At 69.7% G+C, this 56,547-nt stretch carries 51 protein-coding genes and 1 tRNA gene (1 of these 52 cut by a window edge); 22 read left to right on the top strand and 30 right to left on the bottom strand.

The genetic code is table 11. The features are described from left to right. From MNO14_RS11455 to MNO14_RS11470, 4 genes are all read right to left on the bottom strand, one after another. Positions 1–120: the start of an aldose epimerase gene (locus MNO14_RS11455; RefSeq protein ID WP_241943866.1), read on the bottom strand. 720 nt of this gene lie to the left of the window's left edge; only the first 120 of its 840 coding nucleotides appear in the window; its start codon is at positions 118–120; its stop codon lies off the left edge, out of view. Then, the gene (locus MNO14_RS11460) at positions 110–1,168 is read right to left on the bottom strand and encodes a glycoside hydrolase family 43 protein (protein WP_241943867.1); all 1,059 of its coding nucleotides are present in this window, start codon (positions 1,166–1,168) and stop codon (positions 110–112) included. Before MNO14_RS11460 ends, MNO14_RS11455 begins: the two co-directional genes overlap by 11 nt. Next, the gene (locus tag MNO14_RS11465) at positions 1,165–2,652 is read right to left on the bottom strand and encodes a glycoside-pentoside-hexuronide (GPH):cation symporter (protein ID WP_241943868.1); all 1,488 of its coding nucleotides are present in this window, start codon (positions 2,650–2,652) and stop codon (positions 1,165–1,167) included. Before MNO14_RS11465 ends, MNO14_RS11460 begins: the two co-directional genes overlap by 4 nt. A gap of 114 nt (positions 2,653–2,766) precedes the next feature. Then, on the bottom strand, positions 2,767–5,694 hold the full coding sequence (locus MNO14_RS11470; RefSeq protein ID WP_241943869.1) for a TonB-dependent receptor: 2,928 nt from the start codon (positions 5,692–5,694) through the stop codon (positions 2,767–2,769). A gap of 347 nt (positions 5,695–6,041) precedes the next feature. Between MNO14_RS11470 and MNO14_RS11475 the strand changes: the two genes are divergently transcribed. The 7 genes from MNO14_RS11475 to MNO14_RS11505 all read left to right on the top strand — a co-directional run bounded on the left by MNO14_RS11475 (position 6,042) and on the right by MNO14_RS11505 (position 15,509). After that, positions 6,042–7,340 carry an MFS transporter gene (locus MNO14_RS11475; protein WP_241943870.1) on the top strand — a complete coding sequence of 433 codons (1,299 nt, stop codon included), beginning with the start codon at positions 6,042–6,044 and terminating at the stop codon, positions 7,338–7,340. Positions 7,341–7,392: 52 nt separating this feature from the next. Beyond that, positions 7,393–8,427, top strand: a complete 1,035-nt coding sequence (locus MNO14_RS11480; protein ID WP_241943871.1) for an endo-1,4-beta-xylanase — start codon at positions 7,393–7,395, stop codon at positions 8,425–8,427. Positions 8,428–8,477: 50 nt separating this feature from the next. Beyond that, entirely contained in the window at positions 8,478–11,324 is a 2,847-nt protein-coding gene (locus MNO14_RS11485; protein WP_241943872.1) for a glycosyl hydrolase 115 family protein, read from the top strand. 91 nt (positions 11,325–11,415) lie between these two features. Continuing rightward, positions 11,416–12,837, top strand: coding sequence for a glucuronate isomerase (gene uxaC, locus MNO14_RS11490; RefSeq protein WP_241943873.1), 1,422 nt, complete (start codon positions 11,416–11,418; stop codon positions 12,835–12,837). A 38-nt stretch (positions 12,838–12,875) separates the two neighbouring features. Next, positions 12,876–14,081 (top strand): endo-1,4-beta-xylanase, encoded by a 1,206-nt coding sequence (locus MNO14_RS11495; protein WP_241943874.1) that lies wholly within the window; start codon positions 12,876–12,878, stop codon positions 14,079–14,081. Between the two features lie 30 nt (positions 14,082–14,111). Next, positions 14,112–14,630 (top strand): YcxB family protein, encoded by a 519-nt coding sequence (locus MNO14_RS11500; protein ID WP_241943875.1) that lies wholly within the window; start codon positions 14,112–14,114, stop codon positions 14,628–14,630. Between the two features lie 141 nt (positions 14,631–14,771). Beyond that, entirely contained in the window at positions 14,772–15,509 is a 738-nt protein-coding gene (locus tag MNO14_RS11505) for an rRNA pseudouridine synthase (RefSeq protein WP_241943876.1), read from the top strand. A 9-nt stretch (positions 15,510–15,518) separates the two neighbouring features. Here MNO14_RS11505 and MNO14_RS11510 read toward each other — a convergent pair whose 3' ends face one another. Continuing rightward, positions 15,519–16,376 carry a PA4780 family RIO1-like protein kinase gene (locus tag MNO14_RS11510; RefSeq protein ID WP_241943877.1) on the bottom strand — a complete coding sequence of 286 codons (858 nt, stop codon included), beginning with the start codon at positions 16,374–16,376 and terminating at the stop codon, positions 15,519–15,521. A 216-nt stretch (positions 16,377–16,592) separates the two neighbouring features. On the opposite strand from MNO14_RS11510, the gene MNO14_RS11515 reads away from it, so the two are divergent. Next, positions 16,593–17,636 (top strand): SMP-30/gluconolactonase/LRE family protein, encoded by a 1,044-nt coding sequence (locus tag MNO14_RS11515; protein WP_241946330.1) that lies wholly within the window; start codon positions 16,593–16,595, stop codon positions 17,634–17,636. Positions 17,637–17,695: 59 nt separating this feature from the next. Here MNO14_RS11515 and MNO14_RS11520 read toward each other — a convergent pair whose 3' ends face one another. The 4 genes from MNO14_RS11520 to MNO14_RS11530 form a co-directional block, all read right to left on the bottom strand. Beyond that, positions 17,696–18,337 (bottom strand): NAD(P)H-binding protein, encoded by a 642-nt coding sequence (locus MNO14_RS11520; protein ID WP_241943878.1) that lies wholly within the window; start codon positions 18,335–18,337, stop codon positions 17,696–17,698. Further along, positions 18,334–18,462, bottom strand: a complete 129-nt coding sequence (locus MNO14_RS16640) for a hypothetical protein (RefSeq protein WP_256451826.1) — start codon at positions 18,460–18,462, stop codon at positions 18,334–18,336. The genes MNO14_RS11520 and MNO14_RS16640 overlap by 4 nt, the downstream gene beginning before the upstream one ends. Positions 18,463–18,554: 92 nt before the next feature. After that, positions 18,555–19,253, bottom strand: coding sequence for an alpha/beta fold hydrolase (locus MNO14_RS11525; protein ID WP_241943879.1), 699 nt, complete (start codon positions 19,251–19,253; stop codon positions 18,555–18,557). Continuing rightward, positions 19,246–20,478, bottom strand: a complete 1,233-nt coding sequence (locus MNO14_RS11530) for an MFS transporter (RefSeq protein ID WP_241943880.1) — start codon at positions 20,476–20,478, stop codon at positions 19,246–19,248. Before MNO14_RS11530 ends, MNO14_RS11525 begins: the two co-directional genes overlap by 8 nt. A 77-nt stretch (positions 20,479–20,555) precedes the next feature. Between MNO14_RS11530 and MNO14_RS11535 the strand changes: the two genes are divergently transcribed. Then, positions 20,556–21,461: a LysR family transcriptional regulator gene (locus MNO14_RS11535; protein WP_241943881.1), complete on the top strand. Its 906-nt coding sequence runs from the start codon at positions 20,556–20,558 to the stop codon at positions 21,459–21,461. A gap of 124 nt (positions 21,462–21,585) precedes the next feature. Here the strand turns inward: MNO14_RS11535 and MNO14_RS11540 are convergent, their stop codons facing one another. Then, on the bottom strand, positions 21,586–22,476 hold the full coding sequence (locus MNO14_RS11540; protein WP_241943882.1) for an AraC family transcriptional regulator: 891 nt from the start codon (positions 22,474–22,476) through the stop codon (positions 21,586–21,588). A 137-nt stretch (positions 22,477–22,613) separates the two neighbouring features. Between MNO14_RS11540 and MNO14_RS11545 the strand changes: the two genes are divergently transcribed. Then, positions 22,614–23,369, top strand: coding sequence for an SDR family oxidoreductase (locus MNO14_RS11545; RefSeq protein ID WP_241943883.1), 756 nt, complete (start codon positions 22,614–22,616; stop codon positions 23,367–23,369). Between the two features lie 61 nt (positions 23,370–23,430). Beyond that, complete coding sequence (locus tag MNO14_RS11550) at positions 23,431–23,823, top strand: hypothetical protein (protein WP_241943884.1); 393 nt, start codon at positions 23,431–23,433, stop codon at positions 23,821–23,823. Between the two features lie 195 nt (positions 23,824–24,018). Here MNO14_RS11550 and crcB read toward each other — a convergent pair whose 3' ends face one another. Together crcB and MNO14_RS11560 are read right to left on the bottom strand one after the other, a co-directional pair. Continuing rightward, positions 24,019–24,393, bottom strand: coding sequence for a fluoride efflux transporter CrcB (gene crcB, locus MNO14_RS11555; RefSeq protein ID WP_241943885.1), 375 nt, complete (start codon positions 24,391–24,393; stop codon positions 24,019–24,021). Between the two features lie 94 nt (positions 24,394–24,487). Further along, positions 24,488–25,174, bottom strand: a complete 687-nt coding sequence (locus tag MNO14_RS11560; RefSeq protein ID WP_241943886.1) for a DUF1345 domain-containing protein — start codon at positions 25,172–25,174, stop codon at positions 24,488–24,490. Between the two features lie 324 nt (positions 25,175–25,498). Here MNO14_RS11560 and MNO14_RS11565 point away from each other — a divergent pair, with 324 nt between their 5' ends. Next, positions 25,499–25,927 (top strand): VOC family protein, encoded by a 429-nt coding sequence (locus tag MNO14_RS11565; protein ID WP_183425902.1) that lies wholly within the window; start codon positions 25,499–25,501, stop codon positions 25,925–25,927. 81 nt (positions 25,928–26,008) lie between these two features. On the opposite strand, the gene MNO14_RS11570 is transcribed toward MNO14_RS11565, so the two are convergent. The 5 genes from MNO14_RS11570 to MNO14_RS11590 all read right to left on the bottom strand — a co-directional run bounded on the left by MNO14_RS11570 (position 26,009) and on the right by MNO14_RS11590 (position 34,646). Further along, entirely contained in the window at positions 26,009–27,454 is a 1,446-nt protein-coding gene (locus MNO14_RS11570) for a mannitol dehydrogenase family protein (protein ID WP_241943887.1), read from the bottom strand. Beyond that, positions 27,451–29,079 carry a glycoside hydrolase family 43 protein gene (locus MNO14_RS11575; RefSeq protein WP_241946331.1) on the bottom strand — a complete coding sequence of 543 codons (1,629 nt, stop codon included), beginning with the start codon at positions 29,077–29,079 and terminating at the stop codon, positions 27,451–27,453. Before MNO14_RS11575 ends, MNO14_RS11570 begins: the two co-directional genes overlap by 4 nt. A 101-nt stretch (positions 29,080–29,180) precedes the next feature. Next, positions 29,181–30,434, bottom strand: a complete 1,254-nt coding sequence (gene manD / locus MNO14_RS11580; protein ID WP_241943888.1) for a D-mannonate dehydratase ManD — start codon at positions 30,432–30,434, stop codon at positions 29,181–29,183. Between the two features lie 31 nt (positions 30,435–30,465). Continuing rightward, complete coding sequence (locus tag MNO14_RS11585) at positions 30,466–32,439, bottom strand: sialate O-acetylesterase (protein WP_241943889.1); 1,974 nt, start codon at positions 32,437–32,439, stop codon at positions 30,466–30,468. Continuing rightward, positions 32,436–34,646 carry an alpha-glucuronidase family glycosyl hydrolase gene (locus tag MNO14_RS11590; protein ID WP_241943890.1) on the bottom strand — a complete coding sequence of 737 codons (2,211 nt, stop codon included), beginning with the start codon at positions 34,644–34,646 and terminating at the stop codon, positions 32,436–32,438. Before MNO14_RS11590 ends, MNO14_RS11585 begins: the two co-directional genes overlap by 4 nt. A 98-nt stretch (positions 34,647–34,744) precedes the next feature. Between MNO14_RS11590 and MNO14_RS11595 the strand changes: the two genes are divergently transcribed. Continuing rightward, complete coding sequence (locus MNO14_RS11595; RefSeq protein ID WP_241943891.1) at positions 34,745–35,806, top strand: LacI family DNA-binding transcriptional regulator; 1,062 nt, start codon at positions 34,745–34,747, stop codon at positions 35,804–35,806. Between the two features lie 80 nt (positions 35,807–35,886). Here MNO14_RS11595 and xylA read toward each other — a convergent pair whose 3' ends face one another. The 3 genes from xylA to MNO14_RS11610 all read right to left on the bottom strand — a co-directional run bounded on the left by xylA (position 35,887) and on the right by MNO14_RS11610 (position 39,329). After that, the gene (xylA, locus tag MNO14_RS11600; protein ID WP_241943892.1) at positions 35,887–37,221 is read right to left on the bottom strand and encodes a xylose isomerase; all 1,335 of its coding nucleotides are present in this window, start codon (positions 37,219–37,221) and stop codon (positions 35,887–35,889) included. A 50-nt stretch (positions 37,222–37,271) separates the two neighbouring features. Beyond that, positions 37,272–38,777 (bottom strand): xylulokinase, encoded by a 1,506-nt coding sequence (xylB, locus tag MNO14_RS11605; RefSeq protein ID WP_241943893.1) that lies wholly within the window; start codon positions 38,775–38,777, stop codon positions 37,272–37,274. A 183-nt stretch (positions 38,778–38,960) separates the two neighbouring features. Beyond that, positions 38,961–39,329 (bottom strand): STAS/SEC14 domain-containing protein, encoded by a 369-nt coding sequence (locus MNO14_RS11610; protein WP_241943894.1) that lies wholly within the window; start codon positions 39,327–39,329, stop codon positions 38,961–38,963. A 149-nt stretch (positions 39,330–39,478) separates the two neighbouring features. Here MNO14_RS11610 and MNO14_RS11615 point away from each other — a divergent pair, with 149 nt between their 5' ends. Continuing rightward, a complete protein-coding gene (locus tag MNO14_RS11615; protein WP_241943895.1) occupies positions 39,479–39,739 on the top strand; it encodes a hypothetical protein in 261 nt (86 codons plus the stop codon). Positions 39,740–39,787: 48 nt separating this feature from the next. Here the strand turns inward: MNO14_RS11615 and MNO14_RS11620 are convergent, their stop codons facing one another. From MNO14_RS11620 to rsmD, 6 genes are all read right to left on the bottom strand, one after another. After that, positions 39,788–40,192: an MAPEG family protein gene (locus tag MNO14_RS11620; protein ID WP_241943896.1), complete on the bottom strand. Its 405-nt coding sequence runs from the start codon at positions 40,190–40,192 to the stop codon at positions 39,788–39,790. Beyond that, complete coding sequence (gene ggt / locus MNO14_RS11625; protein WP_241943897.1) at positions 40,189–42,042, bottom strand: gamma-glutamyltransferase; 1,854 nt, start codon at positions 42,040–42,042, stop codon at positions 40,189–40,191. Before ggt ends, MNO14_RS11620 begins: the two co-directional genes overlap by 4 nt. After that, complete coding sequence (locus tag MNO14_RS11630; protein ID WP_183425916.1) at positions 42,039–42,293, bottom strand: YfhL family 4Fe-4S dicluster ferredoxin; 255 nt, start codon at positions 42,291–42,293, stop codon at positions 42,039–42,041. Before MNO14_RS11630 ends, ggt begins: the two co-directional genes overlap by 4 nt. Positions 42,294–42,462: 169 nt before the next feature. Then, positions 42,463–43,020 carry a hypothetical protein gene (locus MNO14_RS11635; RefSeq protein ID WP_241943898.1) on the bottom strand — a complete coding sequence of 186 codons (558 nt, stop codon included), beginning with the start codon at positions 43,018–43,020 and terminating at the stop codon, positions 42,463–42,465. Between the two features lie 40 nt (positions 43,021–43,060). Then, positions 43,061–43,555 (bottom strand): pantetheine-phosphate adenylyltransferase, encoded by a 495-nt coding sequence (coaD, locus tag MNO14_RS11640; protein ID WP_183425918.1) that lies wholly within the window; start codon positions 43,553–43,555, stop codon positions 43,061–43,063. Positions 43,556–43,628: 73 nt separating this feature from the next. Continuing rightward, complete coding sequence (gene rsmD / locus MNO14_RS11645; RefSeq protein WP_241943899.1) at positions 43,629–44,189, bottom strand: 16S rRNA (guanine(966)-N(2))-methyltransferase RsmD; 561 nt, start codon at positions 44,187–44,189, stop codon at positions 43,629–43,631. Positions 44,190–44,270: 81 nt separating this feature from the next. Between rsmD and ftsY the strand changes: the two genes are divergently transcribed. Genes ftsY through MNO14_RS11665 form a run of 4 tightly spaced genes read left to right on the top strand, consistent with a single transcriptional unit; the run spans position 44,271 to position 48,232 of the window. Then, positions 44,271–45,605 carry a signal recognition particle-docking protein FtsY gene (gene ftsY / locus MNO14_RS11650; RefSeq protein WP_241946332.1) on the top strand — a complete coding sequence of 445 codons (1,335 nt, stop codon included), beginning with the start codon at positions 44,271–44,273 and terminating at the stop codon, positions 45,603–45,605. Beyond that, positions 45,602–46,885, top strand: coding sequence for an AsmA family protein (locus MNO14_RS11655; RefSeq protein ID WP_241943900.1), 1,284 nt, complete (start codon positions 45,602–45,604; stop codon positions 46,883–46,885). The genes ftsY and MNO14_RS11655 overlap by 4 nt, the downstream gene beginning before the upstream one ends. Continuing rightward, on the top strand, positions 46,882–47,955 hold the full coding sequence (mutY, locus tag MNO14_RS11660; RefSeq protein WP_241943901.1) for an A/G-specific adenine glycosylase: 1,074 nt from the start codon (positions 46,882–46,884) through the stop codon (positions 47,953–47,955). The genes MNO14_RS11655 and mutY overlap by 4 nt, the downstream gene beginning before the upstream one ends. Position 47,956: 1 nt before the next feature. Continuing rightward, entirely contained in the window at positions 47,957–48,232 is a 276-nt protein-coding gene (locus MNO14_RS11665) for an oxidative damage protection protein (RefSeq protein WP_241943902.1), read from the top strand. Here MNO14_RS11665 and MNO14_RS11670 read toward each other — a convergent pair. The 4 genes from MNO14_RS11670 to MNO14_RS11685 all read right to left on the bottom strand — a co-directional run bounded on the left by MNO14_RS11670 (position 48,208) and on the right by MNO14_RS11685 (position 51,192). After that, complete coding sequence (locus MNO14_RS11670; RefSeq protein WP_241943903.1) at positions 48,208–48,699, bottom strand: DUF6491 family protein; 492 nt, start codon at positions 48,697–48,699, stop codon at positions 48,208–48,210. The genes MNO14_RS11665 and MNO14_RS11670 overlap by 25 nt on opposite strands. Positions 48,700–48,855: 156 nt before the next feature. Then, positions 48,856–50,052 (bottom strand): cation:proton antiporter, encoded by a 1,197-nt coding sequence (locus tag MNO14_RS11675; RefSeq protein WP_241943904.1) that lies wholly within the window; start codon positions 50,050–50,052, stop codon positions 48,856–48,858. A gap of 252 nt (positions 50,053–50,304) precedes the next feature. Then, on the bottom strand, positions 50,305–51,006 hold the full coding sequence (locus MNO14_RS11680; RefSeq protein WP_241943905.1) for a hypothetical protein: 702 nt from the start codon (positions 51,004–51,006) through the stop codon (positions 50,305–50,307). Positions 51,007–51,116: 110 nt separating this feature from the next. Beyond that, a tRNA-Phe gene (locus MNO14_RS11685) sits at positions 51,117–51,192 on the bottom strand. A 143-nt stretch (positions 51,193–51,335) separates the two neighbouring features. Between MNO14_RS11685 and MNO14_RS11690 the strand changes: the two genes are divergently transcribed. The 4 genes from MNO14_RS11690 (at position 51,336) to dxs (ending at position 56,525) form a co-directional block, all read left to right on the top strand. After that, on the top strand, positions 51,336–51,809 hold the full coding sequence (locus MNO14_RS11690; protein WP_241943906.1) for an LEA type 2 family protein: 474 nt from the start codon (positions 51,336–51,338) through the stop codon (positions 51,807–51,809). 66 nt (positions 51,810–51,875) lie between these two features. Beyond that, the gene (locus MNO14_RS11695; protein WP_241943907.1) at positions 51,876–53,666 is read left to right on the top strand and encodes an acyl-CoA dehydrogenase C-terminal domain-containing protein; all 1,791 of its coding nucleotides are present in this window, start codon (positions 51,876–51,878) and stop codon (positions 53,664–53,666) included. A 133-nt stretch (positions 53,667–53,799) separates the two neighbouring features. Next, entirely contained in the window at positions 53,800–54,468 is a 669-nt protein-coding gene (locus MNO14_RS11700; RefSeq protein WP_241943908.1) for an HNH endonuclease, read from the top strand. Between the two features lie 143 nt (positions 54,469–54,611). Beyond that, positions 54,612–56,525 carry a 1-deoxy-D-xylulose-5-phosphate synthase gene (gene dxs, locus MNO14_RS11705; RefSeq protein WP_241943909.1) on the top strand — a complete coding sequence of 638 codons (1,914 nt, stop codon included), beginning with the start codon at positions 54,612–54,614 and terminating at the stop codon, positions 56,523–56,525. The last annotated feature ends 22 nt before the right edge of the window (positions 56,526–56,547 follow it).

The raw sequence follows: 56,547 nt of genomic DNA on the forward strand, positions 1-56,547 counted from the left end.
GCCCGCTTCGGGCGCGACGTCGACCTCGGTCGCGCCGCTGCCGATGCGCAGCACCGGCCCCGGCGGCAGTGGCGCGGTCGCATCATTCCGGGCGCGCGGCCGGTCGGTCTCAGCCGCCATAGGGCGCGATCGTGCGGATGCGGCCCTGGGGGTCGTGGTGCAGTTCGGTGACCTTGACGTCGCGCAGGTGGGTTACGCCGCCCGAGCGCAAGGCGTCGTGGTAGTACAGCCACCAGCGTCCCTCGAACTCGACGATCGAGTGCTGCGTCGTCCAGCCCACGACCGGCTCGAGCAGCACGCCCTGGTGGACGAAGGGCCCATACGGGCTGTCGCCGATCGCGTAGCACAACAGGTGCGTGTTGCCGGTCGAATACGACAGGTAGTAGTGACCGCCGTGGCGATGCAGCCACGGGCCTTCGAAGAAGCGGCGCGCGTGGTCGTCGGCGCGCAGCGGCTGGCCGTGCGCGTCGAGAATCGTCACTTCGCGCGTGGGCTCGGCGAGCCCGCGCATGTCGGCGCGTAGCCGCGCCACGCGCGGCCCCAATGCGGGTGCCGCACCGGTCGGTTCCTCGTGGGCCGCATCAAAGACGTCGTCGCGGTACTTCTGCAACTGCCCGCCCCAGATCCCGCCGAAGTACAGGTATTGCTCGCCGTCGTCGTCGGCGAACACCGCCGGATCGATCGAGTACGTGCCGGCGATCGGTTCGGGATCGGGCACGAACGGACCTTCCGGCCGGTCGCCGACCGCCACGCCGATGCGGAACAGGCCGTCGGCGCGCTTGGCCGGGAAGTAGAAATAGTAGCGGCCATCGCGACAGGCGGCGTCGGGTGCCCACATCTGCCGCGCGGCCCACGGCACGTCGCGCACATGCAATGCGCGGCCACAGTCCACGGCCTCGCCGCCCGGGTGCTCCTGACGCAGGACGTGGTAGTCCTCCATGCCGAAATGGCCGCCCTCATCGTCGAACGGCGCACCGGCATCGATGTCGTGCGAGGGATAGATGTAGAGCTTGCCCTCGAACACGTGCGCCGACGGATCGGCGGTGTGGATGTGGGTCACCAGCGGCGTCGAGATCGCTCGCTCGGCGAGCGCCTGCAGGTCCGGCGCGGGCGTCGCATCGGCCGCCGGCGCACCGGCCGGCGGGACGTCGTCGGCGGGCGCAGTCATGCCGCCGCTCCGGCAGTGCGCGCACGACGCGCACCGAGCTCGTGTTCGATCCGGGTTTCCATCGGCTTGTCGATCTCGTAGAGGAACAGCAGGGCCACGCCGGCCAGGAACGGCAGTGAGCAGTACACGCTCACCGCCAACCGGATGCCGTCGATCGCGGCGGCCGGTTGCGCGCTCGCGCCGGCCTCGTAGCCGTAGCGCGCCAGCACCGCGGCGACCAGCGCGCCGCCGATGCTCAGGCCGACTTTCAGGCCGCACAGCATGGCCGAGAAGATGATCGCGGTCGCTCGGCGGTCGTTCTTCCACTCCGACCAGTCGGCGACGTCGGCGATCATCGCCCACAGCAAGGGAATCGTGATGCCGTAGAAGAAGCCGTGCAGGATCTGCGAGCCGAATACCAGGCCGATCGCATCGGGCGAGTAGAGATAGAACGCCAGCAGGAACAGGGTCGATATCGTCAGCGCGCCGCCGAACACATTGCGCTTGCCGAAGCGATTGGCCAGCGGCCGCGACAGCCCGATGCCCAGGATCATGCAAATGATGCCGCCGGCGTTGAACAGGCTGAAGGCCGAGGTTGGCGCGTCCTCCGGCCACAGAAAGCCCGCCATGCCGGCGCCGGTCAGCAACGCGTTGAGCCCGTCGATCGCGCGCTCGAAGCCCGTGCGCTCGAGGAACCCGGCCAGTGCGGTGGGGTCGAGGTAGTACTGGAAGTAGTAGATGGTCATGCCGCCCTTGAGGGCGAGCGCGACGAACACCAGGATCGTCAGCAGCAGCATCACCTGCCAGGGACGGTTGCGGGCCAGGTCGACCAAGTCCTGGCGCACGCCTGACGACTGCGCCGGTGTCGGCACGATGCGCTCGCGCGTGGTCGCGAACGTGATCAGGAAGAAGACCGTGCCGACGATTGCAAACAGCGTCATCACGCTCTCGAAGCCGCGCACCCGGTCGCCGTCGCCCAGGATCAGCACCAGCGGCAGCAGCAGCACCTGGATCACGAACTGCGCGATCATCACCGCGACGAAGCGGTAGGCCGACAGGCTGTTGCGCTGGGCCATATTTCCGGTCAGCACGCCGCTGAGCGCGGCATAAGGCAGATTGTTGGCGCCGTAGACCAGCACCAGCAGCGTATAGGTCACCAGCGCATAGACCACCTTGCCGCGCTCGCCCAGTTCCGGCGTGCTAAAGGCCAGCAAGGCCAGCGCCCCGAACGGCACCGCCGTCCACAGGATCCACGGCCGGAACTTGCCCCAGCGTGTACGCGTGCGGTCGGCCAGCAGGCCGATCATCGGCGTGAACACGAACGCGCCCAGCAAGCCGACGACGAAGATGATCGTCGCCGCCGTCGCCGCCGGCAGCGCATAGACGTCGGTGTAGAAGAACGCCAGGTAGGTGATCAGCGTCTGGAAGATCAGGTTCGCGGCCAGATCACCAAGGCTGTAGCCGACCTTCTCCCTGACCGAGAGGATCTGCGATGCGTTGCTCATTGTGTCGGTGTTCCCCACTGCTCCCTGACGGCACCGGCGCGGTGCCCGCATCGCCAAGGCACCTGCGCACCGACGTCCGGGAGGATGACGCCGGCGCGCAGGGCCCGCCCTGCCTTAGAACGTACCGCGGAGACCGACCGTGAACGTGGTGCCCGGGTCGTAAAAGTCGTTGACCGCATTGGGATAGGCGAAGTACGACCGGCGCTCCTCACCGGTGATATTGAGCACGTTGAAGGTCAGCTGCGGCTCCGAGCGCACCCCCTTGAGCGTGTAGCTGGCCGACAGGTCGAGCTGGCCGCGATCCTCGCCGTAGATCTGTGCGAACGGAATGCCCTGCTGGTTCGGCCCCGAGCCCACCGCGCCCTCCGACCAGGTGTAGGACAGGCGCACCGAGGCGACTGCGTTCTCCCAGTAGGCGGTCGCGTTCCACATCGACGGCGCCACGCCATAGACATTGCCCGCCAGCGCATTGGCATCGTTGCCCAGGGCCTTGATGTCGAGCTTGGTGTAGTTGGCCATGAAGCCCAGGCCTTCGAGCACCACACTCAGCGGCTGCACCCAGATCGCCTCCCAGCCGCGGACCTCGAGTTCGGCATCGGCGTTGACCTGCTGGTTGACGTTGACCATCGCCACGTCCGGGCCGCCGCGCGAGTTGATCGCCTGCTGCTGCGCGTCGACCAGGGTGTCGAACGGAATGCCCAACTCGCGGAACGGCTTGGTGGTCACGCCCTGGTAGGTGTAGCCCTCGATGCGCTTGTTGAACAGCGTCAGGCCGACGAAGCCCTCACCGCCGGTGTACCACTCGCCGCCGATATCGAAGTTGGTCGAGGTGTACGGCGTGAGGTTGGGATTGCCCTGGGTGGCGACTTGGGCCGAGATGTCGGTGAAGGTGGTCGCCGGCAGCATCGAGCTGGGATTGGGCCGGGTCATCGTGCGCGAGGCCGAGGTGCGCAGCACGACATTCTCGGCCACGTCCCAGGCGGCGCTGAACGACGGTAGCCACTCGGCGTAGTCGCCGGTCAGCGTCTGCCACTGGCGCACCTCGCCGATGGTGACCGGACCGCTGATCTCCTGGTCGGTGGTCGCATAGCGCACGCCCATGTTGTAGCGCAGGTTGCGGTTCCAGATCTCCGACTCGCCGTTGACCATCACATAGGCGGCCTTGGTGGTCTCGTCGAACCCACCGGTGGCGCCCCCGGTGTTGGGGCCTGCGGCCTCGGGCGCACGGTCGCGGTACTGCGCGTAATTGGTATCGCGCATGAAACGATCGAAGTCCACCGTGACGAACCCACTCGGTCCGGGCAGGATGTAGTTCGCCAACTGCGCGTCGCTGATCTGCGACAGCGCATAGGGTTGCCAGTCGGTGCCGGTGTCGCCGAAGCCCTGGATACGCCGCTGGTTGTTGTCCCAGGACACGCCGAAGCTCACGTTGTTGCGATCCTCGCCCAGCTGCAAGTCGGCGCGGATGCCGCGGGTCTGCGTGACCCGCTTTTCGTTCTGCGCCCAGACACGGCCGCCGGTCCAGGTCCAGCCCAGCCCCGGATCGTTGAGGTCCAGGTCGCCGTCCCAGGTCGGCACGTTGCCGTCGTTGCGGTACTGCAGAGTCGTGAACGGCGAATTGAAGCCGATCGTCGGCGAGTCGCGGAACATCCAGCTGCGGCTCATGTTGGCCTGCACGTCGAGCTTGATGTCCTGGCCCTCGCCGAACCAGAACGTGCCGCCGGGTGTCAGATGCCAGTACTGCACGTCCTCGCTATAGGGCCGCGCCTCCATGAAGAACTGCGCATTGGCGAAGGTGGCGCTGGTGACGACATTGTTGGCATCGAGCTGCATGTCCAGCGGAATGATGTTGCCGTTGCGGCCGATCAGGTTGATGTCGATGCGGTCATTGGTCCGCTTGGCCTTGGTGTAGAGCACATCCAGGTACAGTTCGACGCGATCGTTCGGACGCCACTGCACCGAACCCAGGAACGCATCGCGGTCGCGGTCGCCGCTCATGTGCACCGGCCGGCCCAGCCGCGGGATCAGCGCTTCGCCGATCTGTTCGGGGGTCAGCCCCGGATTGGCGGCCTGCAGCCAGGCGGCGTCGATCACCTGGCCGGGCACCAGCCCGGCACCGAGCGTGGAGCGGTTGCCCGGCACGACGTCGGGGATGCGCCAGCCGTTGCCGCCGGTCACGTTGCAAGGGCTGCCCAGCGATGGGAAGCCTGCCGGCGCACCGCCATTGCCGCATTGCGCATTGGTCAGGTTGGGATTGGTCCAGCCGATGGTCTCGTAGCCTTCGACGCCGATCTTGCCGCGCTGCGAGGTCACGCCGGCGAGCACCCCGAAGGTCCCGTCCTCGTTGGTCCAGCTACCGATCACGGTGCCGCGTGGACTGGTCTTTTCGCTGATGTCGTTGTAGTCGGCCTGCAGCGAATAGGTCAGCTGGCTGCCGTTGACGTCGAACGGACGCATGTTGCGCATGTCGACCACGCCCGAGGCGCCGCCTTCGGACAAGCGCGCGGTGGGCGACTTGTAGACGGTGAGCTGGTTGAAGAACTCGGTTGGGAAGATATTGAGATCCACCTCGCGGTTCTGGTTGGTCGCATCCAGGCCGATCGATGCGGTCGCGACCGACGCGCCGTTGATCGTGGTTTTGGTGAAGCTGCTGGGCAACCCGCGGATCGCGATGTTCAGCCCCTCGCCGTTGACGTCGCGGTTAAGTTGGATGCCCGGGATCCGGCTCAACGATTCGGCGATGTTGGTGTCGGGGAACTTGCCGATGTCCTCGGCGAAGATCGAATCAGTGAAGCCGGTCGAGTCGCGCTTGGCCTCGGTCGCGAACTGCAGGCTCTGTCGGTAGCCGCGGACGACGACCGCATCGAGATCGGTGGCCGACGCTCCCGCCGGTGCCGTGTCCTGCGCGAGTGCCGGGGCGCCTACGGCCCCCAGCAGCGCCAGACCCAACGCATGCGACAACGCATTCTTCGAGACTTGCTTGTACACCGTACTCCCCTCCCGTTTCTGGTGACCGCACGTGACGCACCTTGCGTCGCCCATGCCATGGTGTGGTGTTCGTTTTCGCCCCTGCCCGGCCTGACAACCGCTCCGGCGCCGCGCTCGAATTGATGGTAGCGCTATCAAAAATAGACCGCACGCTGCGTAGCAGCATGGATGCGCCAGAGCCGGAAACCGGTAAAAATGCCGCTGGAAATGCTGTATCACCCGTACTTCGACGGTGCTATGCCCGCTTGGTGCAGCGCAGAACGCATTCCAAAACTCGCTGTGTTAATGATAGCGCTACCACGTCTTGGCGACGTGGACGACGCCTGGAGGGAGGCGATGACAGCGATTGGGAGAGCGCGGCCACTGGCGGTCGCTGGCAGCGATCGTGCGGAGCGATGCGGATGAGCGGCGGCGATCGGACCACCCGCGCCACGCCGGCTGCCAAGGTTGGCATGTACCGCTGGCGCGTGTGCGCGATGCTGCTGGCCGCCACCACCATCAACTACGTCGATCGCCAGGTGTTGGGCGTGCTCGCGCCGTTTCTGCAGGACGAGATCGGCTGGAGCGAAATGCAGTACGGCGCCATCGTCACTGCATTTCAGGCCGCCTACGCGATCGGCTTGCTGTGCGCCGGCGCCGTCATCGACCGGTTGGGGACCAAGGCCGGCTACGCGATCGCGATCTGCGTGTGGAGCATCGCAGCGATGAGCCATTCGCTGGCGGCCAGCGTCGCCGGCTTCATGATCGCGCGCTTCCTGCTGGGGCTGGGCGAAGCCGGCAATTTCCCGGCCGCGATCAAGACCGTGGCCGAGTGGTTTCCCAGGCGCGAGCGTGCGCTCGCGACCGGCATCTTCAACTCCGGTTCCAACATCGGCGCGATCGTCGCCCCGCTGTTGGTGCCGGTCATCGCAGTGACCTGGGGCTGGCAGGCCGCGTTCCTGTTTACCGGTGCGCTCAGCGCGACCTGGCTGGCGGTGTGGCTGTTGACCTATCGCACGCCCGAGCAGCAGCCGGCGCTGTCGCCGACCGAGCTTGCGCATATCCGCAGCGATCCTCCCGAACCGTCGGCCAAGGTGCCTTGGCGGCGCATCCTGCGCCACCGCCAAGCCTGGGCCTTCGTCGCCGCCAAGTTCATCACCGACCCGATCTGGTGGTTCTTCCTGTTCTGGCTGCCGAAGTTCCTCAATGCCGAGTACGGGCTGACCCTGCTCGCGCTCGGGCTGCCATTGGTGGCGATCTTCGTGCTGGCCGACGTGGGCAGCATTCTCGGCGGCTGGCTGGCCGGACGTTTTTTGCGCCTGGGCTGGAGCGTCAACCGCGCACGCAAGGGCGCAATGCTGGTCTGCGCACTGTGCGTGGTGCCGATCGTGTTCGCCGCGCAGGCCGACAATCTGTGGCTCGCCGTGGCGCTGATCGGACTGGCGACCGCGGGTCACCAGGGCTGGTCGGCCAATGTATTCACGCTGACCTCGGACATGTTTCCGCGCCACGCGGTGGCCTCGGTCGTGGGCATCGGCGGCTTCGCCGGTGCGGTCGGCGGCATGATGATCGCCACGTTCATCGGCTGGTTGCTGCAGACCACCGGCAGTTATCTGCCAGTGTTCCTGATGGCCGGCTCGGCTTACCTGGTGGCGTTACTGATCGTGCACCTGCTTGCGCCGCAGCTGGCGCCGGCACGACTGCACGACGGGGCGGCGTGAGCCTGCACCGGTGCCACTGCGATGTTCTGTTCGATTTCGGGAGCCTGACACGATGAAGACCTCTTCCCTGCCCTTGCTCGGCGCGCTCGTCCTTGCCCTCGCCGCCTGCGGCGAACGCCCGGCCGCCGCGCCAGCCGCCGCCACTGCCGATCCGGCGTCTGTTCCCGCCTCCACGGCGCTGGCCCACGGTCACGACAAGTTCCTCGGCGGCGCCTACAGCCCGCCACAGGCCGAGGGCTTCACCGACTACTGGAACAAGGTCACGCCGGAGAATGGCGGCAAGTGGGGCGAGGTCGAGGCCGAGCGCGACGTGATGGTCTGGGACGAGCTCGATGCGGCCTGGCAGGTCGCCAAGGACCACGGCCTGCCGTTCCAGATGCACGTAATGGTCTGGGGCAACCAGCAGCCGGAGTGGATCAAGACCCTGCCGCCCGACGAGCAGCGCGCCGAGATCGAGCAGTGGTTCGCGGCCGTCGCCGCACGTTATCCGGGCATCGATTTCGTCGAGGTCGTGAACGAGCCGCTGCACGACCCGCCGTCCAAAGACGACGAAGGCGGCGGCCACTACATCGAAGCGCTGGGCGGCGACGGCGAGAGCGGCTGGGACTGGATCCTCGAATCGTTCCGGCTCGCCCGCCGGCACTTCCCCGACGCCAAGCTGATGATCAACGAATACAGCGTGACCAACGATTCCGACGCCACGCGCCGCTATCTCGAGATCGTGCGGCTGTTGCAGGCCGAGGATCTGGTCGATGCGATCGGCGTGCAGGGCCATGCGTTCTCGACGACGACCGACACCGCGATCGACGTGCACCGCAGCAACCTCGATGCGCTCGGCGCGACCGGGTTGCCGGTCTATGTGACCGAGCTCGACATCGACGGGCCCGACGACGCGACCCAGTTGCGCGACATGCAGCGGATCTTCCCGATGTTCTGGGAGCATCCCGCCGTCAAGGGCGTCACCCTGTGGGGCTTCCGCCGCGGTCTGTGGCGCGACGAACAAGGCGCCTACCTGGTTCGCGACGACGGCAGCGAACGGCCGGCGCTGGACTGGCTGCGCAACTACCTGCGCGGCGAGGCGGACTGATGGTGTCGTTCGCGTGCGCAGCGGGCGGAAGGCGGCTGTCCGTAGCGGTCGTGTTGCTGATCGCCGTGGCCTGCCCGGCGCTGGCCACCGTGCCGACGCCCGCTGCCGACGATTGCACGCGACCGGCCGCAGTCTGCGAAACGGCGGTGCCTGGCGCTTTACCGCTGATCGTCGACGGCCGGCCGTTGCCGGTGCTGGTCGATGCGGCCGACGATCCGGGCGTCCTGCGCGCCGCCGTCGACCTGCGCGCCGACCTGGCCGCGGTCGCCGGTACGGATGCGCCCAAAACCGCGACGCCGCTGGCGATCATCGCCGGCACGCTCGGACACAGCCCGCGCATCGACCGCCTCGTGCGCGAACACGGACTCGACGTTTCCGACGTCGCCGGTACCTGGGAAGGCCACCTGCTGCAGGTTGTCGACGCCCCGGAACCGGGCATCGACCGCGCGCTGGTGATCGCGGGCGCCGACAGGCGCGGCACGATCTTCGGCCTCTACGAACTCTCGCGTCGCATCGGCGTGTCGCCGTGGACCTGGTGGGCCGACGTGCCGGCGCCGCATCGCGCCGCGCTGCACGTCGCCCCCGGCCGCTTCGTCGACGCGCCCGCGGTGCGCTACCGCGGCCTGTTCATCAACGACGAGGACCCCGCGCTCGGCGGCTGGATGCAGGCGACCTATGGCGGCCCGAACCATCGTTTTTACGAACGCGTGTTCACGCTGATCCTGCGCCACAAGGGCAATTTCCTGTGGCCGGCAATGTGGGGCCGTGCGTTCTACGACGACGATCCGCGCAACGCCGCGCTCGCCGACGAGATGGGCGTGGTCGTGGGCACCAGCCACCATGAGCCGATGATGCGCGCGCACGTCGAATGGTCGCGCCATGGCGCGGGGCCGTGGGACTACACCAAGAACGCCGAGCGGCTTCGCGATTTCTGGCGTACCGGTATCGCGCGCATGGGTCGCCACGAAAGCGTCGTGACCCTCGGGATGCGCGGCGACGGCGACGAGCCGATGGCCGAAGGCACGGCGATCCCATTGCTGGAGGGCATCGTCGCCGACCAGCGGCGGATCCTCGCCGAGGTCACCGGCCGCCCACCGCAGGACACGCCACAGGTCTGGGCGCTATACAAGGAGGTGCAGGACTACTTCGATGCCGGCATGCGGGTGCCCGACGATGTCACGCTGCTGTTCGCCGACGACAACTGGGGCAACCTGCGCCGATTGCCCGCGCCCGGCGACCGCCGCGCCGGTGGCTACGGCGTCTACTACCACTTCGACTACGTCGGTGGGCCGCGCAACTACAAGTGGCTCAACACCACCCAGATCGAGCGCGTCTGGGAGCAGATGCGCCTGGCCTATGCGCACGGCGTCGACCGGCTGTGGGTGGTCAATGCCGGCGACATCAAGCCGATGGAACTGCCGATCGGCTTCTTCCTCGACCAGGCCTGGAACCCCGACGCGATGACCCGCGAGGCGCTGGCGGCCTATCCCGCCGCCTGGGCCGCGCAGCAGTTCGGCGCCGCCCACGCCAGCGAGATCGGTGAGATCCTGACCCGCTACACGCAGTTCAACGCGCGTCGCAAGCCCGAGCTGGTGTCGGCCGACACCTGGAGCCTGCTGCATTTCGGCGAGGCCGAGCGCGTGCTGGCCGAATGGGGCGCGCTGGTCGCGCAGACCGAGCGCGTGGGGGCCGCACTGCCGGCCGCGCAGCGCGACGCCTGGTATCAGCTGGTCGCCTATCCGGTGCTGGCGAGCGCCAACCTCAATCGGTTCCATATTGCGGTCGCGCGCAACCGGCTGTACGCCGACCAGGGCCGCGCGTCGACGAATGCCTGGGCGGACGAGGCGGTGCGCCTGTTCGCGCGCGATGCCGAGCTGGCGCGCATCTACGAACAGGACATCGCCGGCGGCAAGTGGGTGCACATGATGTCGCAGCCACGCATCGGCTACACACATTGGCAGATGCCCGACCGCAACGTGTTGCCGGCGCTGGCGCGCATCGACGTGCGCGAGCGCGGCACGATGGGCGTCGCGGTCGAGGGCGATCCACGCGGCTGGCCGGTGCCGGCCGAGATCGCGCGGCTTCCGGTACTCGATCCCCAGGCCACACGCGCGCCGGAGGTCGTCGTGTTCAACCGGGGCGCGGCGCCGTTCCGCTACACCGCCACCTCATCCGTCACCTGGCTGCGGGTGACGCCGGCCACTGCCGAGGTCACGGACGCCCAGCCGCTGCGCATCGAGGTCGACTGGCAGGCGGTCCCCGCTGGGACACAGGTCGCCTATCTCGACTTGCTCGGCAGCGACCGCACCGAAGTGCGTGTGGCGGTGCCGGTGACCCGGCCGGCATCGACCGGGCCGATGACAGGCTTCGTCGAAAGCGGTGGGGTCGTCGCGATCGAGGCCGGCGACTACACGCGCGCCGTCGCGCCGGACGGCCTGGCCTGGGAGACTATCCCGCATCTGGGCCGCACCCGCGCGGGCGTGACCACGGTGCCGGTCACCGCCGCCTCCAGCGAGCCCGGCCCCGGCGGCGCCTGGCTCGAATATCCGGTGCACCTACAGGCCGCCGGCGAAGTCGAGGTCCGCGTTGTGGTGTCGCCGACACTCGACTACGCCGACCGCGGTGGTCAGCGCCTCGCGGTATCGTTCGACGACGCCGCGCCGCAACGGCTGACCATGCGCCTGGACCCGACGCCCGGCCACCCGGATTTCCCGGCGTGGCAGCGTGCGGTCGCCGACAGCGTGCACGTCGCCACGTCGCGCCACCGCATCGAGGCCGGTGCGCAGACGCTGCGCCTGTGGCGCGTCGATCCGGCCGTGGTCGTGCAGCGCATCGAGATCGTCCGCGACGGCGTGCCCAGGACGCTGCTCGGACCGCCGACGAGCACGAGGCGATGAGATCCCCGGCCAGCGCAGGCGCGACACGCTGGCACCGGGCAGCCCGATCGCGTGTTTGTCCACGTCCGCACCGCTTCGAAGAAGACCACCCATGACCGCCCACGCCCCGCTCGCCCTGCATCCCGATCGCCTGTTCCCGCCGGAGCCGACCCAGCGTGCGATCGCGCGCCGGCTGTACGCGCAGATCGCCGGGCTGCCGATCATCAGCCCACACGGCCATACCGACCCGGCCTGGTTCGCGACCGATGCGCCGTTCGAGAATGCGACCGAGCTGCTGCTGGTGCCGGATCACTACGTGTTCCGGATGCTCCACAGCCAGGGCGTGGACCTCGACGCGCTCGGCATCCCGCGCGCCGACGGCTCGCGCGCGGCGGTCGACCCGCGCGCGGCCTGGCGCCTGCTTGCCGAGCGCTTCCCCCTCTTCCGCGGTACGCCGTCCGCGCTGTGGCTCGACCATGTGTTCTTCGAGGTCTTCGGCCTGCGCGTGCGGCTATCCGAGGCGACCGCCGATCTCTACTACGACAGCATCACCGACGCGCTGGCGACGCCGGCGTTCAGGCCGCGCGCACTATTCGAACGCTTCGGCATCGAGGTCATCGCGACCACCGAGTCGCCGCTCGACCCGCTCGAGCATCATGCCGCGATCCGTGCCAGTGGCTGGACCGGCCGGGTCATCACGGCCTATCGCCCGGACGCGGTGATCGACCCGGAGCACGAACAGTTCCACCAAGCACTGGCGCGCTTCGGCGATCTGACCGGCGAGGACGTGCACGATTGGACCGGTTACCTGCGCGCGCACCGCACGCGGCGCGCGTTCTTCGCGCAGCTGGGCGCCACCTCGACCGATCACGGCCACCCGACCTGCGCAACCGCCAACTTGCCGCCGGACGAGGCGCGCCGGCTGTTCGAGGCCGTCGTACGCGGCGATGCCCCGCCGGCACAGGCCGAACTGTTCCGCGCGCAGATGCTGACCGAGATGGCGCGCATGAGCCTGGACGACGGCTTGGTCATGCAGATCCACCCGGGCTGCTTCCGCAACCACAACCGCGCCCTGTTCGACCGCTACGGCCGCGACAAGGGTGCCGACATCCCGGTGCGCACCGAGTACGTGCACGCGCTCAAGCCGCTGCTCGACGTCGCCGGCAACGCGCCCGACTTCCGCCTGATCCTGTTCACGCTCGATGAGAGCACCTACGCGCGCGAGCTCGCACCGCTGGCCGGGCATTGGCCGTGCCTGTCGCTGGGGCCGGCGTGGTGGTTCCACGATGCCCCGGAAGGCATGTGGCGCTTCCGCGAGCAGACGCTCAGCAGCGCGGGCTTTTACAACACCGTCGGTTTCAACGACGACACCCGCGCCTTCCTGTCGATCCCGGCCCGTCACGATGTCGCCCGGCGCGTCGACTGTGCGTTCCTGGCCAAACTCGTCGCCGAGCATCGCCTGGACGAGGACGCGGCGGCCGAGGTCGCGATCGATCTCGCCTACCGGCTCCCCAAACAGACGTATCGGCTGTGATGCGCCACGCCCGTTCTGCCCAGCCCGCCGGAGATCGCATGTCCGCACCCATGTCCTGCCGCCTGCTCCTGGCGACCACGCTGCTGGCGTGGTCGGCCGCCGCGCTCGCCCTGTCGCCATCCGTTGTGCCGGACGCCAGCGCCGGACCGCGCCAGGCGCAGCCGCCGGCCACGCTCAAGGGCGCCTACGCCGGTGCGTTCCGGATCGGCACTGCGGTCAACGACGACATCGTCGCAGGCCGCGACGCACGCGCGCAGGCGCTGGTGCCGCTGCACTTCGATGCGATCACCGCCGAGAACGTCATGAAGGCCGAGGTGCTGCATCCCGCGCCGGACACCTGGGATTTCGCCGCGGCCGACGCCTTCGTCGACTTCGGTCAGCGCCACGGCCAGTTCATCGTCGGCCACACGCTGGTCTGGCACAACCAGACCCCCGACTGGTTCTTCCAGGACGCCGCCGTCGCCCCGCTCGCAGCCGACGCGATGACCGCGCGCCTGCGCGACTACGTCGCCACCGTCGCAGGCCGCTATCGGGGACGCGTGCACGCCTGGGATGTGGTCAACGAGATCGTCGGCGAGGACGGCGCGTATCGCGACACCGTGTGGACGCGCGCGCTCGGTGACGGCGACACCGTCGTACGCGAAGCCTTCGCCGCCGCGTCGCGCGCCGCGCCCGACGCCGAGCTCTACTACAACGACTTCAACACTTGGCGCCCGTCCAAGCGCGCCGGCATCGTGCGCCTGGTGAAGATGCTGCAGGACGCCGGCATCCGCATCGACGGCATCGGCATGCAGGCGCACTGGGGCCTGCACTACCCGTCGCTGGAGGACATCGAGGCCTCGATCGACGCCTATGCCGCGCTGGGGGTCAAGGTCATGATCACCGAACTCGACATCGACGTGCTGCCGCTCACGCGCGAGGGCCAGGTGATCGGCACCGGGCTGGCGCACCCGCAGTTCCAGTTGGAAGAGTTCGAGCGCTACCTCGACCCCTACCCCGACGGCCTGCCGGCCGATGTCGAACGCCAGCTCGCGCAACGCTACGCCGAGCTGTTCGCGCTGTTCCATCGCAAGCGCGACGTCATCGACCGCATCACGGTCTGGGGCGTGCACGACGGCATGTCGTGGAAGAACGACTATCCCGTGCCCAACCGCACCAACTACCCGCTGTTGTTCGACCGCGATCGCCGGCCGAGACCCGCGCTGGACGCGGTCCTCGCGGTGCCGGAGATGGCGACGCGCTAGCATCGGCGCAACGCCCTTTCCAGGCAGGCCATGGACCGCAACACGATCTTCACGCTCGACGAGCGCGACCACCGGCGCGGTGCGCGCGTCCACCTGCTGCGTGCGATGCGCGATCGCCGTACGCGCCTGCGCCTGATGCTGTTGTGGCTGGTCGCTACGCTGGTGGTGAGCGGGATCGCGCTGATTCTCGGCACGCCCTGGTCCGAGCTCGCCGGCGACCTGCCGTGGATCGCGCTCGTCGCAGCAGCGACAATCCTGGGGTTCGCGTTCGGACTGCCGCTGCTGCTCGCCCCGCTGCTCGTGCGCCAACGCTTCCGGCGCGAGCCGCTGCTGCGCGAGCCGGTCATCGCGCACTGGGACGAGGCCGCCTATCGGGCGCGCCAGGGCGGTGTCGAAAGCCGGGTGGCGTGGGGCACCTACGTGGCCTGGCAGGAAAGCCCTGACCTGTTCGTGCTGTTCCTCTCCGATTACAACTTCCAGCTGCTCCCCAAGCGTGCGCTCGATGCGGCGCAGGTCGACGATCTCCGGATGCTGCTCGCCACGCGCTAGCGGCCAGCGCCACCATTGGGCCTGCCTGCCGGCCGCACGCGGTGACGTTCTGGCCCAACGACAGGTAGCGACTGGCTCGGCCAGGACCAGCCCGCAGCGCGCGGGCCGCTACACTGCCCGGCCCCCGTCCCGACGCCCGCCATGTCCGATCCCGTCCGTCTCGCCCATCGCGTCGCCGAGCTGTTCGCGCTGTCCCGCAACGAGGCCGAACAGGTCATCCGCAACGGCTGGGTGTCAGTGGATGGCGTTGTGATCGAGGCCCCACAGCATCGCGTCACCGTCGAGCAGGTCGCGCTCGACCCCGCGGCCCGCGTCGAAGCGGTCGAGCCGGCGACGTTGCTGCTGCACAAGCCGGCCGGCATCGATGCGATGGATGGGCCGCGGCCGGCCGTCGCGCTGGCGACGCCCGAGACGCGCTGGGCTGACGACCCGAGCGAGGTGCGCCTGCTGCAGCGCCATTTCCATCGCCTGACGCCACTGGTCCCGCTCGACACCGAGGCGAGCGGGCTGATGGTGCTGACCCAGGATGGCCGCGTCTGGCGCCGACTGACCGAGGACGCCGACCAGATCGAGCACGAGTACATCGTCGAGGTCGCCGGCACGCTGGGGCCTTACGGCCTGGGCCAGCTCGCGCACGGCATCCAGATCGACGGTCGCACCCTGCCGGCGTGCAAGGTCAGCTGGCAGAACGAGACCCGGCTGCGCTTCGCGATCAAAGGCGTGCGCGACGGCCAACTGCGTGCGATGTGTGCGCAGGTCGGCCTGGACGTGGTGTCGATCCGCCGCCTGCGCATCGGCCGCATCGCGCTGGGCAAAGGCCCGCACGGTGCGATGCCGCCCGGCGCCTGGCGCTACCTGCCGGTCGGCGAGAAGTTCTGAGGCTGCGGCCTAGTCGTCCGCGTCCGCGGCTTCACGGCCCTGCTGGCGGATCAGCGCTTCCTGCCGGGCATCCTCGATCGCATCGCGCACGCCGTCGACATCCACCGCCCCGGCCGGGGGCGTGAAACGCCCGGTCAACACGGTATCGGGAGCCAGCGTACCGGCCTCGAACAGCGCCCACATCTCCTCGCCGTACCAGGTATCGAGCAGTTCGGGCGCCGAACGTCCGAGGTAGGCAGTGAGGTTATTGACGTCGCGCAGCAGCATCGTGCGCGCGGCGTTGTTGCCCGCCGCGCTGACCACCTGCGGGAAATCGATCACTACCGGCCCTTGCGCGTCGACCAGCACGTTGTAGGGCGACAGATCGCCATGGATCAGGCCGCAGCACAGCATCCGCACCACTTCGCGCACCAGCGCGCGGTGGTAGTCGCGGGCCTGGTCGGCGTCGAGCGCGACCTCGCCCAGGCGCGGCGCCGAGAAGCCATCGGCATCGGTCACCAGTTCCATCACCAGCACGCCGTGCACGTACCCAAACGGCTCGGGCACGCGCACACCGGCGGCGCGCAGCTGGTACAGCGCGTCGACCTCGGTGTTCTTCCAGGCAGTTTCCTGCTGCTTGCGCCCGTACTTGCTGGCCTTGCCGATCGCGCGCGCCTCGCGGCTGCCGCGCACCTTGCGGCCTTCCTGGTACTGCACGCGCTGCTGGAAACTGCGCTGCGCCATGTCCTTGTAGACCTTCGCGCAGCGCACCTCGTCGCCGCTGCGCACGACGTACACCGCCGCTTCCTTGCCGCTCTTGAGCGGACGCACGACAGCATCGATCACGCCGTCGTCGATCAGTGCCTGCAGGCCTTGGGGGGTTTTCACGCGGGTCCTGTGCGGTGGTCGGCACGGCGGGGGCCGGCCACGAGCGGGGAAGCTTCGCATGTCCGTTCCGGAGCCGCCATCGCCCGCCGGCGCGCAGCAAGATGCGGACAGGCTTGGCTTCATCCGGCATTCGAAAAGCCGCCTGCGCCGCGGCGATTCGCCACTGCGCGCCGGAGGTTGCATGCTGTCCGGCCCCGAACCGGAGACCGCATGCCCATGCGATGGCCCGCGCTGCTGCTCGCCCTGCCCCTGCTCGCCGCCTGCGCGGCGCCGACACCGCCCGTCGATGCCGAGCCTGATGCCGATGCCGCGCCGACAATCGGCCGGCTGACCCGCTGGCACGCCGGCTTCGACGCGGTCGTCGCGCCGGATGCACGCATCGAACGCCTCGCCGACGGATTCACCTGGTCCGAGGGCCCCGCGTGGATCGCCGACAGCGGCGATCTGCTGTTCACCGATGTGCCCGAGAACCGCATGCATCGCTGGTCCGAGGCCGACGGCGTCTCGGTGTTCCTCGAGCCGTCCGGCTACGACGGTCCCGACACCGGCGGGCTGCGCGAGGCCGGTGCCAACGGCCTGCTCGCCGAGCCCGGCGGCAGCCTGCTACTGGCCGATTCGGGCAACCGGTTGGTCGCACGCCTGGACCTGGTGACCCGGCGCAAGACCCCGCTCGCCGAACGCTTCAACGGCAAGCGCCTGAACAGCCCGAACGATATCGCCCGGCGCAGCGACGGCAGCGTGTTCTTCACCGACCCGCCATACGGCCTGGAAGGCATGAACGACTCGCCGGCAAAGGAGCTCGACTTCAACGGGGTCTACCGCATCGCGCCCGATGGCGGCCTGCATCTGCTCGACGCCACCGTGCCCTTCCCCAACGGCATCGCACTGTCGCCAGACGAACGCACGCTCTACGTTGCCAGTTCCGATCCCGAGGCCCCGCTCTGGTACGCCTACGCGCTGGACGCAGACGGCACGGTCTCCGGGCGCCGCGTATTCGCTGACGCCAGCGACTTGATGACCGACGACGCGCCCGGGCTGCCTGACGGCATGACCGTCGCCGCCGACGGCACCGTGTTCGCGACCGGCCCCGGCGGCGTGTTGGTGTTCACGCCCGACGGCACGCGCCTGGGCCGCATCGAGACCGGCGGCGCGGTGTCCAACTGCACCTTCGGTGACGACGGCCACACGCTGTACATGACCTCCGACGACCTCCTCGCGCGCGTGCGCGTGCGCACGACCGGGATGGGATTTGCGCGCTAGACACCCGGTTCGGCGGGCGCGTCCACACAGGCAGGCCTTGGTGCGGCCTGCACACTGCCTCAGCCCAGCCGCTCCGAGCCCACGACGTGCACGCCGGGCGGGGCGTCGATCGCGGCATCCAGCAGTGCGGCGGCGATCCGCGGTGCCGGGTTGATGCGCCAGCGCGGCGGCAGCAGCGGACCGAGTGCGCCGAGCACGATACCGGCGACCCGCTCGCCCAGCCGGAATTCGTCGCGCGCCCCGCCGATCAGCCCGGGCCGCACGAAGGTCAGCGAGCCGAAGCCGACTGCGGCGAGGTCGCGCTCCAGCTCGCCCTTGACCCGGTTGTAGAACACCCGCGAGGTCGGATCCGCGCCCAGCGCCGAGTTCAGCGCGAATGCCCGCGCACCATGCGCCTGCACACGGCGTGCGACATCGAGCGGATAGTCATGGTCCACGCGACGAAACGCGGCCTGCGAACCGACCGCACGGATCGTCGTGCCGAGCATGCAGATCGCCGCATCGACGTGCCACCAGTCGGCGTCGTCCGGAAGGTGGTCGAAGTCCACCTGCAGCGCACGCAGCTTCGGATGCGCCGGCAGCGCGCGCCGCGCCAGCGCGGTCACCGACGCCACCCGCGGGTCGGCCAGCGCCTGCGTCAGTACATGGCGCCCGACGAGCCCGGTCGCGCCGACCAGCAGCAGGCGTACGCCCTCGCTCATCGCGGCATCGCCTTGGGCGCCGCGGCCGGACGGGGCGCATGAAGCAGCGCACGCGCGACGTGCCGGCGTTCGGCGAGCTGCCGCCCGACACATCTGCCGACGATAACGATGGAGCGCATGGTCATGCGCAGTCCTCCTGCGTGGTGCAACCCGCATCCTGCCACGCGCCGCGTGGCCGCGCCGTGGCGCACACCCGACGATGCCGCGTTCGCGTGGCTCAGTCGCGCAGCCACTCGCGCAGCAGCGCGCAAGTCGTCTCCGGCGCTTCCATCGGCGGCAGGTGGCCGCAGTCGGGAATCGTCGCCAGCCTCGCGCCGGCAATGCCGCGCTGGAGTACATGCGATTCGGCTGGCGGCGTCATGGCATCGTCCGCGCCGACCACGACGAGCGTCGGCACCGCGATCGAGGCCAGCAGCGGCCGCGAATCGGGCCGCGCCAGGATCGCGGCCTGCTGCCGTCGGTAGGCATCGGCACCGACACGTTCGGCCATCGCGCGCACGGCCTCGCCGACCGGCCCGTCGACGTGCCGCGGGTGCACCAGGCGCGGCAGCATCTGCCGCGTCACGCCGGCAAAGCGCCCGCGCGCGAGCAAGGCCAGGCCTGCGCGTCGCTGCGCCGCGCGCGTCGGCGGATCGGGCGCAGCGCTGGTGTCGAGCAGGGCCAGCCGCGCCACCCGCTGCGGCTGGCGGCGCAGGATCTCGAACGCGACGTAGCCGCCCATCGACAGCCCGGCCAGCGCAAATCGCGGCGGCGCGGCGGCCAGCACGCGTTCGGCCATGTCCCCGACGCTGTCGTCGCGGGTCAGGTCGGCGAGCTGCGGCGTGGCGAGGTCGGACACACCGTCGACCACATCGCGCCACAGCCGCGCGTCGCACAACAGGCCCGGCAACAGCAGCAACGGCGTGCGCTCAGCCATGCGCGCTGCTCCGGCCGCGCAGCGTCCACGCCACCCAGGCCCCCAGCAGCGCCAGCCCGCCGGTCAGCGCGACCTCCGCCGGCCAGCCGCCGTGCGCCCAGAACCAGCCGCCGACCGACCCCGTCAGGCTCGAGCCCAGGTAATAGGCCAGCAGATACAGCGACGACGCGTGGCCCTTGTGGCCGGCCGCGAGCCGCCCGACCCAACCGCTGGCGACCGCGTGCGCGACGAAGTAGCCGATCGTCGCCAGCGCGATGCCCAGCATGACCAGCGGCAGCGGCCGCGCCAGCGTGATTGCGATGCCCAGCGCCAGTAGCGCCATGCCGCCGGCTAGCGGCCCACGTCCGCCGAAACGCTCAGCCAGCCGTCCACCCGCCGACGAGGCGAACATGCCCAGCACGTAGGCCAGGAACACCAGGCCGATCTGCGACGGCGTCAATGCATAGGGCGGCGCGGCCAACCGGAAGCCGATGTAGTTGAACAGTGCGACGAACGCGCTGGTGAGCAGGAAGCCGACCGCGTACAGCCGCCGCAGCCCGCCGTCGGCCAGGTGGCCGCGCCAGGCGTCGACATGCCGGCGGGCGACGAACCCGCGCTGCGGCGCGAACTGCCGCGAAGCCGGCAGCAACGCCGCAAACCCCAACGCGGCCAGCAGGCCCAAGACGCCGATCGTGCCCATCGCCACGCGCCACGACCCCAGTTCGACCAGCAGGCCCATGCCCACGCGCCCCATCATCCCGCCGAACGCGGTTCCGGCGACGTACAGGCCCATCGCGCCGCCCAGGTGGCGCGGGTCGATTTCCTCGGCCAGGTACGCCATGGCCACCGCCGGCACACCGCCCAGCGCCAAGCCCTCGAGCGTGCGCGCGGCCAGCAGCAACGGCCAGTCGGGCGAGAAAGCAGCGACCAGGTTCAACAGCGCTGCGGCGGCCATCGACCCGAACATCAACCCGCGCCGCGACAGCTGTTGCGAGATCGCACCGGCCACGACGATCGCCAACGCCAGCGCGCCGGTGCTGAGCGACAGCGCCATCGAGCTGGCCGCTGGCGTCAGCCCGAAATGCGCCGCGAACTCCGGCATCAGCGGCTGCACGCAGTACAGCAGCGAGAAGGTCGCAAAGCCGGCCAGGAACAGCGCCACATTGACCCGCCGGTAGGCCGGCGTGCCGCGCGCAATCGGCGCAGGCCGCGCCGTGCCCGGGGCGCAGAGCGAGGGGGAGGACATGCACGAGAGGATCGACCCTCGCTCGCCATCTGTCCAATCTATGATGGACCCGGTCCCCATCTGTTTCGGAGATACCGATGGAACTGCGCCACGTCCGCTACTTCCTCGCCGTCGCCGAGGCGCGCAACTTCACCCGCGCGGCCGCGCGGCTGGGCATCGGCCAGCCGCCGTTGAGCCAGCAGATCCGCGACCTGGAGGCCGAGGTCGGCGCACGCCTGTTCCGGCGTCTGCCGCACGGCGCCGAGCTGACCGAGGCTGGCCAGGCGTTCCTGGAACACGTGCGCCACCTGCCCGCGCAGGCCGGGGATGCAATCGCGCAGGCCCGGCGTGCGGCGCGCGGCGAGACCGGCACGCTGCGCCTGGGTTTCACCGCCTCGGCGATTCTGATGCCCGCCGTCACCGGTGCGATCCGCGCGTTCCGCCGCGCGTGGCCCGCCGTCGCCGTCGCGCTCGACGAGGACAACAGCGCACACCTGGCCGCGAAGCTGCGCGACGGCCGTCTCGATCTGGCGTTCCTGCGCCAGGACGGCGCGGCGATCGACGACATGGCCCAGCACCCGATCGCCGACGAGCCGATGGTCGCCGCGCTGCCGGCCGCGCACCCCCTCGTGCGCGATGCGCGCCGCAGGTCACTGCGCCTGGAGCAACTGCGCGAGGAGGCCTTCATCCTGACACCGCGGCCGGTCGGCGCGCCATTCCACGACGCGATCCTCGCCGCCTGCCACGCCGCCGGCTTCGCCCCCAGGCTCGGCCCGCACGCCCCGCAGTTGGCGTCGGCGCTCGCGCTGGTGGCCGCCGAACTCGGGGTGTCGGTGGTGCCGGCGGTGATGCGCCAGTTCGCGCTGGGCGGTGTCGCCTACCGCGCCATCGCCGGCCCGCGTCCGATCGCCCGCCTTACGCTGGCCCACCCTCGCGATCGCGACATCGCGGCGGTGGCGAACTTCGTCGCGCTCGCGATCCCGGCGCATGCGGCGTCCCGGTAGCCGCAGGTACGGCGTCGCACACGGGCATCCTGCCGCCGCGCCCGCGCACGATGCGCGTTCCCAAGAACCGCAACGCGAATGGCATCGATCGCTGGCGCTCGCCTGCAGGCGAGCCGATGCCGCATCAGCCCACCGCCTGCGCCCGTTGCCGCACTGCGTCGGTCTCGCGCACCGGCGGCTGTCCGAACATGCGCGCGTACTCGCGGGTGAACTGCGGCACGCTCGCATAGCCCACACCATGCGCGGCGATGCCCGCGGGAACGCCCTCGGCCAGCATCCGGCGACGCGCTTCGATCAGCCGCAGCCGCTTCTGGAACTGCAACGGTGTGAGCGAGGTCGCCGCGCGAAAATGCGCATGGAACGCCGACACGCTCATGTCGGACATCGCTGCCAGCCGCTCCACCGGCAACGGCCGGTCATAGCCGGCGCGCAACGCCGCCACCGCACGCGCCACCCGTTGCGCACTGCCGCTGGGCCACGCCAGCCGACGGATCGCCGGCCCATGCCGCCCGGCCAGCAGCCAGTAATGCATCTCGCGCACATGCTGGGCCTGCAACACCGGCAGCGCAGCCGGCCGTGCGAGCAGCCGCATCAACTGCAGCGCCGCCTCGGCGAGCTCGGCATCGGTCGGCTCCACACCGATCGGCGCGGCAACCAGGTCCGGTGCGGTGTCCATGTCGGCGACCAGATCGGCCACGACCGCCGGATCGATCTCCATCACCAGCGAGCAGTACGGCGCCGCGGCGCTGGCCTGCACGATCCGGCTTTGGGTCGGCAGATCGGCCGCGATCACCAGCGTGTCGCCGGCGGCGAACGCGAACGTGCGCGTGCCCATCGTCACCTCCTTGGCGCCCTGCAGCACCAGGCACGCCAGCGGACGCTGGATGTCGTGGGCCAGCCCGCTCGGCGCCAGCGCGTGCACCGCCGCCAGGCCGGGGATCGGGGTCGCGGCGATGCCGCCGCCCGGCGCGTGGGTGTGCGCGTGGTGGCGAACCAGGTCGAGCAATGCGGTCATGGCGCCAGCCTACGCCTCCCGGTCCAGGGACGGACCGCCGGCTGGAGGATCAGGCAAGCATCGCCGAGCTTCCGGCAACCGGCGTGATCGACGCGGCGCGATAGTGGCTCCCCCGCCACGCACCACAGGATCCCCCCATGACCCGCATCACCCTGATCACCGGCGCCAGCCGCGGCCTCGGCCGCAACACCGCCCTCGCCGTCGCCCGTGCCGGTGGCGACGTCGTGCTGACCTACCGCAGCGGCGACGCCGACGCCCAGGCCGTCGTCGCCGAAATCGAGGCGCTCGGCCGCAAGGCCCGCGCGTTCCAACTCGACGTCGGCGACGCCGCCAGCTTCCCGGCCTTCGCCGAGGCTCTGCGCGCCGCGCTGCGCGAGACCTGGCAGCGCGAGACCGTCGACCACCTGGTCAACAATGCCGGCCACGGCGACACCGCACCGTTCGGCGAGACCACCGAAGCGCAGTTCGACCGCCTCGTCGACGTGCACTTCAAGGGCGCGTTCTTTCTGACCCAGGCGCTGCTGCCGCTGATCGCCGACGGTGGCCGGATCGTCAACCTGTCCAGCGGCCTCACCCGCTTCGCCTACCCCGGCTACGCCGCCTACGCCGCGGCCAAGGGCGCGGTCGAGGTGCTGAGCCGATACCTGGCCAAGGAGCTGGGCCCGCGCGGCATCGCCGTCAACACCGTGGCGCCCGGCGCCATCGAGACCGATTTCGGCGGCGGCGTCGTGCGCGACAACCCGCAGATCAACGAACACCTCGCCGGCATCACCGCGCTCGGCCGCGTCGGCCTGCCCGACGACATCGGCCCGATGATCGCCAGCCTGCTTGGCGACGCCAATCGATGGGTCACCGGTCAGCGCATCGAAGTCTCGGGCGGACAGGCGCTCTGACGGCGAACGGGGGCGCCGAGCGCGCCCCCGTTATCGCGCCGACCGCCGATGGAGATCGGCCTTGCGCGGATCGGACCGGCCACCGGCTATGCCGGCGGCCGACCGACATCGGATCCCGCCACCTCCTGCGCAAGCACGTCGAGCAGGAAGCCGACCACGCACCCTGCCCGACGGCCAGCGCGGTTGGTTCGCGGCCGGATGGGAGTACGGTGAGAACGGACTCGACCGCCAGGTCGGCCACGACGGCGGCACCCAGGTCCGCGTGCGCGTGCTGTTCGAGGGCAGCCTCGACGGTGACATCTACACCGTCGTTTACCTGACCAACGGCAGCGCCCGCAATGTCTGGTCGCGCACGCTGGTCGACAGCGTCCTGGCCGCGATGGCGCCCGAACGTTTCCCGACCGAAGCCCTGGCCGAGACGTTACGCGGCCTCGCCCTCGACGCGCCCAGATGACGATCTGCACGCACGCGCGCGCACGATCCGCGCAGCCAGCCCGCTCGACGACAGCGCGTTCGAGCGCACCGTCAATGCCACCGGCTATGCCGTCCGCGAGAACTTCGGCATCGACCCCGCACTGCGCGTGTTCGACCGAACGCCGACCTGTTCCCGATGCCGGCCAATGCCTGGTAACGCCCTGTGTCCGGGCGCTTACAGCACCGCCCGCACCAACGCCATCCCCGCGAACAACCCACCGATCGACAACACGACCGACGCCAGCACATAGGCGACCGCTAGAGCCGTTTGCCCCCGTTCGTAGAGCAGCGCTGCCTCGAGCGAGAACGCCGAGAAGGTCGTGAAACCGCCCAACACGCCGGTCGCCAGGAACAACCGCAGCGACGGCGACAGCCCACTGCGCGCAGCGAACCACGCCACGACCACGCCCATCAGCAGTGAGCCGACGACGTTGATGCACAGCGTGCCGTAGGGGAAGGTCGTGCCGGCGCGCAGCGCCACCACGTTCACGCCGTGACGCACGGCTGCGCCCAGGCCGCCGCCGAGGAACACCAGCAGGTAATGCGTCATCACGCCCTCCCGATCCAATCAAAAGCGACGGGCGCCGCTCGCGCCGGACGCCCGTCGCCGTGGCGTCGTCGGCCCAGCATTTTGTCACCCGCTCTCACGCCTGGCTGCCCAGGATGTTCACGGTGACCGCGATGACGAACATGTTGAAGAAGAACGCGACCACGCTGTGCAACAGCGCGATCCGCCGCAGCGTGCGGCTGGTGATCTGCACATCGGACACCTGGAAGGTCATACCGAGCACCAGGGCGAAGTAGGCGAAATCCCAGTAATCGGGCGCCTTGTCGCCGGGGAAATCGAGGCCGCGATGGTCGTCGCCGTAATCGCCGTAGAACCCATGCGCATAGTGCAGCGCGAACATGACATTCATGAACATCCACGACAGTACGATGCTGCTGCCGGCGATGGCGATCGACGCGATGCCCCCGGATTTCCCTGCCGACAGCTCGGTACCCAGCGCCACCATCAGGATCGCGACCAGCCCGATCGCGCTCCACAGGATGCCCCAGCGGCCTGCGTCCTGGCGCGTGGCGACCTCGCGCATGCGGTCGGGACCGGCGGTGTCGAACAGCCGCCAAGCGGCAGTCAGGAACACCAGCGCGCCGACGTCGAAGCCGAGCAGCAAGGCCACCGGCCACCGGGCGCCCGCCAGCAGGCAGCCTGCGCAAGCCGCCAGGAACACGGCCGTCGCAAGACTCAGCCGCGGACGCGCGGTGAAGGTCTGGAACGGGCGCCAACGCTTGCGGGAAAGCGCGTGCGGCGGCTCATGCGATGGTGTGCTCACGTCTGCCCTCTTCCGGTTAATCGCCGGACCGCCGGCCCCCGACTGGCGGGGGACGATCGATCACCGTCATCAGCATGCGCGCTCCGGTGTCGATGCGCACGGCCTTGCGGGCACCTGTCCGATGGCAGCCGGATAGTCACGCAGATCTGGTCGAACGCAGCTTGCACGCCCGTCCGCCGACCGCAGCAGCAGCCTCCGCGCTGAGCGGGCCATCCATCCGCTACCGGCAGGTGGCCCGAATCCAACTGCACACAGCCGAGACGCAGCTGGCATGATGGGCCCGCACGCGCCCTTTCCTGTCCACTGCTTTGTCGCGAGGTGCCGATGGAAACGATGGAGCTCCACCGCGGTCGGTTGATCGATCACCTGCAACTCGTCGTGCGCGATCTGGCCGCTAGCCGCCGCTTCTACCAGGCCGTGTTCGACAGCATCGGCATTCCGATCGCCGGCGAAGGCCCGGACTATTTCTGGGCCGATGAATTGTTCATTTCCACCGCCAGCAGCGAAGCAGCCGCCGGCCAGTTGACTGGCCGCCACCACCTGGCCTTCCAGGCGCGCGATGCCGCGACCGTCGACGCTTTCCACGCCGCCGCGATCGCAGCCGGCGGCACAGACAATGGCCCGCCCGGCGAACGCCCGTACCACCCGGGCTATTACGGCGCCTTCGTACTCGACCCCGATGGCAACAACATCGAAGTCGTCTATCACGGCCCGGCCACCTACAGCGCAGACTCGGTCAAGGTCACGTTCTGATCTAGACCGCGCGCGACCTACGGCATTGCATACCGGGACATCGGCGGCCGGCGCGTCATCGCCGACCACTGGCGATCCGTACTAGCGCGCCACGGCCTCAGCCGGATCACGTGCAAGCGCCACATAGCCCCGTCCGATCGCATCGCCGATGGCCGGATCCTCTGCCACATCCGCGAACACCTCGCGCAAGGCGAGGAAGCGCGCGACGTCCTCAGCCTGCCCAGTTGCCAGCCGTCCGATCTGCGCCAGGGTGTCGGCCATCGGGTCGACGAGCGCGACACCGGCCTGGGCCTGCCGGCGCACGAAGTGCATCCACGCGGCGATCGGCAGGCACAGGCGGTCGATGGATCGGCCGGCGGCCTGCGCATCGCGAATCGTGCCGAGCAGGCGCACGGGCAGTTTCTGGCTGCCGTCCCAGGCGATCTGGGCCAGGCGATGGGCGATGGCCGGATTGCGGAAGCGCTCGAGGATCGCGTCGATATACGCGTCCAGATCCAACGCAGCCGGCACGCTCAGCGTCGGCGCGATGTCCTCGCGCATCAGTCTTGCGACGAAAGCGGCCAGGCCCAGATGGCGCATCGCATCGGCGACGGTCTCGATGTCGAGCAACAGCCCGAGGTACGCGAGCGCGCTGTGCGGGCCGTTGAGCAGGCACAGCTTGGCGCGGTCGAAGCCGGCGATGTCGTCGCTGAGGGTCACGCCGACCCGTTCCAGCGGCGGGCGCCCGTTGCAGAAGTGGTCTTCCACGACCCACTGCGTGTAGGGTTCGCGCTGGACGGGCCAAGCATCGTCCAGGCCGAGCGCATCGGCCACGCGGGCGCGCAGCGCGTCGTCGGTAGCGGGTGTGATGCTGTCGACCATCGAGCGCGGGAACGCGACCTCGGCGTCGATCCACGCGGCGAGCGCCGGGTCGGTACGTTCGGCGAACGCGAGCACGGCACGGCGCAGGCGCACGCCGTTATCGGCGAGGTTGTCGCAACTGAGCACGGTGTACGGCGCCAAGCCGGCGGCACGACGTCGCGCCAGGCCGGCGACGACATGGCCGATCGCGCTGACCGGTGCGTCGGGCGTCGCGAGGTCGTGGACGATGTCGGGATGGCGGAGGTCGAGGCCATCGCCGGCTAGGCAGTAGCCCTTCTCGGTCACGGTCAGCGTGACCAGGCGGACGGCCGGGTCGGCGAGACGGGCGAGCACAGCGGCGGCCTCGTCGCGGGCGCACAACACTTCGCGCAGCGCGCCGATGACGCGCAACTGCGGCGTCTGTCCCAGGATCGCGAGCGTGTACAGGCCGTCCTGCGGACGCAGCGCGTCGCGCACATCCGGGTTGCGCAGCGACACCGCGCACACGGCCCAGTCGGGATCGAGCGCCAGCGCATCGTCGAAGTACACCGCCTGGTGCGCACGATGGAAGGCGCCTGCACCCAGATGCACGACGCCGATCCGGGTCGTGGCGCGATCGAAGGCCGGACGCGCGACCGCGGGCGGCAGCGTTGCGAGCAGGGTCTCGGACAGGCGGCCCTGGCTCATCGCTCGTCGCGCGCGTACGGGCCCAGCGTCACGCCGACGAAACCGCCGGCATGGTCGGTGCTCAGCAAGGTGGCGTCGGCATCGCGCAGCAGCCATTGCCAGTCGCCGTCGTCGGCAGCCCACGCGAACCCGATGCGTCCCGCATCGCCGGCCACCTTCAGCCGCAGATCCGCGGCCCGCGCGATGGTGTGCTGGGCGATGATCTGTGCCGGTTGATCGACACCGGCCGCCCGTTCGACGAACACCACGGCGCCATCGTCGGCATCGCGCCGCACACCGAGCAGGTACCAGTGATTGCCGCTCTGGAAAGCGGCGAGCCCGCCCACGATGCCCGGGGCCGGCATCGTCAGTGCGGTACTGGCCTCGAAGGCAAGATGCTGTTGCCGGCGCGCGAGAAACGTCGGGTTGCCCAGCGTGTCCAGGCCCTCGCGCCCGGGGTGGATCGACAGCGCCCCCGGATGCGAGGCGAGATCGGCCCACTCGCGCTTGGGCACGCGCACGAACATCCACGCCGGATCGAGCGCGGGGCCGTCGAACGCGTCGCGCCAGGTGAAGTTGCCGCTCATCGGCGCCTGATCGGCCTGGCGTGACATCCACGATGGCGCGGGCAGCACATAGGGAATCGGCGTGTCCGGCGGCAGGATCGTCGGCCAGCCGTCGGTCCAGGTCACCGGCAGCAGGAACGTCTCACGCCCGGTGTTGTAGTGGCGCACGTCGTAGTTGCGGCTGGCCAGGAACACCGCCCACCAGCTGCCGTCCGGTCCCTGGACCAGATCGGCGTGGCCGGCGTTGGTCACCGGCAACGCCCGCTCGGGCGGCAGGTCGCGCTGGGTCAGGATCGGATTGTTTTCGTACGGCGTGTACGGCCCCCAGACGTCGCGGCTGCGCAGGATCACCTGCGAATGCTGCGGGCCGGTGCCGCCCTCGGCGTTGTTGAGGTAATACCAGCCGTCGACCTTGTACAGGTGCGGGCCTTCGATCCAGATCGGGTTGTCTTCGGGTTTGACGCCGCCGTCGATCAATACCTTGCGCGGGCCGAACGGCGTCAGTGTCGCGATGTCGATCGCCTGCAGCCAGATGGCGCGATGGCCGTCGTAGCGCACCGGCCCGTCCGGCGCATCGTTGTTGAGGAGGTAGGCGCGGCCGTCGTCGTCGAAGAACAGCGACGGGTCGATGCCGCCGATGCCGGGCAGCCAGATCGGGTCCGACCACGGCCCGGCCGGATCGCTGGCGGTGACGATGAAGTTGCCGCCGGCATCGACCGCGGTGTTGACCACGTAGAAGGTGCCATCGTGATACTCGATCGTCGGCGCGAACACGCCGCGCGACAGGCCCAGGCCATCGAAGTCGAGCTGGTCGGGGCGATGGATCGCATTGCCGATCTGGGTCCAGTGCACCAGGTCCTCGCTTTCGAAGATCGGGATGCCCGGGAAATAGGTGAATGTCGAGGCGACCAGGTAGAACTTCCCCTTGGCCGCGACGATGCTCGGGTCGGAATGGAAACCGGCGAGGATCGGATTGCGGAAATGGCCGGCCGGCAGCGGCGCCTCGAACGCACGGTCGCTGCCGCTGTACTCGAACCAGTCGAAGCGCACGGGCTCGGGATCGGGCCGGTCCTCGGCGATGACAGGCGATGCGACGGCGGCAGCCAGCAGACCAGCTGCAAACGCGCGCAGCCAACCGTGCAAGGAGACGTGCGGGGATGGCCCCGTTGCCGGCGCGCCCATCACCAGTCCCACATCCCGCCGTCTTCCAGGCGCGCGACCGGCAGTTGCTTGGGCGTGTACGGGTACTTCGCAGCCAGCGCCTCGTCGATGTCGACGCCGTGCCCGGGCGTGTCGCCCACATGCAGCCGGCCGGCGCGGAATGCGTAATCGTGTGGAAACACTGCCAGGATCTCCTCGCCATGGAACATGTATTCCTGGATGCCGAAATTCGGCACCCAGGTATCGAAATGCAGCGCCGCGCCCATCGTGACCGGCGACAGGTCGGTCGCGCCGTGGAAGCCGGTGCGCACCTGGTGCAGGCCGGCGAAATCGGCGAGCCGGCGGATGTGGGTGATGCCGCCACCGTGGACGATCGTCGTGCGGATGTAGTCGATCAACTGCCGCTCGATCAGGTGCTTGCAGTCCCAGATCGAGTTGAACACCTCGCCCACCGCGAGCGGGGTGACCGAATGCTGGCGGATCAGTTCGAACGAAGCTTGATGCTCAGCCGGGGTCGCGTCCTCGAGCCAGAACAGCCGATAGGGCTCGACATCGCGGGCCAGGCGCGCGGCCTCGATCGGCGTGAGCCGGTGATGTACATCGTGCAGCAGCTCGACCGTCGTGCCGTGGTCGGCGCGCAACTGCTCGAACAACCTCGGTGCCGTCTCCAGGTAGCGCGGCGTGTTCCAGACGGTCTCGGCCGGCAGTTCGCTTTCGGCCGGCTCGTAGGGTTTTCCGGCTGTGGAGATACCGTAGGCCTTCTTGACGCCTGGCACGCCGCACTGGGCGCGCACGGCGAGAAAGCCACGTTCGAGATACATGCCGACTTCGTCGCTGGCCTCTGCAATGTCGCGGCCGTTGGCGTGCGCATAGACCAGCGCGCCCTCGCGCGACCGGCCGCCGAGCAACTGATACAGCGGCATACCGGCCATCTTGCCCAGGATGTCCCACAGCGCGACATCGACCGCGGCAATCGCGGTCATCGTCACCGGCCCGCGCCGCCAATACGCACCGCGGTACAGGAACTGCCACAGATCCTCGATGCGGCCGGCATCGCGGCCGATCAGATTCGGCACCACGTGGTCCTGCAGATAGGCTGCGACCGCAAGCTCGCGGCCATTGAGCGTGGCATCGCCCAGGCCGTAGATGCCCGAGCGGGTGACGATCTTGAGCGTGACGAAGTTGCGGCCGGGACAGGTGACAATGATGCGTGCCTCGACGATCTCGCGATCGTGACGGCTGCTGTGACGGTTGGGTTCGGTGGACGTGGTCATGCGGATGCGGCTCTGGTAGGAAGGAACGTGGTCAACGGATCTCGATCTCGAACGGCCCCGGCGGCTGGCCGGCGCGGTCGAACAGATTGACCAGCGGGTTGTCGGCCCAGGCGTAGCGCACGCGCACCGGCGCGGCGACGCCCGGTGCCTGCAGGCGCACGCGGTCGCCATCGAGGACGGCCTGCGCCCAACGACAACTGCCGGTGTCCGCACCGCACAGTTCGAAGCCGACCGGTCCTGGCGCGCCGTAAGCGACCAGGCCGCCGTCGACCGCATCGAACGTCACCACGACTGCGCCGGCCTCGCGCCGCGCACTGCGCGGCACCGGGCCGCTCGGCGCCAGCGTCTCGCCGTAGACCGCGTGGCGTGCAGCGCGCGCGAGCCGGCGGCCGATCGCCTGCTTGTTGGCCGGATGGATGTCGTCGGCCTCGCCCAGGTCGATGGTCACCGCAAGCGCTGCGCGCGGCTCGCCGGCGACCCGGCGTTGCGCCTCGCGCAGCGTCGCCCAGCCGCTCTCACCGGGCACCTCGTTCGGCGCGCCGTAGTTGGGCAACTGCACCACCAACCACGGCAGCCGCGGGTCACCGAAGCGCGTGCGCCAGTCGTCGCGCAGACCGCGCAGTTGATTCGCGTAGGCGCCGGCCTCGCCCGTGTTGGCTTCGCCCTGGTACCAGACCACGCCCCGCAGCCCTGGACTGCCCAGTGGCGCGATCATCCCGTTGTACAGCGTCGACAGGCCGGCCGCGGATTGCCATGGCGCACGCGGCGGCGCGCCGGTTTGCGGCGGCACGATGCGGTAGCGCCAGCCGGCGTCGAGCGGCACGATCGCGCCGTCGGCCAGCTGCAGCCGATGCACGGACTCGGGTCCCGCCAGCCCGCCCTCGCGGTAGGTGTCGAGCACGTTGACCACGATGGTGTTGTCGCCCGCGCGCAGCAGGCCAGGCGGCAGCGGGTACGCGCGCGGGGTGCCGGCGCCGTAGCTGCTGCCCACCGCGGTGCCGTTGACCCAGGTCAGATCCATCTCGTCGGCGGGGCCAAGCAGCAGCGTCGCGTCCTGCGCCGCCTGCGCGGCGGTCAGGCGCACCGAGGTCCGGTACCAGACCATGCCGTCGAACGTCGCGAGCTCAGGCACGCCCCAGCGCTCCCACGCACCGAGCGCGTGCGGGGCCTCGCGCCAATCGCCCGATACCGTGTCGGTCCAGGGCCGGTCGTCAGCCGACACGCCCGGCGCCTGCAACCACCAGGCAGCCCAGCGCTCGCCCCAGCGCGCGGCCGCCTGCATCGGGTCGGTGTGGTAGAGCGCGAGCACGTCGAGGTCCTCGCCGGGGTGGCCGCCTGCACGCAGCGCTTCGCCGCTGGTCCAGGCCTGGATACGCGAACCGCCCCACGCGGCCTCGATCAGCCCCATCGGCACGTCCACGGTCTTGCGCAGTTCGCGGGCGAAGTAATAGCAGGCAGCCGAAAAGTCGCGCACGCTCTCCGGCGTGACCGGCTGCCAGGTCACCGGCTCGGTGAAGCGCGCCAGCGGCACCGGGCTGCTCACTTGCGGCACGGTCAGCAAGCGGATGTCAGGCGCATCGGCGCCGGCGATCTCGGCGCGGGCATCGAGCGAGCGCCAGACCTGCAACTCCATGTTCGATTGGCCCGCGCACAACCAGACGTCGCCGACCAGCAGGTCGCGGACGGTCCGGGTGGTCTCGCCTGCGCGGACGGTCAAGGTGTGCGGACCGCCGGCCGGCAACGCCGGCAGTTCGGCCTGCCAATGGCCGTCGGCATCGGCGCGCGCTTGCGCACGGCGGTCGGCAAGCGTGAGATGGACCACGGTGCCGGCCGGTGCCTCGCCCTGCAGGCGCAACGGACGATCGCGCTGGAGGACGGCGTGGTCCTGGATCAGCGGATGCAGCAACGCCGCCTCGGGCGTATCGGCGTGGGCGAGCGGTGCGAGCGCGAGCAGCAGCAGCGCGAGCAGGACACGGGGGCGGGTTGGGCGGCGGCGGCCGTTCATCGGGTGTCTCCCGGTGCGTGCGGAAATTCGAGCGACTGGTAGTACGCCAGCGAATGCGCCGGCGCTGCGGTGCCTGCGGGAAGCGGGCGACCCGAGATCGACTGGAAGTACGCGATGCTGGCGTCGCGCCACCATTGCGCCTCCTGTTCCTGGATCGCGAGGAACGCGGCAACCTGCGCATGCCGCTCGGCATCGAGACGGCCCGCAAGTCCGGCCCAGGTGCTGCGCATGGCGCGCACTGTCGCGACGCCGCGGTCGTAGCGCTGCACCAGCTCGTCCCACAACGGGCGTCCCGATGCCATCGGACGGTCCCAGGGCACGTGGTGGAACCACAGCAGCAGCGCTTCGGGCACGCGGTCGGAATCGTCGAACACGTCCGCCACCGGCGGCGCATATTGCGAGACCGCATCGCTACCGCGGCGGCTGCGGTCGAAGCCGATGCCCTCGCGCGTGGCGCGGTGGTAGTAGACCGAGGTCCAGTCCGCACGCGGGCCACCCTCGACCCAGGGGCCGGGGCCGTAATGGTGGCCGCGGCCCATCAGATGGTGCAGCCCGAGCGCACCGGTGTAGTCGACCACCGCCTCGCGCGAGCCCATCATCATGCCGACGATCGGTTCGACCACGCCCGCGTCGTTGCCGAACGTCATGCGGGTCCATTCCTCGGCGATGTCGCGCGAGGCCTGCATCGGGTCCCATGCCAGGCGCCCGAAGGCGTACCAATTGGCCTGGTCGAAATGCGAGCCGCTCCAGTTGCGGTCGCTGCCGATGTTGGCCACGCCAGCGATGCCGGTCAGCGCGCTTCTGCCGGGCACGTCGCGGTACAGCGTGCCGTCGATCACCTGCGCGACCGTAGAGCCCGCGCCCTGCACCTGCGTATCGGCGCGCAGCACCTCCTCGTATAGCGGCCCGAGATACGCCAGATGCGTGGAGAAACCGAGGTACTCCTTGGTGATCTGGAACTCCATCATCAACGGCGTCTTCGGCATCGCGCCGAACAGCGGATGGAACGGCTCGCGCGGTTGGAAATCGATCGCGCCGTTCTTGACCTGCACGATCACGTTGTCGCGGAACGCGCCGTCGTGCGGCACGAACTCGGTGTAGGCCTGCTTGTGGCGGTCGTCGGGTTCGTCGTGGGAGTAGACGAACGCCCGCCACATCACGATGCCGCCGTGCGGCGCCAGCGCATCGGCCAGCAGGTTGGCGCCGTCGGCATGCGAGCGGCCGTAGTCCTGCGGGCCGGGCTGGCCCTCGGAGTTGGCCTTGACCAGAAAGCCCCCAAAGTCCGGGATCGCCGCATAGATCTCGTCGGCCTTGGCCCGCCACCAGCGCTGCACCTCCGGATCGAGCGGATCGGCAGTCCGAAGCCCGCCGATCTCGATCGGCGCGCTGAAGCGCGCGGACAGGTACACCCGAATCCCCCACGGCCGGAAGATGTCCGCCAGCGCGGTGACCTTCTCTAGGTACATCGGCGTCAGCACATCGGCACTGGCGTTGACGTTGTTGAGCACAGTGCCGTTGATGCCGATCGAGGCGTTGGCGCGGGCGTAGTCGGTGTAGCGCGGGTCGCGCCAGCCCGGCAGCCGGTGCCAGTCCCATATCGACTGGCCGGCATAGCCGCGCTCGACGTGGCGGTCGAGGTCGTCCCAGTGGTTGAGCACCCGCCGCTCGATCCGCGGTGCCTCGCGCAGGTCGAGGTCGGCGACCGGCTGGTCGGTCTGCATCAGGCGCAGGAACGCGAACGCGCCGTAGAGCGCGCCGACGTCGGTGTTGGCCGCGACGACTGTCGCCGGATGGCCGTCCACGCGCATCGAACGGATCAGATAGCCCGCCGGGCCAAGGTCGCCCAGGTCCAGCGCCAGCCGGGCGATCGCCGGCAGCGACTGCGGCGTGCCCACCAACAACGCGTCGGGGCGGCCGACGCGGCCGACCACGGCGGGCGCCTGCCCCTGCAACCCCTGCAGGCCGCGCAGCAGCTCGTCGCGCGTCGCGCGCTGGGTCGGCGTTGCCTCGGCGATCGCCAACTGGGAGACCCGCGGCGCCTCCGGTCCGCGTTCGGCCCCGGCCTGGGCGTAGCGCAGCCACAGGGCATACCCGTCCTCGGCCTGTGCCGGGGTCGGGGCCAGGCCGACGAGCGCGGCCAATGCCAGCGCCGCCGCCACCCACGCCGGCCGGATCCAGTCGCGGAACCAGATAGTTAGCGGTAACATCCCCCTCATCCCCTCACCTCCCCTTGGACGGCTTCACTCCAGTTCCCTTAGCCTTGCGGACGGGGCCTGCACACCGCCGTCCGGACGAAGGAACGCTTTTGGACAAGCCGAAGAAATCGGTCCGCCGCAAGACCCGTGGCGTCACCATCGACGAGGTCGCCGCACTGGCCGGCGTGTCGCCGATGACCGTCTCGCGGGTCATCAACGGTCAGGGCAAGGTCCGCGACACCACCCGCGAGCGGGTCACGCGCGCGGTGCGCGAACTCAACTACACCCCCAATCTGGCGGCTAGTTCGCTCGCCGCCGCGCAGCACACCCGCATCGCGCTGATCTACACCAACCCCAGCGGCGCCTATCTGCGTGAACTGCTGCTCGGCCTGCTGCGCGTGGCCTCGCGCACGCCCATTCAACTGGTGGTCGACTACTGGGACGACCTCGACGCCGAAGCCGAGCGCAAGGCCGCCCGCGCGATGGGCAAGCGCGTGGACGCGGTGATCCTGCCGCCGCCGCTGTGCGAATCGCGCGCGGCGGTGACCGAGTTCGTGCGCGCCGGCATTCCGGTCGTCGCGATCGCGTCGGGCCGCTTCAGCGACGACATCTCCTGCGTGCGCATCGACGACTTCCGCGCGGGCAAGGAGATGACCGAGCACCTGATCGAGCGCGGCCACACCCGGATCGGCTTCATCAAGGGCCGCGCCGACCTCAGCGCGAGCACCCGGCGCTTCCAGGGCTTCCAGGCCGCGCTTGAGGACGCCGGCATCGCCTTCGACCCGGCGCTGGTGCACCAGGGCGACTACACCTACCGCTCGGGCCTGAAGGCGGCCGAAAAGCTGCTGGGCCATCGCAAGCCGCCGAGCGCGATCTTCGCCAGCAACGACGACATGGCCGCCGCGGCGATCTCGGTCGCGCATCGCCGCGGGCTCGACGTGCCCCGCGACTTGTCGGTCGTCGGTTTTGACGACACCTCGGCCGCGACCACAGTGTGGCCCGAGCTCACGACGATGCACCAGCCGATCGCCTCGATGGCCGACACGGCGATCGACGTGCTGCTGCGCTGCATCCGCCGCAACGACGCCAGCACCCGCGTGCTCACCGACCAGGTGGTGCCGCACCGCTTGATTGCGCGCGACTCGGTCGCCGCTCCGCCGAAGAAAAAGTAACGCGCCCTGCCCGCTCGCGGCGCGCCCGGTGGGCGCGCCGGTCAGGATGTTCGCGGTGGCGGGCCGATGGCGCATCGGGCTCAGCGCAGCAGGTACTGGTTGAGCAGGTTCTCGTAGGCCTCCTGGCGGCCGCTGCGCTGCTGCGGCTCACCCGCCTTGGCGGCGATCGCATGCAGGTCGGTCAGTGACAGCCGGCCCTGCTCGAACGCCTGGCCGTCGCCACCATCGAAGCTGGCATAGCGATCGCGTCGCCACTGCTCCCACGGCGACTCGTGCAGCAGCGCGTGCGCCACTTCAAGGCCGCGCGCGAACGCATCCATGCCGCCGATGTGCGCGATGAACAGATCTTCCATGTCGGTCGATTCTCGGCGCGGCTTGGCGTCGAAGTTCAGGCCGCCTTCGAGGCCGCCCTGGCGCAGCACCACCAGCATCGCGCCGACGGTGTCGTACAGGTCGGTCGGGAACTGATCGGTGTCCCAGCCGTTCTGCGCATTGCCGCGGTTCGCGTCGATGCTGCCGAGCAGGCCGTGGTCGGACGCGACCTGCAGGTCATGCTCGAAGGTGTGCCCGGACAGCGTGGCGTGGTTGGCCTCGATGTTGAGCTTGAAATCCTTGTCCAGTCCGTGCGCTTTCAGAAAGCCGACGCAGGTCGCGCTGTCGAAGTCGTACTGGTGCTTCATCGGCTCCATCGGCTTGGGCTCGATCAGGAAGTTGCCCTTGAGCCCGATACTGCGTCCGTAGTCGCGCGCCATCGTCAGGAACCGCGCGAAATGCGCCAGTTCGCGCTGCATATCGGTGTTGTGCAGGCTGGCGTAGCCTTCGCGGCCGCCCCAGAACACGTAGTGCTCGCCGCCCAGTTCCACGGTCGCTTCCAGCGCCGCTTTGACCTGCACCGCGGCGCGCGCGACCACCGCGAAGTCGGGGTTGGTCGACGCGCCGTTCATGTAGCGTGGATGCGAGAACAGATTCGCCGTGCCCCACAGCAGCTGCATGCCGGTCGCGGCCTGGCGCTCCTTGGCCAACGCGACCATGTGCTTGAGATTCTTCTCGTACTGGCCGATGTCGTCGGCGTCGGGCGCCAGGTCGACGTCGTGGAAGCACCAGTACGGCACGCCGAGCTTGGTGAAGAACTCGAACGCAGCATCGAGCTTGGCCTCGGCCGCCGCCAGCGGCGCACCGCCGTCCCACGGGAAGCGCCGCGTGCCCGGGCCGAACGGATCGGCGCCGGCGTTGCAGAACGTATGCCAGTAACACACCGCAAAGCGCAGGTGCTCGGCCATCGTCTTGCCGCCGATCTTCTTGCCGGCGTCATAGACCTTGAAGGCCAGCGGATTGTCGGAGGTCTTGCCCTCGAATGGAATCTGGCCGACGCCGGGGAAGTATTCCCGGCTGCCGATGAAGGGGGTCGTGGTCATATGCGGTCCCGTGTTGAAGTGGAGTGGACGGATCGGCAGGCGCTGCGCGCCTACGCGGCCGGCGGCGCGGCGTACAACGGCCGTACCGCGTCGAGGTGGTCGGTGAAGCGCCGGTAGGCGGTGCGGTAGGCCGGCGCTCGGCTCGGATCGGGCGTGCATGCGCGCGCGGGATCGGTCGCGACATGCGTGACCGCCAGCGTTGCCATCGACGTCGCATCGCCCTGTGCGCGTCCGAGTGCCCACAGCGCCTGCAGCGCCGCACCGAACGCCGCGCCCTCGCCCTGCACCGGTACGTCCACCGGCAGCGCGAACACGTCGGCGACCAGTTGTCGCCATGCCGCGCTGTTGGCGCCGCCGCCGGTCAGCACGATGCGATCGAACGCCATGCCGGCCGACACGAACGCGTCGAAACCGCATTTCAGGCTGTAGGTCGCGCCCTCCATCGCCGCGCGATACAGGTGCGCGGGATCCATGTTGTGCGTGGTCAGGCCCGTCAATACGCCGCGCCCCAACGGCAGGTCGGGCGTGCGCTCGCCGTTGAGGAACGGCAGCAAGGTCAGTCCGCCGGCACCCGGCGCGGTCGCGTCGATATGCGCATCGCCTTCGCGGGTCGCAAAGCCGAACATCCGTGCGACCTGTTCGGTCGCCACCGTGCAGTTCATCGTGCAGATCAGCGGCAGCCAGCCGCCGGTCGAGTCGCAGAACGCCGCCCAAGCGCCGGAGTCCGACACCACCGGCGTGTCGCTGTAGGCGAACAAGGTGCCCGAGGTGCCCAGGCTCATCGCCAGGCGCCCCGGCACCACGCAGCCGGTGCCGATCGCCGCCATCATGTTGTCGCCGCCGCCGGCCGACACCCGCACCTGCGGCGACAGGCCCAGTTCGGCAGCGATCTCGGCGCGGATCGGGAACAGCGCATCGGCCTCGACCAGCGGCGGCAGGCACGCCGACAGGTCGCGCTCGGGATCGGTGGCCTGCAACAGTGCCGGCGACCAGCGCCGCGTACGGACGTCCAGCCAGCCGGTGCCCGACGCATCGCCGTGCTCCATCCAGCGCGCGCCGGTCAGCCAGAGATTGACGTAGTCGTGCGGCAGCGCGATCGCCGCCAACTCGGCATAGACCTGCGGACGATGGGCCTTCGTCCACGGCAACTTGGACGCGGTGTAGCCCGCCAGGATCGGGTTGCCGGCCTGGGCGATGCAGGCCGCCACGCCGCCGACGGCGTCCATGATCGGCGCGCACTGTGCGCTGGTGCTGGTGTCGCACCACAGCTTGGCCGGTGCCAGCACCTGCCCTTCTGCATCGAGCGGCACGAAGCCATGCTGCTGACCCGAGACGCCGAGCGCGGCGATACGCGCGCGCATCGCCGGATCGACTGCAGCGAAGCAGGCGCGGATCGCATCGAGCCAGTCGGCGGGATGCTGCTCGCGGCTGCCGTCGTCACCGGCGATCAGATCCAACGTCCGGCCCTGTGTCGCCAACACCTGCCGCGCTGCCGGGTCGTAGACCAGGAGCTTGATGCTCTGCGTGCCGAGGTCGAGGCCGGCGACGAGGCTCATGCGCGCGCCCTCGGCACAAGAAAGTTAGCGCTACCATTGATAGGGCTAAAAAAAACAGCACGGCTTGGAGCAGGCAGCGGCATGGGCGCGCTCGGCATCAATCGGCGGTGCAGGCACTGTAGCCACTTGTCGCCGAACATGCTTGCTGCGGTGCGCCATCACCGAGCCGGACGCGTGTCGCCCTTATCGCTCGCGCAACCACGCCTGGCCGTCACCGGCGCATTCGGGCGTGAAACCGCGGACCTCGACGCCCGGCAACAGCAACCCTTCCAGTTCCGATAGGCGACGGATCCACAGTGCTTCTGCAACCACAGCGATGCGGTCGAAACGCCGCACCGCGCGCAGCAGCGCCGGCAGCCGCGAAAACTCGACTGCGACCGCACCGAACGACGGCAAGTCGACATTGCGCACGCGATAGAGCATCGCGCCGCCGTCGATGCCGTCCGCCGCCTCGACGAACGCATCGATCAGCGCCGCCATCGTCTCCCGATCGAACCGACCGTCGATCTCGACGTCGATCCGATCCGGTGCCGCGCGGATCACATTGAACATACCGGCCTCGCGTCTACGGGTCGAAGGCGAAGCTAGACCGCCGCGCGTCAATAGCGGGCGAATGACGCATCCGTGGACTCGGCGAGCAACAAACACCGGTCACGCCCGGCCTGCCGCGCGCCCGCGACTGGGACGCCCAGGCGCGCGCCATGCTCTCGAGCTATCGCCGCGATCATGCCCGTGGCGCGCAGGACGCCGACGCGCAGGCGTTGGTCGAATCCCTGCGCCGGGCGTCGCCGGAGTTCGCGGCCTGGTGGGCGCACCACGATGCCGGCGCACCCTGCAGCGGCGAGCGTCGGCTGTGCGTGGACGGTGTGCCGGTGGCCTTCGAGCACACGATGCTGACGATCGATGAAGAACGTCACCTGCGCCTGGTGGTCCATGCGCGGCGCGACGAGGCGGCACGCTGAGACAGGCCGGCGTGGGGCGTCGACGACGCCCGCGGCGCACCGCGTTCGCTAGGTCAGCGCCGCCACGGCAACGAAGCGCCAGATGCCGAGCCCGGCCATCACCAGCAACAGCGCGAAGGTCAGCATCGCGCCGCCGAAACGGCCGACGGAATACCCCGCCGAACCGCCGAGCCCGACAGCATGCAGCACGCGTGCCAGCAGCAGCGCCAGGCCCAGGGTCCAAAGCAACCGGGGATCGAACGCGGCCAGTTCGAGCAGCGCCAGCATCAACAGCGCCAGCGGCACGTACTCGCCGAAGTTGGCCTGCACCCGGACCTTGCGCGCCAGCACCGGATCGCCACCGGTGCCGATGCCCACCTTGGCGCTGTTGCGGTGCAGGACCACGCGCAGCGACAGCACGAGGTAGAGGATGACGTGCAGCGATGCGATCAACAGCGAAATGCGTGGGGTCATCGTGCGGGCTCCATGGTGTCCATTCCTCGAGCGTGCGTGCGTTCGGGACGCACGGTACGGCTGTCTGCGCCCGGCTCGACCTTCGCCGCGCCCACCGGATTGCGGGGGTCGCTGCCGCCGGTCAACGTGCCGTCGGCGCGGTTCCACAGCACGGTCTGCAGATTACCCCAGACATGGCTGGAACCGCGGCCGCCTGCCGCGCGATCGCCCGGCAGGTCGACGGTATGGCCCAGCGCGCGCAGCCGCGCGGCAGTGTCGGCGGAGAACGCATCGGACTCGGCCGAGATCGCATCAGGCATCCACTGGTGGTGATAGCGCGGCAGTGCCGCGACCGCCTGGGCGTCGAGCCCGGCGTCGTAGCCGAGCACGCCCAGCAGCACCATCGTGATGATCCGGCTGCCACCAGGCGTGCCCAGCACTGCCACGCGATCGGGCGATTCGAGGAAGGTCGGCGTCATCGAGCTCAACGGGCGCTTGCCGGGCCGCGGCGCATTGGCATCGAAGCCCATGACCCCGAACGCATTGGGCACGCCGGGCTGCAGCGCGAAGTCGTCCATCTCGTTGTTGAGCAGCACACCGGTCCCCGGCGCGACCAGGCCGCTGCCGAACAGCAGGTTCACCGTCTGGGTGACCGCGGCGCGGTTGCCGGCGGCATCGATGATCGAAAAGTGCGTGGTCTCCTCGTCCTCCAACGGCGTGGGATCGCCCGACAGCAGGTCGCTGGGGGTGGCCTTGTCCGGATTGATCGTCGCGCGCAGGCCGGCGGCGTAGTCTCGACTGAGCAGCGTGCGCTCGGGAATCTTCACGAAGTCCGGATCGCCCAGATAGAACGTGCGGTCGCGGAACGCGCGGCGCATCGACTCGACGACCAGATGCGTGCGCGCGGCATCGTCGAGCGCCGGCAGGTCATAGGGCTCGAGGATCTGCAGCATCTGCGCCATCGCGATGCCGCCCGACGACGGCGGCGGCGCGGTCGTCACCGTCCAGTCGTGGTAACGGAAGCGGATCGGCGCCCGCTCGACGACGCGGTATCCGGCCAGATCCTCGGCGGTCCACTGCCCGCCCTCGGCATTGACCCCGGCGACCAGTTTCTCGCCGGTCGCCCCGCGGTAGAAGCCGTCGAAGCCGCGCTCCGCGAGCAGCCGCAGCGTCTGCGCCAGTTCCGGCTGGCGGAACAGGTCGCCCTCCTGCGGCGCACGACCGTCGGCCAGGAACACCGCGCGCGTGCCCGGATAGCGCTCCATGACCTCGCGCCGCGACTGGTAGCCGCGTGCGAACCGGGCATAGACCGGGAAACCGTCCTCGGCGATGCGGATCGCAGGGGCCAGCGATTGTGCCAGCGGCAGCCGGCCGTAGCGCTCGGCGATGTGCACGAACGCGGCCGGCAGGCCAGGAATGCCGGCCGACCACGGGCCATTTTCGGCCCGATCGCGGTCGAACTGGCCATCGGCCTTGCGATAGCGATCGGCATGGGCGCTGGCGGGCGCGGTTTCGCGCGCATCGATGAACACATCGCGGCCCGAGGCAGCGTCGTGTAGCAGAAAGAACCCGCCACCGCCCAGACCCGAGGAGATCGGCTCGACAACCGACAGCGCGGCCGAGGTCGCGATCGCGGCGTCGAACGCGTTGCCGCCTTCGCGCATCACCTGCAGGCCGGCCTCGGTGGCCAGCGCATGCGCCGACGCAACCGCGTTGCCGGGCGGCACGGCTTGCGACTGCGCCGCGACCGGCGCAGACGCAGGGGTAGACGCAGGGCGGACATCGCGCGCGCACGACGGCGCGACCGCCAACAGCAACAGCGACAGCAGCAGCGCCGGCAGGCCGGCAGCGGGACCACGGGAACGGCTCATGACGACTCCTGCTGCAGGCGCGCAAGCTTGGCCAGCAACTCCGCCTGGGTTTCGGGAAGATCGGGATCGGGGTCGATGCACTCCACCGGGCAGACGACCACGCACTGCGGTTCATCGAAATGCCCGACGCACTCGGTGCAGCGCGCCGGGTCGATCACGTAGATCTCCTCGCCCTGCGAAATTGCCTGGTTCGGGCACGCCGGCTCGCAGACGTCGCAGTTGACGCAGAGCGCATTGATCTTCAGGGACATCGGCACATTGTAGTGAGTGTGGCGCCGCGCGGCGTTCCATCGCTGGAACCGCGTCGCCCAGCGGGCGGGGCGCGCTCGCCGGGCCCGGAAACAGCGACGCCGCCGCGCCCGAAGGGCAACGGCGGCGTCGTGTGCATCGGAACCGCCGGCCAGGCCGGCGCCCCGGGGCTTACTTGGCGGTGTCGACGAACACGTACTCCACGCCAGCCGGCTCGACGGCCGCCTTGACGCGGGCGTTGTCGGCTTCCTCGCCGATGAACAGCACGCGGACGCCCTTCATCGTGCCCGGCTCGACTTCCTCGAACGAGGCGACGGTCAGGTCGGCGGTGCGCGCCGAATTCAGCCCGGCGTAGATCAGCAGGTTGCCGCGCACGATGCCGCGCGCCACGTCCAGCTTGGCCTTGTCGAGCAGGCGCTCGTAGTTGCCGTCGACCGGGGTGGACAGGTCCGAGGCTTCGCCATCGGCCGGGGCCTGGGCGTCGGCCGGCGGCGCCTCGGCCACGTTGGCCGGCGGCGGCGGCACCAGGTAGACGTACGGCGAATTGTTGATGCCTTCCATGTGACGGCTGGCGACCTCGTTGAGGTAGGCGTTCCACGCCGCCTTGTCCTCGGTGGTCGGGGCCGCGACCGGCGCGGCCTGCGCCTGCTGGGTTTCTTCCTTCTTGCCACAGGCGATGACCGGCAGGACCAGGCAGGCGACCAGCAGCGCGCGGGTGATGGACTTCATGGCATTCCCTCTTGTTTCTCTTGCGTTTGGATGGGCAACGTCAGCGTTGCGAGTGGTTGCGCAGTGCGCGATCGACCGCGGCGGGCACGAACCCCGACACGTCGCCGCCGAGGCGCGAAATCTCGCGCACCAGCGTGGAGGAGATGAAGCCGTACTGCTCGGCCGGCGTGAGGAACAGCGTCTCGACCTCGGGGATCAGATGCCGGTTCATGCTCGCCAGCTGGAACTCGTACTCGAAGTCCGACACCGCACGCAGGCCGCGCAGCAGCACGCCGGCCTCGACCTTGGCGACGAAGTGCGCAAGCAGCGAGTCGAAACCGATGACCTCAATGTTGTCGTGATGGGCCAGGGCCTCGCGTGCCAGCGACACGCGCTCGTCGAGCGACATCGCCGGGCGCTTGGCCGGGCTTTCGGCCACGCCCACGATCAGCCGTTCGAACAGCGGCGCCGCCCGGTCGACCAGGTCGACATGGCCGTTGGTGATCGGGTCGAAGGTGCCCGGATACACCGCGATGCGTTTGCGACTCGCACTCATGGCTGACGTTCGCTGTCGGGAGGCAGGGGTGCGGCGTGGCGCGGGCGCAAAGTGTAGCAGCGCCGGGCGCGGTTCAGCCGTCGCGGCGCCAGAGCGCGCAATGCGCCTCGCGGGTCTCCAGTTCGCGATGCAGGCGCCAGCCGGCGGGCGCGGGCGCCGGCCGCACCACCGGCGACTCGACATACAACCAGGCCTGTGGCGCAAGCGCGGCATCGAGCGCGGCCAGCGCCGGCGCCCACAGGTTGGCGGCGAACGGCGGGTCGACGAAGGCGATGTCGAATCCGGCCGCTGGCAGCGCCGCGAGCAGCGGCAGCGCATCGCCGCGGCGGACCTCGACCACCTCCCCGCCGGGCAACCGGGCGGCGACCGCCGACAGCGCGGCGGCCAGCGCCGGGTCGCGCTCGATCAACAGCGCCGAGCGCGCTCCGCGCGAGACCGCCTCCAGCCCGAGCGCGCCGGTGCCGGCGAACGCATCGATCACGCGCGCCCCCGGCAATGCCGGCTGCAGCCAGTTGAACAAGGTCTCGCGCACGCGGTCGCCGGTCGGGCGCAGGCCTGGCGCATCGGGCACGTCCAGCCGTGTGCCGCGCCAGCGGCCGCCGACGATCCGGACCCTGCCAGAAGACGGTTTCATCGGCGCCCCGCTGCACGGGGCGTGGAAAATGCGGGTGATACCATGCGCGCCATTCTCCCCCATCCAGGCTCCGACGGCCGCATGGTCAGCTGGTTCAAGCGCGACAAACCCCAATCCGAAGGCGGCCGGCGCCGCCTCACCGACGAGGAAATCGCCGCAGCCTTCGGTCCGCCGGCCGCCTCGCCGCCGGTCGACGCGCCGGTGCCGTCCACGGATGTCGCACCTGCCCCGGCGGCAACCCCCGTCGCACCGCCTGCTGCCCCGTCGACGCCCGCTCCGGTCACGCCGCCCGCGCCTGTCGCGCCGACGCCTGCGACCGACGCGTCGGTCGCTGCCACCGCGACGCCGGCCGTGGCGCCGAGCGCGCCGGTCGCCGCCGATGCGCTTGCGCCGACACCCGCGCCCGCTGCCCCGCCACCGGCACCGCGCCCTGCGATCTATGACCCGGCCGCCGCGATGGCCGAAGTCGTGTTCGCGACCAAGCCCGCCGCCGCGGCCGGCAAGTCGGGTTGGCGCGAGCGGCTGAGCGGCAGCACCTTTGCCCGCAGCTTCGGCGGCCTGTTCTCGCGCAACCCCAAGCTCGACGACGACCTGCTCGACGAGATCGAGACCGCGCTGCTGACCGCCGATGTCGGCGTGGCGGCGAGCACCGAGCTGGTCGAATCCTTGCGCAAGCGCATGAAGGCGCGCGCGTTCGTCGACGCCAATGCGCTGCTGCAGGCGCTGCGCGCCGACCTGGTCGCGATGCTGACCCCGGTCGCCCGGCCGTTGACGATCGACCCGGCCGCCAAGCCGTTCGTGATCCTCACTGTCGGCGTCAACGGCGTGGGCAAGACCACGACGATCGGCAAGCTCGCCAAGCGCTTCAAGGACGAGGGCCACGGCCTGATGCTGGCCGCCGGCGACACCTTCCGCGCCGCCGCGGTGGCCCAGCTCAAGGCCTGGGGCGAGCGCAATGGCGTGGCCGTGGTCGCCCAGGGCCAGGACGCCGACCCGGCCGCAGTCGCGTTCGATGCGCTGCAGGCTGCCAAGTCGCGCGGCATCGACGTGCTCATCGCCGACACCGCCGGCCGCCTGCATACCCAGCAGGGCTTGATGGGCGAATTGGGCAAGATCCGCCGCGTGCTCGGCAAGATCGATGCGACCGCGCCACATGAAGTGCTGATGGTCATCGATGGCACCACCGGCCAGAACGCGCTCTCGCAGTTGCGGCAGTTCAATGCCGCGGTCCAGGTGACCGGCCTGGTCGTGACCAAGCTCGACGGCACCGCCAAGGGCGGCGTGCTGTTCGCATTGGCACGCGAGTTCGGCATCCCGATCCGCTTCGCCGGCATCGGCGAGCGCCCCGAGGACCTGCGCGTGTTCGATGCCCAGGCCTTCGTCGACGCGATGTTGCCGGAGACGCTGGGGACGTGAGCGCCTCGGGGCAGGCGCCGGCCGCGCCGGTGCCGCCGCGCCGCCGCCGGCGCGGGCTGAAATGGCTGGTGGGCGTCGCCGCCCTGCTCGCGGCCGGCATCGCCGCGATCTGGCTGCTGCTGCCGCCCGAGCGTGCATTGCGTCTGGCGCTCGCGCGCCTGGAGCCCGCCCTCGGTCTGTCGATCCAATTCGACGGGGCGGTCGACTACCGCCTGCGCGGCACCCCGCAACTGGTGGTCCACGACGTGACTGTGCGCGCGCCGGGCACGCAGACACCGATGCTGCAGGCCCGGCGCGTGCTGCTGGCGCTGCCGTGGAAGACCATCCGCAGCCGCGGCGCCGATCTCGAAATCACGCGCGTCGAACTCGATAGCCCGCAGCTGCAACTGCCGGTGCTGCTGCACTGGCTCGACACCCGGCCGCCGGGCGACGGCGCCCTGCCCCCGTTCACCGACGGCCTGCACGTGCGCGATGGCAGGCTCGACGCCGAGGACTGGCGCATCGAGGGGCTGACACTCGATCTGCCCACACTGCACGCCGAGCGCGCGGTCACCGGCCAGGTCGCGGGCACCGCGATCGTCGATGCGCTGCGCATCCCGTTCCGCCTGCGGCTGCAGGCCGACCGCCCGCTTGCATTTTCCCGGGTCGAGGCGCGCGGCACGCTGTCGGCCGACAGCGGCGAGGGCCGGCTCGACACCCGGCTCGCGCTCGAGGCGACCCGTGTCGACGCCGATGCCCCGGGACTGACGCTGGCGCCGCTGCGCGTGGCGATGGATGCGCGCTGGCGCGCCGAGGGTACCGACCTGCCGTTCGCGTTCGGCCTGCAGGGCCGGCTGGCCTTCGCCGACGGGCGCCTGATGTTGGCACCGATCGGGCTGGCGACCCGCGCCGATGACGTCGTGCCGACCTTCTCCGCCGGGGGCCGCATCGCCTACGGCGACGTGCTGGAGATCGCGCTCGACGGACGCATCGCGCATTGGCCGGCGGGTTGGCCCGCGTTGCCGGCGCCGCTGTCACAGACAGATGGGCCGCTGCCGTTCGCGATCCGCTATCGCGGGCCCGCGACACTGGGCGCGCCGCTGTCGCTGCACGTGGCCCATGCCGGCGCACGGTTCGACGGCAGTGCACGGGTGCCCGAGGTGCTGCGCTGGCTCGATGCGCTCGACAGCGGCACGCCGGTGCCGCCGCTGCGCGGGCAGTTGCGGATCGATCGCCTCGAAGTACCCGGTGCGACGCTCGAAGGCCTCGAGATCGACGTCGACGACGGCAGCGCGCCATGAGCGCGTCCTACGCCGCCCGCCTGCTGGCCTGGTTCGACGTCCACGGCCGCCACGACCTGCCTTGGCAGCATCCGCGCACGCCGTATCGCGTGTGGCTGTCGGAAATCATGCTGCAGCAGACCCAGGTGCGGGTGGTGATTCCGTACTTCGAGCGCTTCGTCGCCGCACTGCCCGACGTGCGCGCGCTGGCCGCCGCCCCGCGCGACGACGTGCTCGCGCTGTGGTCGGGCCTGGGCTACTACGCCCGCGCCCGCAACCTGCAGGCGGCCGCCCAGGCCTGCGTCGAACGGCACGACGGCGAACTGCCGCGCGACTTCGACGCGTTGCTCGCACTGCCCGGCATTGGCCGCAGCACCGCGGCGGCGATCCTGTCGCAGGCCTGGGGCGACCGCTTCGCGATCCTCGACGGCAACGTCAAGCGCGTGCTCGCGCGCCACCATGGCGTCGCCGGCTGGCCGGGGCTGCCCAAGGTCGAGAAGACGCTGTGGGCGATCGCCGACACGCTGCTGCCGCAGACGCGGATGGCCGATTACACCCAGGCGCAGATGGATTTCGGCGCCACGCTGTGCACGCGTCATGCGCCCGCCTGCCTGCTGTGTCCGGTCAACGACGACTGCGTGGCGTTCGCCCAGGGCCGGGTCGAGGAACTGCCCACGCCCAAGCCGACCAAGACGCTGCCCGAGCGCGAAGCGACGGTGCTGCTGCTCGAGGACCGCGATGGCCGCGTGCTGCTGCACCGGCGCCCGGCCACCGGCGTATGGGCGGCGCTGTGGTCACTGCCGCAGGGCGAGGATGCCGACGCCGCGCTGGCCTGGCTGGATGCACACGCGCCGAACATGATCGACGCGGGCGACCGCGACACGCCCCATAGGCTGCAGACCGTGCATCACGGCTTCACCCATTACCGCCTGCAACTACATCCGCTGTACTGGGCCGGCCTCGCCCCACGCCGCGCCGTGCGCGACAATGACGACCTGCGCTGGGTGGCCCGCGACGAGCTCGCGACGCTCGGCATTCCCGCACCGATCCGCACGCTGCTGCTGTCGCCGCGCGTTGCGCTGGAGGACTGATATGAGCCGACGCGTGCACTGCGTCCACGACCAGATCGAGACCGAGGGCCTGGACTTCATCCCCTGGCCGGGCGAACTGGGCAAGCAGGTCTTCGCCAGCATCGGCAAACCGGCCTGGGCGCGCTGGCTGGCGCACCAGACCATGCTGATCAACGAAAACCGGCTCTCGCCGCTCGACCCCAAGCATCGCGCGTTCCTCGAAGGCGAGATGCGCAAATACCTGTTCGAGCGGCAGACCGATCGCCCGATGGGCTACGTGCCCGAATCGGAGGGCTGAGCCGCCGGCACCGGCGCGTCGGACGGCCGGTCGAGCGAGGGCCCGCCCTCGCGGTTGTGCTTTTCGGCCGCGCGCACCGCCTTGACGTCGAGCGGCCGGATCTGCCGGATGTGGCAGGGCATGCTAATGGCACTTCGGCTATACACCAGCACCTTGTCGAACCGTGCATCGACCCGGCTCATGGTGCTGGTCAACCCGATCGCCGGCGTATAGCTCAGGTCCTGGCACGGCCCCGACAGGTCGAGCAGAAACGCCTCGCCCGGTCGCGTCCAGACCGCGAGCGCGCTGTCGCCCAGCGGCGTCCAGCCGTTGATCTGGCCCAGGTAGCGGAAATGGTCCACCGGCGCACCGGCGTGCGCGTCGTAAAGCGCGTACTTGTCGGCATCGCGTAGACCGGGGCTGGCGCAGGCACCGAGCGTCAGCGCGGCGACCAACGCGGCGGCGAATGGGACGGGATGGCGGCGCATACAGACCTCCTTCGATCTCGCGCGGTATCCGATACCGATCATGCGCCCGCCTGCGCAGCGTTCCAGGTCCCGGCCGGCCGACGTTCAGCGCGTGGCCGGCTGATCAGCGGGCTGGACGCGCCCGCCTGGACACGCTCGCCCACTGCCCTGGCCGATCTACTTGCCCATCCCCAGCGCGCGCAGTCGCGGCGTGGCCATCGGGATCGTGAGCATCGTGCTCATCACCGCCATCAGCAGCAACGCGGTGAAGGTCGCGCTCGAAATGATGGCCTTGTCGAGCAGGATGTTGGCGAAGATGATCATAATCAGCGCCTTGGTCTGCAGCAGCCATCCGATCAGCGAAGCCTCGCCAGGCGCCCATTTGAGCAAGCGTCCGGCCAGGTGTACACCGGCAAGCTTGCCTGCCACCGAGGCCACCAGCAGCACCAGTGCGGCGACGAACACCGCCGCGCCGCCCACGTCCCACTCGGTACGCAGGCCGGTGCTGAGGAAGAACACCGGCATCATCACCAGCAGCACGTTGTGCCGCAGGCGGTCCATGTCCTGCTGATCGAACCAGTCCGCGTCGATCACCACGCCGGCCAGGAACGCCCCGACCATGAAGTGCAGGCCCGACCAATCGGCACCGAACGCGCACATCGCCAGCCAGATCAGCATCACGTACCAGCGGTCGCGTTCGGCAATCGCCCGCATCAAACGCCGGAACACCACACAGGCGACTGCGAACGCCAGCAGGAAACCGACCTGGCGCCCGATGCGCTCCCAGTCGAGTAGCACCAAGGCCAGCACGCCCCAGATGGCGATGTCGTCGAGGCTGGCATAGCGCAGGATGCGCTGCCCGATCGGCCGGCGCAGGATGTCGAGCTTCTCCATCAGCAGGATCAGGATCGGCAGCGCAGTCACCGCGCAGGCCATGCCCACGCCGACCACGAACTGCCAGTTCTCGCCCGACACGCCAATCCAGCCAGGAAATCGCAGCAGACCGAACGCCGCCAACGCGCCAAACACCAGCGGCATGCCCAGCGCCAAGCCCGCAGTGACGCCGCTTTCCCGGCGGTTGACCCACGCCTTGCTCAGGTCGAGCTCGATGCCCGCGATCAGCACAAACAGCATCACCGCCCAGGCGCCCAGCCCGTTGAGGATCTGCACCACCTCCGGCCGGAACACGAAGCTGTAGTAACCCGGGAACGCGGCGCCCAAGATGCCGGGGCCGAGCACGATGCCGGTGAGGATCTGCACCACGACCAGCGGCGCGAAATAGTCCGTGCGCCCCAGGCGCCAGATCAGAAACGGCACACAAAAGATGATCGCCATCGCGATCAGGAACACTTCCATGGTGGTGACTGCATGCATGCGCGTTGTCCTTCAGCCGCCGGGCGGCAGCGAAGCGCGGAGTATGGGGTGGCGCTCAGGCGGTGTCATGGGGTAGCGGACGGGGGTGTCGCAGGCGCCGATCCGCTCTCTAGCGGCCGGATTCGGTAGTGCGCACCTGCTGAAGCTAGGTGCGGCGAGGCCCGAAAAGTGACCATCGGCAAGCGACGTAGCTGCGCGAGGGAAATATCCGGTACAGGCGATCAGGAGCCAACTGCACGTCAGGCATCGGGTCTAGTCCTGATCTTCTGCAGGGGCAGACCAGCGCTGAAAAAAATTAACCGACGCCTCAAGCCAAGGCCCGGCGGTGCTCTGCACAATATGGGACGCTTGATTCGTCGCGAAGTTGAAGGCGACCCCGACCGCGTGGTGGGCAAGGACCGCAGAGTTCAGCAGCAACGGGATGTAATCGTCGGTGGCCGGGTGCGGTCCCACCCCAGTTTCATGAACGTAATAAGTGATGGCAGCTCGCCCACCGTGGACCATCCCATGCAGACCGTCGTATGCGTGCTTGACAGTCTGCCTAACGCGATCAGGCGGGTCCCACTCATAGTAGTTGTCGCAAATTCTGGCGAGAAATCGAGCTCCCAGTTTCTGCCTGCCTCTTTGAGGCAGGCGATCCTCGTCTAGGAACAATTGCAACTCTTCGTCCGTCGCCGGACCGAAAAAAAAGCACCCTCGCATTAGCGCGTCGAGCTGGCTTCTCATCAGAACGGCAGCTGGGAAGAATGTCCTGTGCGGATCATCTTCGAGAAGCGCAAACGCTGCTCTGCAATGCTCCACGGAGGCATACAGGAGAGCCATCGAAACGTTGCTGCGAACCGAATTTGGGAGATCCAAGGTCTCCAGCACCGGATAGCAAGCGTCGATCGCGTCCAGTCCCTCAGCGACCATTGCCGGAAGACGCGCGAAAGGGCTGACGTTGGGAAGTGGCACGGTGCAATTCCTGTGCAATCGTGTCAGGAAAACCGGCTATCTGGGAGGAACGGGAAGGAACACCGCACCCGCCTTTTCCGCTTAAACCCACTAGAAAATACGTCTAGCAATGGTGGCCGGGGAGGGAATCGAACCCCCGACACGGGGATTTTCAATCCCCTGCTCTACCAACTGAGCTACCCGGCCACTGCGGGACGCGCATGATACGGGGCGCGCCGCAGAACGGCAACCGTTTCGTGACCGCCCCGTTTTCGAAGGCGCCCGACCGGGCATCGGCCGAGCGCGGCGACGCGTTAACATCGTGGGCCCACCCTCGACGGAGCGCTGCGATGAAGCCGTGGAAGCTGCTGACCCTCCTGTTGGCGACCTGCGTGGTCGCAGCCTGCGTCACCAGCCCGCGCCGGGTCTCCGAACCGGCAGCGAGCATCCAGCAACTGAGCGTCGCGGCCGACGGCAGTTGGTCGGTGGATCTGCGGGTGCAGAACTACAGCAGCGTGCCGATGCGCTTTGAGTCCATCCGGCTCGACCTGACGGTCGGCGGCGACGCGGCCGGCACGCTGGCGTCCTCGACGCCGATCACGATCGGGCCCGAGTCGGCCGACGTGCTGACGCTGGCCTTCGCACCCAGCGCGCAGGCGCGGCTGCAAACGGCCGATGCGCTGGCCGCCGGGCGCAGCCTGCCCTATCGCATCGACGGCACGCTGCGCGCGGCCCCCGACGACCGCGGCGCCGCCCGCGACTACACCATCCGCCGCGACAGCGCGCTCAGCCCCGTGCCGGGCCTGCCCGGCGTGCTGCGCTGATCCCGTCGCGCACCTCCCGCCGAGCATGCGCTGCGTGCCCGCTCCCCTCTTAGAAGAGCCGACCCCATGAGCACCTACCACGCCCCGCTGACCGACATCCGCTTCGCCCTGCACGACGTGCTGCAGGTCGAGTCCCTGTTCGCCGCCCTGGGCTTTGAGGACGCCAACCGCGAGACGGTCGATGCGGTGCTCGACGAGTGCGCCCGGCTGTGCGAGACCGTGCTCGCCCCGCTCAATCGCGTCGGCGACGAACAGGGCGTGCGCTACGACAAGGCCACCGGTGCGGTGACCACGCCCGATGGCTTCAAGGATGCCTACGACCAGTTCGCGCAAGGCGGCTGGACCGGCATGAGCGCGCCGGCGGAGTTCGGCGGCATGAACATGCCCCACACGGTCGGCATCTGCCTGGAGGAGATGATCGACGCGGCCAACCTGGCCTGGAGCAACTTCCCGCTGCTCTCGCACGGCGCGGTCAACGCCCTGCACCACCACGGCGAGGCCTGGCAGAAGGAGGTCTTCCTCAAGCCACTGATCGCCGGCACCTGGACCGGCACGATGTGCCTGACCGAGCCGCACTGCGGCACCGACCTCGGCCTGCTCAAGACCCGCGCCGAGCCTACCGCCGACGGCGCCTATGCGATCACCGGCACGAAGATCTTCATCACCGCCGGCGAGCACGACCTGACCGACAACATCATCCACTTGGTGTTGGCGCGCTTGCCCGATGCGCCGGCCGGCAGCAAGGGCATCTCGCTGTTCGTCGTGCCCAAGGTCAAGGTCGGGCGCGACGGCACGTTCGGCGCGCGCAACGCGGTGCGTTGCGGCGCGGTCGAGCACAAGATGGGCATCCATGGCTCGGCGACCTGCGTGATGAACTTCGACGGCGCCGAGGGTTGGCTGGTCGGTCAGCCGCACAAGGGCCTGCTGGCGATGTTCACCATGATGAACACCGCGCGCCTGGGCGTCGGCGTGCAGGGCCTGGGCCTGGCGACGCGCGCCTACGAGAATGCGCTGCGCTACGCCCGCGAGCGCCTGCAATCGCGTGCGCTCTCCGGCCCCAAGCTGCCCAGCAAGCCGGCCGACCCGATCCTGGTGCAGCCGGACGTGCGCCGCATGCTGCTCACCTGTAAGGCGCTGACCGAGGGCGGCCGCCTGCTCGCCTACCACGCCGGTTCGTTGGTCGACGCGGCACACGGCGCCGCCGACGAGGCCGCACGCCGCCAGGCCGACGATCTGCTCGGCTTCCTGACCCCGATCGTCAAGGCCTGCCTCACCGAGTGGGGCAACGAGTGCACTTATCATGCGCTGCAGTGCTTCGGCGGTCATGGCTACATCGCCGAGCACGGCATGGAGCAATTGGCCCGCGACGCGCGCATCACCACACTCTACGAGGGCACCACCGGCATCCAGGCGCTGGACCTGGTGGGCCGCAAGGTGCTGCAACTGCAGGGCGCAGGGCTGCGTGTGTTCCTGGGCATGATCGAGGCGTTCTGCAGCGAGCACGAAGGCGATGCGCAGCTGGCCGAGTTCGTCGGTCCGCTGCGCGAGAAGGCTGCGCAGTGGCAGGCGCTCACCCGCGCCATCGCCGAACGCGCCGCAGCCGATCCCGAGGAAGTCGGCGCCGCCGCGCACGATTACCTGTTCTTCTCCGGCTACGTCGCCCTGGCCTACTGGTGGGCGCGCAGCGTGGCCGTTGCCGACGCCTCGTCGCGGCCGGAGACGTTCAAGGCCGGCAAGCGCGAGACCGCGCGGTTCTACTTCGCACGTCTGCTGCCGCGCACGCTGGCGCACGCCGCAGCGATCGAGAGCGGCCCGGCGCCGCTGCTGTCGCTGGCCGACGAGGCCTTCGACAGCTGATCCCGACCGGGGGCGCGCCGCTGCGCGGATGCAGCCGGCGGCGCACTCTGCCCGTCGCCAGCGAAGCGCCTGCGATCGGGCCGGCGCGCGCCTTGCACAAACCGTCACGGTTCGGGTATATGCTCGATTCCCGATGGAGACCGACTGCGCGCGTCCTCGCCTCGTTTCCACCGGTTCCGATCCGGCGCCGGTCGCCGAAGCATCGGCGTTCGAGTCCGCCCCCCGCCCTCACACCGCTGGCGTGCGCCTGCTCGCACTCGACGCGCATGGCCGGGCATTGAACTGGATCAGTTGGCAGGACGCGGCGTGTCTGTACGCACGCGACGCGGTCGCCTGGACCCTCGGTGCGCCCTGCATCACAGTCCTGGGCGGGCTGTGCCGCGCGACAGGCCGCCGCAGCCGGTTGGACCTGCACCCGATCATCGCCGGCCGCAGCCATGCGCGCGCCAGTGCGCTCGATCCGACCCCGGCCTTGACCAACCCCGCGCTGTTCGCCCGCGACCATCACCTGTGCCTGTACTGCGGCCGCCAGGTCGGGCGCCAGTCGCTGACCCGCGACCATGTCGCCCCGCTGTCCCAGGGCGGGCTCGACATCTGGGAGAACGTGGTCTCGGCCTGCGTGGCCTGCAACTCCCGCAAGGGCGGACGCACGCCGCAACAGGCGGGCATGCCGCTGCTGGCGGTGCCGTTTCGGCCGAGCTGGATCGAGCACCTGATTCTGAGCAACCGCAACATTCTGGCCGACCAGATGAGCTTTCTGAGCGCCCACCTGCCCCGCCGCGGCCCCCGCGCCGTCGTCTGAGGCAGGCCGACGGGCATCGGCGGCGCCTTAAGCGCCGCGTCGTTCTTCGCGGCCGGGACGATGCCCACAACGCCCGATTTTCGCCGGCCGCCCGCGTGACCGTGGCATGACGCCCCGGCCGGGCCAGGCCTTACAATGCGCGGATGATCGATTCCTCGCGCTACCCGCGCCTTGCGCGCATCGACGCGCCGTCCGACCTGCGCCAGTTCGACGAGAGCGAACTGCCGGCGATCGCCGACGAGCTGCGCGCCTACCTGATCGAGTCCGTCGGCCGCAGTGGCGGCCATTTCGGCGCCGGTCTCGGCGTGATCGAACTCACGACCGCGCTGCATTACCTGTACGAAACGCCCGAGGACCGCATCGTCTGGGACGTCGGCCATCAGACGTACCCGCACAAGATCCTCACCGGCCGCCGCGATCGCATCCATACGGTCAAGCAGAAGGACGGCGTGGCACCGTTCCCCAAGCGCGAGGAATCGGAGTTCGACACCTTCGGCGTCGGCCACTCGAGCACTTCGATCTCGGCCGCACTGGGCATGGCCATCGCCAATGCGCACGCCGGCAACGAGCGCCGCGTGGTCGCGGTGATCGGCGACGGCGCGATGACCGCCGGCATGGCCTACGAGGCGCTCAATCACGCCGGCGGCATGGAGCCCGAACCCGACCTGCTGGTGGTGCTCAACGACAACCGCATGTCGATCAGCGAAGCGGTCGGCGGCCTGACCCAGATGCTCGGCCGCATGACCGGCAGCCGCACGCTCAATGCCCTGCGCGAGAGCGGCAAGAAACTGCTGGGCGACAAGAACAACCCGACGGCCCGGTTCGTGCGCCGCTGGGAGGAACACTGGAAGGGCATGTTCGTGCCGTCCACGCTGTTCGAGGAGATGGGCTTCCACTACACCGGCCCGATCGACGGCCACGACATGAAGGCGCTGGTCGGTGCGCTCAAGACGCTGCGTGGCCTCAAGGGGCCGCAGCTGCTGCACGTGATCACGACCAAGGGCAAGGGCTACGAGCTCGCCGAGGGCGACCAGATCGGCTACCACGCCGTCTCGCCGTTTGACCCGAGCACGGGCGTGGTCGCCAAGGGCGGCGCGAAGAAGCCGACCTACACTGACGTGTTCAGCGACTGGTTGTGCGACATGGCCGCCGTCGATGACCGCCTGCTGGGCATCACCCCGGCGATGCGCGAGGGCTCGGGTCTGGTGCGGTTCTCCAAGGAGTACCCCGAGCGCTACTTCGATACCGCGATCGCCGAGCAGCACGCGGTGACGTTGGCCGCGGGCATGGCCTGCGAGGGCGCCAAGCCGGTCGTGGCGATCTACTCGACGTTCCTGCAGCGCGCCTACGACCAGTTGGTGCACGACGTCGCGGTGCAGAATCTCGACGTGTTGTTCGCGATCGATCGCGGCGGTGTCGTCGGGCCCGACGGCGCCACGCATGCCGGCAATCTCGACCTGAGTTTCCTGCGCTGCGTGCCGAACATGGTCGTCATGGCGCCCGCCGACGAAAACGAGGCCCGGCGCATGCTCACCACCGGGTTCCGCCACAAAGGACCGGCCGCGGTGCGCTACCCGCGCGGCACCGGCCCGGGCGTCGAGATCGCGCCCGGCCTGGAAACGCTGTCGATCGGGCAGGCGCAGATCCGCCGGCAAGGTGGCCGTATCGCCCTGCTCGCCTTCGGCGCCATCGTGCCGGCCGCCGAGGCCGTCGCCACCGAACTGGACCTGACGATCGTCAACATGCGCTTCGTGCGCCCGCTCGACCGCGCGCTCGTGCTCGAGCTCGCGCAGTCGCACGACGGTTTCGTGACGCTGGAAGACAACGTCGTCGCCGGCGGTGCGGGCTCGGGCGTGTCCGAACTGCTCAATGCCGAGGGCATCGCGATGCCGGTGCTGCACCTGGGCCTGCCCGATGCGTTCCAGCACCACGCCAGCCGCGAGGACCTGCTGGCCGAGGCCGGGCTCGATGTCGCCGGCATCCGCGCCGCGGTGCTGACACGCTGGCCGGATCTGGCGGTAACTGCCGCACCGGTCGGAGGCAGCGCCGCGGGCTGAGCCTACGCGGACTGGCTTGCGC

It is taken from the genome of Luteimonas sp. S4-F44 (genome assembly GCF_022637415.1).
GTDB lineage: Bacteria > Pseudomonadota > Gammaproteobacteria > Xanthomonadales > Xanthomonadaceae > Luteimonas.

What these genes read in the sequence shown, in the direction of transcription:
- MNO14_RS11460 (WP_241943867.1), bottom strand. Translation starts at nt 1,168, where the DNA reads ATGACTGCGCCCGCCGACGACGTCCCGCCGGCCGGTGCGCCGGCGGCC.
- MNO14_RS11465 (WP_241943868.1), bottom strand. Translation starts at nt 2,652, where the DNA reads ATGAGCAACGCATCGCAGATCCTCTCGGTCAGGGAGAAGGTCGGCTAC.
- MNO14_RS11470 (WP_241943869.1), bottom strand. Translation starts at nt 5,694, where the DNA reads ATGGGCGACGCAAGGTGCGTCACGTGCGGTCACCAGAAACGGGAGGGG.
- MNO14_RS11475 (WP_241943870.1), top strand. Translation starts at nt 6,042, where the DNA reads ATGAGCGGCGGCGATCGGACCACCCGCGCCACGCCGGCTGCCAAGGTT.
- MNO14_RS11480 (WP_241943871.1), top strand. Translation starts at nt 7,393, where the DNA reads ATGAAGACCTCTTCCCTGCCCTTGCTCGGCGCGCTCGTCCTTGCCCTC.
- uxaC (WP_241943873.1), top strand. Translation starts at nt 11,416, where the DNA reads ATGACCGCCCACGCCCCGCTCGCCCTGCATCCCGATCGCCTGTTCCCG.
- MNO14_RS11495 (WP_241943874.1), top strand. Translation starts at nt 12,876, where the DNA reads ATGTCCGCACCCATGTCCTGCCGCCTGCTCCTGGCGACCACGCTGCTG.
- MNO14_RS11500 (WP_241943875.1), top strand. Translation starts at nt 14,112, where the DNA reads ATGGACCGCAACACGATCTTCACGCTCGACGAGCGCGACCACCGGCGC.
- MNO14_RS11505 (WP_241943876.1), top strand. Translation starts at nt 14,772, where the DNA reads ATGTCCGATCCCGTCCGTCTCGCCCATCGCGTCGCCGAGCTGTTCGCG.
- MNO14_RS11515 (WP_241946330.1), top strand. Translation starts at nt 16,593, where the DNA reads ATGCGATGGCCCGCGCTGCTGCTCGCCCTGCCCCTGCTCGCCGCCTGC.
- MNO14_RS11520 (WP_241943878.1), bottom strand. Translation starts at nt 18,337, where the DNA reads ATGAGCGAGGGCGTACGCCTGCTGCTGGTCGGCGCGACCGGGCTCGTC.
- MNO14_RS16640 (WP_256451826.1), bottom strand. Translation starts at nt 18,462, where the DNA reads ATGACCATGCGCTCCATCGTTATCGTCGGCAGATGTGTCGGGCGGCAG.
- MNO14_RS11525 (WP_241943879.1), bottom strand. Translation starts at nt 19,253, where the DNA reads ATGGCTGAGCGCACGCCGTTGCTGCTGTTGCCGGGCCTGTTGTGCGAC.
- MNO14_RS11530 (WP_241943880.1), bottom strand. Translation starts at nt 20,478, where the DNA reads ATGTCCTCCCCCTCGCTCTGCGCCCCGGGCACGGCGCGGCCTGCGCCG.
- MNO14_RS11535 (WP_241943881.1), top strand. Translation starts at nt 20,556, where the DNA reads ATGGAACTGCGCCACGTCCGCTACTTCCTCGCCGTCGCCGAGGCGCGC.
- MNO14_RS11540 (WP_241943882.1), bottom strand. Translation starts at nt 22,476, where the DNA reads ATGACCGCATTGCTCGACCTGGTTCGCCACCACGCGCACACCCACGCG.
- MNO14_RS11545 (WP_241943883.1), top strand. Translation starts at nt 22,614, where the DNA reads ATGACCCGCATCACCCTGATCACCGGCGCCAGCCGCGGCCTCGGCCGC.
- crcB (WP_241943885.1), bottom strand. Translation starts at nt 24,393, where the DNA reads ATGACGCATTACCTGCTGGTGTTCCTCGGCGGCGGCCTGGGCGCAGCC.
- MNO14_RS11565 (WP_183425902.1), top strand. Translation starts at nt 25,499, where the DNA reads ATGGAAACGATGGAGCTCCACCGCGGTCGGTTGATCGATCACCTGCAA.
- MNO14_RS11570 (WP_241943887.1), bottom strand. Translation starts at nt 27,454, where the DNA reads ATGAGCCAGGGCCGCCTGTCCGAGACCCTGCTCGCAACGCTGCCGCCC.
- manD (WP_241943888.1), bottom strand. Translation starts at nt 30,434, where the DNA reads ATGACCACGTCCACCGAACCCAACCGTCACAGCAGCCGTCACGATCGC.
- MNO14_RS11585 (WP_241943889.1), bottom strand. Translation starts at nt 32,439, where the DNA reads ATGAACGGCCGCCGCCGCCCAACCCGCCCCCGTGTCCTGCTCGCGCTG.
- MNO14_RS11590 (WP_241943890.1), bottom strand. Translation starts at nt 34,646, where the DNA reads ATGTTACCGCTAACTATCTGGTTCCGCGACTGGATCCGGCCGGCGTGG.
- xylA (WP_241943892.1), bottom strand. Translation starts at nt 37,221, where the DNA reads ATGACCACGACCCCCTTCATCGGCAGCCGGGAATACTTCCCCGGCGTC.
- xylB (WP_241943893.1), bottom strand. Translation starts at nt 38,777, where the DNA reads ATGAGCCTCGTCGCCGGCCTCGACCTCGGCACGCAGAGCATCAAGCTC.
- MNO14_RS11610 (WP_241943894.1), bottom strand. Translation starts at nt 39,329, where the DNA reads ATGTTCAATGTGATCCGCGCGGCACCGGATCGGATCGACGTCGAGATC.
- MNO14_RS11615 (WP_241943895.1), top strand. Translation starts at nt 39,479, where the DNA reads ATGCTCTCGAGCTATCGCCGCGATCATGCCCGTGGCGCGCAGGACGCC.
- MNO14_RS11620 (WP_241943896.1), bottom strand. Translation starts at nt 40,192, where the DNA reads ATGACCCCACGCATTTCGCTGTTGATCGCATCGCTGCACGTCATCCTC.
- ggt (WP_241943897.1), bottom strand. Translation starts at nt 42,042, where the DNA reads ATGAGCCGTTCCCGTGGTCCCGCTGCCGGCCTGCCGGCGCTGCTGCTG.
- MNO14_RS11630 (WP_183425916.1), bottom strand. Translation starts at nt 42,293, where the DNA reads ATGTCCCTGAAGATCAATGCGCTCTGCGTCAACTGCGACGTCTGCGAG.
- MNO14_RS11635 (WP_241943898.1), bottom strand. Translation starts at nt 43,020, where the DNA reads ATGAAGTCCATCACCCGCGCGCTGCTGGTCGCCTGCCTGGTCCTGCCG.
- coaD (WP_183425918.1), bottom strand. Translation starts at nt 43,555, where the DNA reads ATGAGTGCGAGTCGCAAACGCATCGCGGTGTATCCGGGCACCTTCGAC.
- rsmD (WP_241943899.1), bottom strand. Translation starts at nt 44,189, where the DNA reads ATGAAACCGTCTTCTGGCAGGGTCCGGATCGTCGGCGGCCGCTGGCGC.
- ftsY (WP_241946332.1), top strand. Translation starts at nt 44,271, where the DNA reads ATGGTCAGCTGGTTCAAGCGCGACAAACCCCAATCCGAAGGCGGCCGG.
- mutY (WP_241943901.1), top strand. Translation starts at nt 46,882, where the DNA reads ATGAGCGCGTCCTACGCCGCCCGCCTGCTGGCCTGGTTCGACGTCCAC.
- MNO14_RS11665 (WP_241943902.1), top strand. Translation starts at nt 47,957, where the DNA reads ATGAGCCGACGCGTGCACTGCGTCCACGACCAGATCGAGACCGAGGGC.
- MNO14_RS11670 (WP_241943903.1), bottom strand. Translation starts at nt 48,699, where the DNA reads ATGCGCCGCCATCCCGTCCCATTCGCCGCCGCGTTGGTCGCCGCGCTG.
- MNO14_RS11675 (WP_241943904.1), bottom strand. Translation starts at nt 50,052, where the DNA reads ATGCATGCAGTCACCACCATGGAAGTGTTCCTGATCGCGATGGCGATC.
- MNO14_RS11690 (WP_241943906.1), top strand. Translation starts at nt 51,336, where the DNA reads ATGAAGCCGTGGAAGCTGCTGACCCTCCTGTTGGCGACCTGCGTGGTC.
- MNO14_RS11695 (WP_241943907.1), top strand. Translation starts at nt 51,876, where the DNA reads ATGAGCACCTACCACGCCCCGCTGACCGACATCCGCTTCGCCCTGCAC.
- MNO14_RS11700 (WP_241943908.1), top strand. Translation starts at nt 53,800, where the DNA reads ATGGAGACCGACTGCGCGCGTCCTCGCCTCGTTTCCACCGGTTCCGAT.
- dxs (WP_241943909.1), top strand. Translation starts at nt 54,612, where the DNA reads ATGATCGATTCCTCGCGCTACCCGCGCCTTGCGCGCATCGACGCGCCG.